At 71.1% G+C, this 55,776-nt stretch carries 52 protein-coding genes and 2 pseudogenes; 31 read left to right on the top strand and 23 right to left on the bottom strand.

The genetic code is table 11. The annotated features are described in order from the left end of the window. Window positions 1-232: 232 nt before the first annotated feature. The 4 genes and pseudogenes from ABZZ74_RS37840 (at window position 233) to ABZZ74_RS37855 (ending at window position 3,480) form a co-directional block, all read left to right on the top strand. Window positions 233-1,813 (top strand): hypothetical protein, encoded by a 1,581-nt coding sequence (locus tag ABZZ74_RS37840; RefSeq protein WP_356772896.1) that lies wholly within the window; start codon window positions 233-235, stop codon window positions 1,811-1,813. Window positions 1,814-1,886: 73 nt separating this feature from the next. Then, a pseudogene (locus ABZZ74_RS37845) lies at window positions 1,887-2,021 on the top strand (IS5/IS1182 family transposase); the annotation flags it as partial. A 164-nt stretch (window positions 2,022-2,185) separates the two neighbouring features. Beyond that, the gene (locus ABZZ74_RS37850) at window positions 2,186-3,004 is read left to right on the top strand and encodes a hypothetical protein (protein ID WP_356772898.1); all 819 of its coding nucleotides are present in this window, start codon (window positions 2,186-2,188) and stop codon (window positions 3,002-3,004) included. Window positions 3,005-3,267: 263 nt separating this feature from the next. Then, entirely contained in the window at window positions 3,268-3,480 is a 213-nt protein-coding gene (locus ABZZ74_RS37855; protein ID WP_356772900.1) for a hypothetical protein, read from the top strand. Here ABZZ74_RS37855 and ABZZ74_RS37860 read toward each other — a convergent pair. Next, a pseudogene (locus tag ABZZ74_RS37860) lies at window positions 3,481-3,997 on the bottom strand (alpha/beta hydrolase); the annotation flags it as partial. Window positions 3,998-4,249: 252 nt separating this feature from the next. Here ABZZ74_RS37860 and ABZZ74_RS37865 point away from each other — a divergent pair. Next, window positions 4,250-4,405 (top strand): DUF6131 family protein, encoded by a 156-nt coding sequence (locus ABZZ74_RS37865; protein WP_356773005.1) that lies wholly within the window; start codon window positions 4,250-4,252, stop codon window positions 4,403-4,405. 106 nt (window positions 4,406-4,511) lie between these two features. Here ABZZ74_RS37865 and ABZZ74_RS37870 read toward each other — a convergent pair whose 3' ends face one another. After that, on the bottom strand, window positions 4,512-5,624 hold the full coding sequence (locus tag ABZZ74_RS37870; protein WP_356772902.1) for a Ku protein: 1,113 nt from the start codon (window positions 5,622-5,624) through the stop codon (window positions 4,512-4,514). 62 nt (window positions 5,625-5,686) lie between these two features. Here ABZZ74_RS37870 and ligD point away from each other — a divergent pair, with 62 nt between their 5' ends. Continuing rightward, window positions 5,687-6,568 (top strand): non-homologous end-joining DNA ligase, encoded by an 882-nt coding sequence (gene ligD, locus ABZZ74_RS37875; RefSeq protein ID WP_356772904.1) that lies wholly within the window; start codon window positions 5,687-5,689, stop codon window positions 6,566-6,568. A 183-nt stretch (window positions 6,569-6,751) separates the two neighbouring features. Here ligD and ABZZ74_RS37880 read toward each other — a convergent pair whose 3' ends face one another. Continuing rightward, on the bottom strand, window positions 6,752-7,555 hold the full coding sequence (locus ABZZ74_RS37880; RefSeq protein ID WP_356772906.1) for a nuclease-related domain-containing protein: 804 nt from the start codon (window positions 7,553-7,555) through the stop codon (window positions 6,752-6,754). Between the two features lie 107 nt (window positions 7,556-7,662). On the opposite strand from ABZZ74_RS37880, the gene ABZZ74_RS37885 reads away from it, so the two are divergent. The 7 genes from ABZZ74_RS37885 (at window position 7,663) to ABZZ74_RS37915 (ending at window position 14,321) form a co-directional block, all read left to right on the top strand. After that, entirely contained in the window at window positions 7,663-8,169 is a 507-nt protein-coding gene (locus ABZZ74_RS37885) for a dual specificity protein phosphatase (RefSeq protein WP_356772908.1), read from the top strand. Window positions 8,170-8,298: 129 nt separating this feature from the next. Next, window positions 8,299-9,012, top strand: a complete 714-nt coding sequence (locus ABZZ74_RS37890; RefSeq protein ID WP_356772910.1) for a hypothetical protein — start codon at window positions 8,299-8,301, stop codon at window positions 9,010-9,012. Next, window positions 9,009-10,307 (top strand): HAMP domain-containing sensor histidine kinase, encoded by a 1,299-nt coding sequence (locus ABZZ74_RS37895; protein WP_356772912.1) that lies wholly within the window; start codon window positions 9,009-9,011, stop codon window positions 10,305-10,307. Before ABZZ74_RS37890 ends, ABZZ74_RS37895 begins: the two co-directional genes overlap by 4 nt. 45 nt (window positions 10,308-10,352) lie before the next feature. Continuing rightward, window positions 10,353-10,880, top strand: coding sequence for an SH3 domain-containing protein (locus ABZZ74_RS37900; RefSeq protein ID WP_356772914.1), 528 nt, complete (start codon window positions 10,353-10,355; stop codon window positions 10,878-10,880). Window positions 10,881-10,923: 43 nt separating this feature from the next. Further along, window positions 10,924-12,285: an FtsW/RodA/SpoVE family cell cycle protein gene (locus tag ABZZ74_RS37905; protein WP_356772916.1), complete on the top strand. Its 1,362-nt coding sequence runs from the start codon at window positions 10,924-10,926 to the stop codon at window positions 12,283-12,285. Next, window positions 12,282-13,757, top strand: a complete 1,476-nt coding sequence (locus tag ABZZ74_RS37910; RefSeq protein ID WP_356772918.1) for a penicillin-binding protein 2 — start codon at window positions 12,282-12,284, stop codon at window positions 13,755-13,757. The genes ABZZ74_RS37905 and ABZZ74_RS37910 overlap by 4 nt, the downstream gene beginning before the upstream one ends. A gap of 45 nt (window positions 13,758-13,802) precedes the next feature. Beyond that, on the top strand, window positions 13,803-14,321 hold the full coding sequence (locus tag ABZZ74_RS37915) for a DUF3291 domain-containing protein (protein WP_356772920.1): 519 nt from the start codon (window positions 13,803-13,805) through the stop codon (window positions 14,319-14,321). 10 nt (window positions 14,322-14,331) lie between these two features. On the opposite strand, the gene ABZZ74_RS37920 is transcribed toward ABZZ74_RS37915, so the two are convergent. Beyond that, window positions 14,332-15,441 (bottom strand): ferritin-like domain-containing protein, encoded by a 1,110-nt coding sequence (locus ABZZ74_RS37920; protein WP_356772922.1) that lies wholly within the window; start codon window positions 15,439-15,441, stop codon window positions 14,332-14,334. Between the two features lie 87 nt (window positions 15,442-15,528). On the opposite strand from ABZZ74_RS37920, the gene ABZZ74_RS37925 reads away from it, so the two are divergent. The 4 genes from ABZZ74_RS37925 (at window position 15,529) to ABZZ74_RS37940 (ending at window position 18,625) form a co-directional block, all read left to right on the top strand. After that, entirely contained in the window at window positions 15,529-16,467 is a 939-nt protein-coding gene (locus tag ABZZ74_RS37925) for a diiron oxygenase (RefSeq protein ID WP_133044619.1), read from the top strand. Window positions 16,468-16,502: 35 nt separating this feature from the next. Continuing rightward, complete coding sequence (locus tag ABZZ74_RS37930; protein WP_356772924.1) at window positions 16,503-17,150, top strand: helix-turn-helix domain-containing protein; 648 nt, start codon at window positions 16,503-16,505, stop codon at window positions 17,148-17,150. Next, window positions 17,143-17,463: a hypothetical protein gene (locus ABZZ74_RS37935; protein ID WP_356772926.1), complete on the top strand. Its 321-nt coding sequence runs from the start codon at window positions 17,143-17,145 to the stop codon at window positions 17,461-17,463. The genes ABZZ74_RS37930 and ABZZ74_RS37935 overlap by 8 nt, the downstream gene beginning before the upstream one ends. A gap of 103 nt (window positions 17,464-17,566) precedes the next feature. Beyond that, window positions 17,567-18,625 carry an NlpC/P60 family protein gene (locus ABZZ74_RS37940; RefSeq protein ID WP_356772928.1) on the top strand — a complete coding sequence of 353 codons (1,059 nt, stop codon included), beginning with the start codon at window positions 17,567-17,569 and terminating at the stop codon, window positions 18,623-18,625. A gap of 28 nt (window positions 18,626-18,653) precedes the next feature. On the opposite strand, the gene ABZZ74_RS37945 is transcribed toward ABZZ74_RS37940, so the two are convergent. From ABZZ74_RS37945 to ABZZ74_RS37965, 5 genes are read right to left on the bottom strand one after another with little or no spacing between them, the layout of a single operon-like run. Beyond that, window positions 18,654-19,907, bottom strand: coding sequence for a styrene monooxygenase/indole monooxygenase family protein (locus tag ABZZ74_RS37945; RefSeq protein WP_356772931.1), 1,254 nt, complete (start codon window positions 19,905-19,907; stop codon window positions 18,654-18,656). A gap of 49 nt (window positions 19,908-19,956) precedes the next feature. Then, complete coding sequence (locus tag ABZZ74_RS37950; protein WP_133044614.1) at window positions 19,957-20,592, bottom strand: ATP/GTP-binding protein; 636 nt, start codon at window positions 20,590-20,592, stop codon at window positions 19,957-19,959. Further along, window positions 20,573-20,992, bottom strand: coding sequence for a DUF742 domain-containing protein (locus ABZZ74_RS37955; RefSeq protein ID WP_356772933.1), 420 nt, complete (start codon window positions 20,990-20,992; stop codon window positions 20,573-20,575). Before ABZZ74_RS37955 ends, ABZZ74_RS37950 begins: the two co-directional genes overlap by 20 nt. Further along, entirely contained in the window at window positions 20,989-21,486 is a 498-nt protein-coding gene (locus ABZZ74_RS37960) for a roadblock/LC7 domain-containing protein (RefSeq protein ID WP_356772935.1), read from the bottom strand. The genes ABZZ74_RS37955 and ABZZ74_RS37960 overlap by 4 nt, the downstream gene beginning before the upstream one ends. Continuing rightward, window positions 21,483-24,221: a nitrate- and nitrite sensing domain-containing protein gene (locus ABZZ74_RS37965; protein WP_356772937.1), complete on the bottom strand. Its 2,739-nt coding sequence runs from the start codon at window positions 24,219-24,221 to the stop codon at window positions 21,483-21,485. The genes ABZZ74_RS37960 and ABZZ74_RS37965 overlap by 4 nt, the downstream gene beginning before the upstream one ends. A 380-nt stretch (window positions 24,222-24,601) precedes the next feature. On the opposite strand from ABZZ74_RS37965, the gene ABZZ74_RS37970 reads away from it, so the two are divergent. Next, a complete protein-coding gene (locus ABZZ74_RS37970) occupies window positions 24,602-25,417 on the top strand; it encodes a protein phosphatase 2C domain-containing protein (protein ID WP_356772939.1) in 816 nt (271 codons plus the stop codon). Here ABZZ74_RS37970 and ABZZ74_RS37975 read toward each other — a convergent pair. Together ABZZ74_RS37975 and ABZZ74_RS37980 are read right to left on the bottom strand one after the other, a co-directional pair. After that, window positions 25,392-25,919, bottom strand: a complete 528-nt coding sequence (locus ABZZ74_RS37975; protein ID WP_356772941.1) for a hypothetical protein — start codon at window positions 25,917-25,919, stop codon at window positions 25,392-25,394. The two genes, ABZZ74_RS37970 and ABZZ74_RS37975, sit on opposite strands and share 26 nt — an antisense overlap. A gap of 129 nt (window positions 25,920-26,048) precedes the next feature. Then, a complete protein-coding gene (locus tag ABZZ74_RS37980; RefSeq protein WP_356772943.1) occupies window positions 26,049-26,540 on the bottom strand; it encodes a MarR family transcriptional regulator in 492 nt (163 codons plus the stop codon). Window positions 26,541-26,786: 246 nt separating this feature from the next. Between ABZZ74_RS37980 and ABZZ74_RS37985 the strand changes: the two genes are divergently transcribed. Then, window positions 26,787-27,605 (top strand): lysozyme, encoded by an 819-nt coding sequence (locus ABZZ74_RS37985; protein ID WP_356772945.1) that lies wholly within the window; start codon window positions 26,787-26,789, stop codon window positions 27,603-27,605. Between the two features lie 67 nt (window positions 27,606-27,672). Here ABZZ74_RS37985 and lon read toward each other — a convergent pair whose 3' ends face one another. From lon to ABZZ74_RS38010, 5 genes are all read right to left on the bottom strand, one after another. Next, window positions 27,673-30,087, bottom strand: a complete 2,415-nt coding sequence (gene lon, locus ABZZ74_RS37990) for an endopeptidase La (RefSeq protein WP_356772947.1) — start codon at window positions 30,085-30,087, stop codon at window positions 27,673-27,675. Window positions 30,088-30,249: 162 nt separating this feature from the next. After that, entirely contained in the window at window positions 30,250-31,050 is an 801-nt protein-coding gene (locus ABZZ74_RS37995) for a rhomboid-like protein (RefSeq protein WP_356772949.1), read from the bottom strand. Window positions 31,051-31,190: 140 nt separating this feature from the next. Next, window positions 31,191-31,604, bottom strand: coding sequence for a hypothetical protein (locus ABZZ74_RS38000; RefSeq protein WP_356772951.1), 414 nt, complete (start codon window positions 31,602-31,604; stop codon window positions 31,191-31,193). Then, window positions 31,601-31,975 (bottom strand): hypothetical protein, encoded by a 375-nt coding sequence (locus ABZZ74_RS38005; RefSeq protein WP_356772953.1) that lies wholly within the window; start codon window positions 31,973-31,975, stop codon window positions 31,601-31,603. The genes ABZZ74_RS38000 and ABZZ74_RS38005 overlap by 4 nt, the downstream gene beginning before the upstream one ends. A gap of 76 nt (window positions 31,976-32,051) precedes the next feature. After that, on the bottom strand, window positions 32,052-35,999 hold the full coding sequence (locus tag ABZZ74_RS38010; protein WP_356772955.1) for an AAA family ATPase: 3,948 nt from the start codon (window positions 35,997-35,999) through the stop codon (window positions 32,052-32,054). A gap of 107 nt (window positions 36,000-36,106) precedes the next feature. Here ABZZ74_RS38010 and ABZZ74_RS38015 point away from each other — a divergent pair, with 107 nt between their 5' ends. The 5 genes from ABZZ74_RS38015 to ABZZ74_RS38035 all read left to right on the top strand — a co-directional run bounded on the left by ABZZ74_RS38015 (window position 36,107) and on the right by ABZZ74_RS38035 (window position 43,131). Next, the gene (locus ABZZ74_RS38015) at window positions 36,107-36,784 is read left to right on the top strand and encodes a spermidine synthase (RefSeq protein WP_356772957.1); all 678 of its coding nucleotides are present in this window, start codon (window positions 36,107-36,109) and stop codon (window positions 36,782-36,784) included. A gap of 143 nt (window positions 36,785-36,927) precedes the next feature. Further along, window positions 36,928-37,665, top strand: coding sequence for a response regulator transcription factor (locus tag ABZZ74_RS38020; RefSeq protein WP_058923261.1), 738 nt, complete (start codon window positions 36,928-36,930; stop codon window positions 37,663-37,665). After that, window positions 37,662-38,774 (top strand): ATP-binding protein, encoded by a 1,113-nt coding sequence (locus ABZZ74_RS38025; RefSeq protein WP_356772960.1) that lies wholly within the window; start codon window positions 37,662-37,664, stop codon window positions 38,772-38,774. The genes ABZZ74_RS38020 and ABZZ74_RS38025 overlap by 4 nt, the downstream gene beginning before the upstream one ends. 291 nt (window positions 38,775-39,065) lie before the next feature. Next, the gene (locus ABZZ74_RS38030) at window positions 39,066-42,857 is read left to right on the top strand and encodes a multifunctional oxoglutarate decarboxylase/oxoglutarate dehydrogenase thiamine pyrophosphate-binding subunit/dihydrolipoyllysine-residue succinyltransferase subunit (protein ID WP_356772962.1); all 3,792 of its coding nucleotides are present in this window, start codon (window positions 39,066-39,068) and stop codon (window positions 42,855-42,857) included. 94 nt (window positions 42,858-42,951) lie between these two features. Then, a complete protein-coding gene (locus tag ABZZ74_RS38035; RefSeq protein WP_003992906.1) occupies window positions 42,952-43,131 on the top strand; it encodes a DUF6104 family protein in 180 nt (59 codons plus the stop codon). A 300-nt stretch (window positions 43,132-43,431) separates the two neighbouring features. Here ABZZ74_RS38035 and ABZZ74_RS38040 read toward each other — a convergent pair whose 3' ends face one another. Then, entirely contained in the window at window positions 43,432-44,331 is a 900-nt protein-coding gene (locus tag ABZZ74_RS38040; protein ID WP_356772964.1) for a hypothetical protein, read from the bottom strand. A 154-nt stretch (window positions 44,332-44,485) separates the two neighbouring features. On the opposite strand from ABZZ74_RS38040, the gene ABZZ74_RS38045 reads away from it, so the two are divergent. After that, entirely contained in the window at window positions 44,486-45,514 is a 1,029-nt protein-coding gene (locus tag ABZZ74_RS38045; protein WP_356772966.1) for a DUF4097 family beta strand repeat-containing protein, read from the top strand. 1 nt (window position 45,515) lies between these two features. Next, window positions 45,516-46,574: a helix-turn-helix transcriptional regulator gene (locus ABZZ74_RS38050; RefSeq protein ID WP_356772968.1), complete on the top strand. Its 1,059-nt coding sequence runs from the start codon at window positions 45,516-45,518 to the stop codon at window positions 46,572-46,574. Window positions 46,575-46,714: 140 nt separating this feature from the next. Here ABZZ74_RS38050 and ABZZ74_RS38055 read toward each other — a convergent pair whose 3' ends face one another. The 4 genes from ABZZ74_RS38055 to ABZZ74_RS38070 all read right to left on the bottom strand — a co-directional run bounded on the left by ABZZ74_RS38055 (window position 46,715) and on the right by ABZZ74_RS38070 (window position 49,964). Then, window positions 46,715-47,287: a Clp protease N-terminal domain-containing protein gene (locus tag ABZZ74_RS38055; RefSeq protein ID WP_356772970.1), complete on the bottom strand. Its 573-nt coding sequence runs from the start codon at window positions 47,285-47,287 to the stop codon at window positions 46,715-46,717. Then, window positions 47,287-47,496 (bottom strand): HTH domain-containing protein, encoded by a 210-nt coding sequence (locus ABZZ74_RS38060; protein ID WP_356772972.1) that lies wholly within the window; start codon window positions 47,494-47,496, stop codon window positions 47,287-47,289. Before ABZZ74_RS38060 ends, ABZZ74_RS38055 begins: the two co-directional genes overlap by 1 nt. A gap of 106 nt (window positions 47,497-47,602) precedes the next feature. Further along, window positions 47,603-48,568: a zinc-binding dehydrogenase gene (locus tag ABZZ74_RS38065; RefSeq protein ID WP_356772974.1), complete on the bottom strand. Its 966-nt coding sequence runs from the start codon at window positions 48,566-48,568 to the stop codon at window positions 47,603-47,605. Between the two features lie 172 nt (window positions 48,569-48,740). After that, window positions 48,741-49,964: an NADP-dependent malic enzyme gene (locus tag ABZZ74_RS38070; RefSeq protein WP_356772976.1), complete on the bottom strand. Its 1,224-nt coding sequence runs from the start codon at window positions 49,962-49,964 to the stop codon at window positions 48,741-48,743. 570 nt (window positions 49,965-50,534) lie between these two features. Between ABZZ74_RS38070 and ABZZ74_RS38075 the strand changes: the two genes are divergently transcribed. The 3 genes from ABZZ74_RS38075 to ABZZ74_RS38085 are packed head-to-tail and all read left to right on the top strand — an operon-like array spanning window position 50,535 to window position 53,271. Then, window positions 50,535-51,500, top strand: a complete 966-nt coding sequence (locus tag ABZZ74_RS38075; protein ID WP_356772978.1) for an ABC transporter substrate-binding protein — start codon at window positions 50,535-50,537, stop codon at window positions 51,498-51,500. Between the two features lie 32 nt (window positions 51,501-51,532). Next, entirely contained in the window at window positions 51,533-52,468 is a 936-nt protein-coding gene (locus ABZZ74_RS38080) for an amino acid ABC transporter permease (protein ID WP_356772980.1), read from the top strand. A 50-nt stretch (window positions 52,469-52,518) separates the two neighbouring features. Continuing rightward, window positions 52,519-53,271: an amino acid ABC transporter ATP-binding protein gene (locus ABZZ74_RS38085; RefSeq protein ID WP_356773007.1), complete on the top strand. Its 753-nt coding sequence runs from the start codon at window positions 52,519-52,521 to the stop codon at window positions 53,269-53,271. Between the two features lie 70 nt (window positions 53,272-53,341). On the opposite strand, the gene ABZZ74_RS38090 is transcribed toward ABZZ74_RS38085, so the two are convergent. After that, window positions 53,342-54,115, bottom strand: coding sequence for a methyltransferase domain-containing protein (locus tag ABZZ74_RS38090; protein ID WP_356772982.1), 774 nt, complete (start codon window positions 54,113-54,115; stop codon window positions 53,342-53,344). A 113-nt stretch (window positions 54,116-54,228) separates the two neighbouring features. On the opposite strand from ABZZ74_RS38090, the gene ABZZ74_RS38095 reads away from it, so the two are divergent. After that, window positions 54,229-54,858: a CGNR zinc finger domain-containing protein gene (locus ABZZ74_RS38095; RefSeq protein ID WP_356772984.1), complete on the top strand. Its 630-nt coding sequence runs from the start codon at window positions 54,229-54,231 to the stop codon at window positions 54,856-54,858. Here the strand turns inward: ABZZ74_RS38095 and sodX are convergent. Then, the gene (gene sodX, locus ABZZ74_RS38100; protein ID WP_356773010.1) at window positions 54,762-55,193 is read right to left on the bottom strand and encodes a nickel-type superoxide dismutase maturation protease; all 432 of its coding nucleotides are present in this window, start codon (window positions 55,191-55,193) and stop codon (window positions 54,762-54,764) included. The genes ABZZ74_RS38095 and sodX overlap by 97 nt on opposite strands. A gap of 145 nt (window positions 55,194-55,338) precedes the next feature. Between sodX and sodN the strand changes: the two genes are divergently transcribed. Next, window positions 55,339-55,734 carry a superoxide dismutase, Ni gene (gene sodN / locus ABZZ74_RS38105; RefSeq protein WP_004983535.1) on the top strand — a complete coding sequence of 132 codons (396 nt, stop codon included), beginning with the start codon at window positions 55,339-55,341 and terminating at the stop codon, window positions 55,732-55,734. The last annotated feature ends 42 nt before the right edge of the window (window positions 55,735-55,776 follow it).

The following is a 55,776-nucleotide window of genomic DNA, read 5'->3' on the forward strand; positions in this document are numbered from 1 at the left end:
TCAGCCACCTGATCATTCTGGCCGTCCGATACCGCCGGGCGCAGCAACCAGGCAACACGTCACCGCAGGGCGAACGTTGCCTGATACGGCACTAGCGAGACCACGTCACATCGTGCCCGGCAGCGCGGACACCCGAGCTCGGCTGGCCGCAACCATTTCCGCACCTCGCGGGTCACACCTGTGAAGCAGGGCGGGTTGGGACCCTCCCGGCGCACGGGAAGGTTTCGGTCGGATGGCACGACGATCACGGGTACGCGCCGCCGCGACGGCGGCGGCGGGCGCGGTGGCGCTGGTGGCGGGGGTGTTCGGCACGGGTCCGGCCCGCGCCGACACGGCGGACGCCGCACGAGAGATGACGGTCCGGTTCGCCGAGCACGAGCTCTTCATCGGGACGGAGCCGGCGAGCGTGAACCTGTCCTACCGGTGGAAGGTGGCCGGCGGGGGCACGGCACACCACGTCCACCTGACCGTCGACCTGTCCGGAGTGGCCGACTTCGCCGAGCCGGCACCGTCGGAGCACTGCGAGGGCAACCTCTGCACGCTGGACCTGGCGTCCGCCACCTCGGACTTCCACGCCATCACGCTGGTGCCGAAGCCCGGTGCGGCCATCGGCAGCAGCGGCACCGTGACCGTCTCCGGCACGGCGTCGGACGCCACCGTCACCGGCGACCACCTCACCCTGACCAACGGCAAGACGCAGCTGAAGGTGAGCGCGTCCGCCGAGCAGCTGGACCAGGTGCCGGGCGACACGCTGACCTTTCCGCTCCACGTGTGGAACAACGGCCAACTCCCTGCGGCCAAGGGGGTGCAGCTGCGGATCGACACCACCGCCGGGCTGCACCTCCAGGGCTCCTGGGCCAACTGCCGCGACGTGCCCGCGGGCGGCCGCGGGGGGCACATCGTGCACGAGACCCTGTGCGACTTCCCCACCCCGGTGGAGCCCGGCCGGCAGTACGCGTTGTCGTCGCCGCTGCGCGTCAAGGTCGGCGACGAGGCCTGGCGCGACAAGATCTTCTACGAATTCACCCCGCTGACCAGCGCCGCCCCCGCCAACGGCTCCGGGACCCCGCTGAGCCTGGTCCCGAGTGGCGCGATGCCGTCCGACGGGAACATCTCCCCGTACTTCACCACCTACGTCAACAGCGTCAACCACGCCGACTTCGCCGTCACCGGGGACACCGTCACCGGGCGGCGCGGCGGTCACGCCACGCTGCACGCCACGGTGATCGACCGGGGGCCGGCGGTGGTGGAGGACCTCCTCGACGACGACATCTCCCTCTCGGTCCTCGTCAAGCTGCCGCGGGGCACGAAGGCCACGAAGATCCCGGACAACTGCCAGCCGCCGCCCACGGACGACGGGTCGGACCCCGGCCCCCGGATGGGCCGGTCCTCCTACCAGTGCTACTTCGGCGACCCCGCCCCGGGGGACAGACACGTCCTGTCGTTCACCGTCGCCATCGGCCCCCGTACCCCAGCCGTCTCCACGGGCCAGGTCCGGGCGCTGGAGATCATGAAGGGGTTCGACCCCGACGCCTCCAACGACAGCGCGGCGCTGACCCTGCGGGTGGCGCAGGGCGGCTCCGCGGGCGGCGGTACGCCCGGCGGGTCCGACTCCGGCGGTACGCCCGGCGGGTCCGGCTCCGGCGGCGCGGCCGGAGCGTCCGGCTCCGTTTCGGGCGGCCCTTCCGCAGGGTCCGGACCGCTGGCCGACACCGGATTCGGCGGCGGCTGGATCGTCTGGGCGGCCGGCGCGCTGTTGCTGGCCGGTGGTGGGGCCGTAGCGCTCTCCCGACGGTCCCGCGGTGGGAATTGACACGTCGTCCGGGTGTCAGAACCGGTGCAGGGCATTTGCCCGTCTTCTACTTCTACGGAGAGCTGGCGGGGGTGTGTACCACCGCCGCGCGGCCCGCGACTACGAAGCCCTCCCGGCCCGCTCTGCCGCCATGATCTACCTTGCGATGATTGCCCTGATGGCCCGCCGACTCACCAGAGAATCCACCCCAACCTGGCGGGGACTCTAATAGCTCATCAAAGCCGCATCTCGGGACGAAACATCGGGCGATAACGCTCTCCGAGAACCCGCCGCCCACTTCGAACCCCGCGAAACGTGAGTTTTCCGTCATGGCCGACGGGCAACTTCACCTGGGAGCATGACTGCCCATCAGGTAGACGGGGGGAAAGCGGGATGACCACTGCGCACAGACGGGTTCGTGCGGCCGTGATCGTTGCGGCGGTGCTTGCGGCCGCCGGCTGTTCCGGCGGGGGCGGGGGCGACGCCGCTTCCAGGCCCTCCGCGACGACGACCGCGGCGGCCCCGGCCACCACCCCTTCGACGGCCTCCCCCACCCCTGCGGTCAAACCGTCGGACATCTACCCCACGAACGCGGCCGGCTGCCATCCGAACGCGAAGTGGAGTACGGCGAAGGCGGTGGACTGGGTCGACTGGGGGCAGGTCGGCACGCCCGCCCTGGGCCCGGGAGAGGTCCGGTTCCCCAAGTCCATGCCCGGCTTCGACGGGCCCCTGTGCGACCGGGTGACCGTCCAGATCCAGTACTGGCGCGTCAACTACCGGCCGTCCAGCGCCACTTCGGCCGCGGACCCGCTTTCGAGGGAGGTGAACTACGACTATGCCCTGCAGGCCCTCAAGCGCACCGAACTGCACATCGACGGCCGCAAGGTCCACGACGTGAAGCCGCCGAAGGGTTTCGCCTCGGCCAAGGCCAGCCCCTGCGACGGCTTCCTGGAGGCGATCTACGTCGGCGCACCGCTCAAGAACCGCGAACTGCCAACCAAGATCAGCACGGGCAACACGATCGTCGGCGACGACGTCACCTTCCCTACCAAGCGCGTGGTCGATTACCACGTGTTCGCGCCGTCCGCGCCCCAGCTCTGCGACGACAACGGCATCCCCACGGCATCCCCCGCACCGTCCGGCTACCCGTCGTCCGGCTTCGGGCTGTCCACGCCGTCCTACCCCGCCTTCGACCTCACGCCGAAGAGCTGAGCGGCCGGGGGCTACGCCAGCTCGCGCGCCAGCGCGAAGCCGTCGGTGGCCCTTGCCGCCCACCGCCTGCAGCGCCGTACCGGTCTCCAAAGAGACGAGCGGTGTTGACACAAGCAAGGGGCCCCTGAACTAACGTGTTCGCAAACACTGCAGGTCAGCGTGGGTAGTGAACTCGCGATCAGCTCAAGCTTCCACTTCGGGCTCTGCTGCGTGCGCCGAGCGCCGTCATTCACGCCCTGCACCTGTCCGTCTTCGGTGACGAGGTGAGCATCACCGGCCCCTATTGGCATGCCGGGCACGATGCTGAGGTCGTGCTCGACAAGGTCTTCGCTCTGTCAGCCATCGTCGAGAAGGAGACGGGGTTGACTGCGTATGACCCTCAGTCGGAACGTCCGCCGGCGGACGGGCAGCCGGAAGCCGCGACAGGGCTGATGTCGAGGATCACCGAGGATCTGCGCAGTCTTCACGGTGGTTGATCAACGGCCGACGGAGGTGTGATGGAGGCCAGTTGGGGTGCTACGCGGCACATGCGTGCCTGGTCGTCGGCGGACCCGCCATCGTGCGGACTGTTGTCGGCCGAGGTACGCGGAGGGGTGCGGGCAGTGACCGGTGGCGTCGAGCGTGACCAGGGTCGAGCCGGGGATCGACCGGTGGACGAAGGCGCCCACCTCCCGGGGTGCGATGACGTCCTGGGTGCATTCGAGAACCAGCGTCGGCACCCGCACCTTCTTCAGCTCGTCCCTCGCGTCCGACAGGAACAACGTGGTCCGGGCGAAGACGCGGGCCATGTCCGGGTCGGTGGCGCAGAAGCTGTTCTTCAAGGTGGTTCGACTCCAGGGAGTCCAGCAACTCGTCGATGTCCTCGGCGCTGAAGCCGCCCCGGTACCCCTCGTCGTCGATGTACCGCGGGGAGGGGGCCACCTTGACCAGCGAGCCGATCCGCTCCGGGGCCAGGTCCGCCGCGAGCACCCCGATCATCGCGCCGACCGAGTGCTCACGAACGCCTTGCCGTGGGCCGGTACCACCGTCGGCACCTGCGCGTTGCCGGTGACGGTCACATGGTCCTGCGCACGATGTCCATGCCCGGCAGTCCCTCAATCCTCGTCCGCATCCTGTGAACCGCCTCCGGGTCCCCCGACCGGGCCGCGGACACCTCACCCAAAGCCTGTGAGAAAGGCAAGCGGTTGAACGGCTTTTTGGGGGTAACCGGGAGAGCAAGAGTGGTAACCCGTATAGGAGGCCATGATGATCGCTCTGGGCGTCATCCTTCTCATAGTCGGTTTTCTGACCGGCGTCTCGATCCTGTGGACCCTCGGGATCATCCTGCTGGTGGTCGGCGCCGCCCTCTGGCTCATGGGGTCTATGGGTCACGCCGTCGCCGGTCGTCGACACTATTGGTGAATGCGCAGCTGACGCCGGGGGACGAGGAGACGCGAGCATCAGGCGTGCTGATCAGGCCTGCGCATCAGGTGTGCTGATCAGGCGCACTGATCAGCCGGCGAACTGATCACGCGGAGCGCTTGCGGGCCGCCGTCTTTTTCGCTGCCGTTTTCGTCGCCGTTTTCTTGGCGGTGGTTTTGGCTGCGGTTTTGGCGGTGGTCCTTTTCTCCGCGGACTTCGCCGTCGATTTCGTCGCCGTCTTCTTCGTCCCCTGCGTCGACTTGGCCGTCGACTTCTTCGCGGCCGCGGTGGTTTTCCTGGCCGCCGTCTTCTTCGCCGTCGACGTGGACTTCCGGCCCGACGGCTGCTTGGGCGTCGCCCGCGCCGACTTCCGGGCCGGGAGGTGTGTCACCTCCGCGTCCTCCGCGTCCTCCGCCTCTTCACCGGCCTCGGCCGGTTCCTCGCCCCGGGACTCCTTCGCCGCCCGGACGCTCTTCTCCAGGGCCGCCATCAGGTCGAGGACCTTGCCGCCGGGGGCCGCCTCCGGGGCCTCGGGGGGTGCCTCGCCCGCCGCCTTCGCGGCCACGACCTCCTCGAGCGCCTCCCGGTACTCGTCATGCAGTTCGGTGAGGTCGATCTCGCCGAGGGTGTCCATCAGGGCGTCCGCCAGGTCGAGTTCCTTGTCGTTGACCGTGACCTTGGTGTCCGGGGCGACTCCTTCCGGTGCCCGCACCTCGTCCGGCCAGAGCAGGCCGTGCATGGCGATCGCGTCCTCGACCACCCGAAGCATGCCCAGCCGTTCCTTGCCGCGGAGCGCGAACTTCGCGATCGCCACCTTGTTGCTGCGCTTGAGGGCCTCTCGCAGCAGGGTGTACGGCTTGGCGGCCGGGGCACCGCCCGCCGCCAGGTAGTACGCCGCGTCCATCTGCAGGGGGTCGATGCGGTCCGTCGGGACGAAGGCCACGATCTCGATCGTCTTGGCCGTGGGGAGCGGAAGGTGGGAGAGGTCCTCGTCGGTGATGGGGATGATCGTGCCGTCCGCGTCCTCGTAGCCCTTGCCGATCTCGGCCGAGGAGACCTCCTTCTCCTCCAGCTCACAGACCTTGCGGTAGCGGATGCGGCCGCCGTCCTCGGTGTGGATCTGGCGGAACGAGATCGAATGGCTCTCGGTGGCGTTGACCAGCTTGATCGGGATGCTGACCAGGCCGAACGAGATGGCGCCGTTCCATATGGACCTCACCTGCAGCACCCTTTCGGTCGTTTTCCGCCGTTATGCTCCAGTTTGCGTGAGATTCTCATCGTATGACGCCCATCACGGAGGTGGAGGGCAGACGGCTCGCCCTCAGCAACCTGGAGAAGGTGCTCTATCCGGAGACCGGGTTCACCAAGGGCGAGGTGCTGCACTACTACGCCACCAGCGCCGAGGTGCTGCTGCCGCATCTGCGGGACCGGCCGGTGTCCTTCCTGCGCTATCCGGACGGGCCCGGCGGGCAGGTCTTCTTCGCCAAGAACGTCCCGCCCGGTACGCCCGACTGGGTCACGACCGCCGAGGTGCCGCGGATGGAGGGGCCGGCGCGGATGGTGCTCGTCCAGGATCTGGCGTCGCTGATGTGGGCGGCGAATCTGGTCACCGAGTTCCACACACCGCAGTGGGTCGTCCAGGATCCCGGGGTCGCGGACCGGATCGTGTTCGATCTGGACCCGGGTCCGCCCGCCACCGTCGTCGACTGTTGCGAGGTCGCGGTGTGGCTGCGGGAGCGGCTCGCGGCGGACGGGATCGAGGCCTGCGCCAAGACGTCCGGGTCCAAGGGGCTGCATCTGCTCGCCGCGGTCCGGCCGACGCCGTCCGAGCAGGTCAGTGACTATGCGAAGCAGCTCGCGGTGGAGGCCGAGCGGGCCATGCCGCGGCGGGTGCTGCACCGGATGACGCGGAGCCTGCGGCCGGGGAAGGTCTTCGTCGACTGGAGCCAGAACGCGGCCCGGAAGACCACCGCCACCCCCTACACGCTGCGGGCCCGCCCCGAGCCCACCGTCTCCGCGCCGGTGACCTGGAGCGAGGTCGAGGAGTGCGGCGCACCGAGCCGACTCACCTTCCACGCCCAGGACATCGCCCCGCGCATCCAGGACTACGGCGACCTGCTGGCTCCCCTGCTCGACCCGGACTCCGCCGGATCCCTCCCCTGAGATCCCTCCGCTGAGATCCCTCCCCTGAGATCCCTTAGGCGCCGGCGCCCCGCAACGGCAGATGCCGTTCAGCCGAAGGGGCTTGGGCGCAGCATCCGGAAACCGCACGCCTCAGCGTCACTGCCCGGCCGGCTCGCCACCGGGCGTCACCCCCCCCCCACCGCCTCGGCCCGTCGCCGCCCGTCACACCCGCGACCACGTCCCCCGGTCCCGGGCCATCGCGTGCAGCGCCTCCACGTCCGCCGGTTTGAGTACGCCGCCCGTGCGGGCCAGGCCCTCGGTCTCCGTGTCCTTCAGGACGCGCAGGTCGCGGAGGGGGACGGTGACCGTCACGTCGGTGGGCTCGAAGAGGGCGAGGACCGGGTGGACCTCGGCCGTGAGCGCGTAGGACGCCCGGTCGGCGTCGGCGCGCACCCGCCGTAGGAGCGGGTGGGGGTCGCGGCGGCCCAGGGTGACCATGGGGTCCGCGACCGTCACCCGCTGCTTGCGGGCGTGGACGGTGTGGACGGCGAACAGGCCGCCGGGGCCGATCGCCAGGTGGTGGATGCGGTCGCCGCCGGGCAGCGGGACGGAGTGCAGGGCGTGCCAGCCCGCGCCGTCGAGACGGTCCAGGGCCTCGCCGACCGCCTGCTCGGCGGCCAGCGCGCGCCGGCGCGGGTCCGGGCGCAGCCGGTGGGCCGGGGCGGGGTCGCGGTCCAGGGCGACCAGCAGCGTCTCGCCGGGGCGGTTGGGCGCCAGGTCGTCGTCCGGGTGGAGGGACAGACGGGCCAGCTCGGCCGGGGTGGGCACAGGGGGCGGCCCGACGGCCACCGGGCCGGTGAGGAAGGGGCCCAGGGCCTGCAGCACCCCCTCCCGCTCCTCCTCGCTGAGCAGGTTGATCCTGGCCGCCTCACGGTCGTACCAGGCGACGTTGTGTCCGTCCGTGCGGCACACGTACAGCCGTTCCTGACCGTGCCTCCAGGTCGGTATGACGCGCAGTCCGTTCATGCACCATCACCCCATGACCATGGGAACAGGCGGGGTGCTCCATCGGCAAGAACCCGGTTACCTTTGAGAGCAGTTGGGCCCCACTGGAGGGGGATGGGGAGGCGTTGTTGCGTACCCGCAGGAAGCAACCCGACGTACCGGCTCCGGACGCCCCGTGGAGCGAGATCGTGCCTGGTCTGTGGATGGGCGGGCACGAGTTCCGGGGGCATACCGGGCAACTGGAGTTCGCCGTCGTACGGGATCAGTTCGATCTCGTGCAGACCTTGCTGAGGCTGCCGGGCCACGGGCCCGACCCGGGTGTGGAGCACCATGTCTGGCCCATACCCGACGGACCGCTGGACGGCACACAACTCGCGGGAGTCATTCGCCTGGCCCTGGCCGCGAGCGAGGCACTGGACGAGGGCCGCAAGGTCCTCGTCCGCTGTTACCACGGGTACAACCGCTCGGGCCTGGTGGTCGCGCACGCCCTGGTGCGCCGGGGCCACTCCGCCGAGCAGGCGATACGGCTGATCAGGTCCCGTCGCTCGCCGTGGGCGCTGCACAACGATCTGTTCGTCGACTATCTGCGGGCGGGGCTGCCGACGGCCCGGCTGCTCGAGGAGCTGGCCGAGTAGGTGCCTCGCGGGACCACCGAAGAGCGCGGGTAAGCGTTTCTTCCGGGTGATCGAGTAGCGGAGGTAATCGTTTCTTCGGCCGCCTAGGGTGTATCGGGCAACCCTGCCCTCCCGGCCCCCTGGAGCACCGTGCCCCGCACCCGCCCCCTGCGCACCGCGCTGGCCGTCGCCCTGCTGGCGGCGGCCGCTGCGGGCTGCGGTGACGCGGGCGGGCTGCGCGGCGCGGGGGCGACGCCGACCGCGACCAGCCCCGCCAAGCTGTGGCCCCAGCTGTCCCCGGCCGCGAGCCCGGCCTGGGACTACGACAACGGCGAGTCCGAGGTCATGAAGGGCGTCACCGCCCACGGCGGCGACATACGCAGGGTCGATCCGGTGACGATCGTGCGGGCCGAGATCGCCCAGCACCCGGACGACTACGCCGGCTCGAAGGCGCCCTACCGCGAGACCGCCCGCCGGATGGCGTACTGCGGCCGCAAGCCCGCGGACGAGCGGTGCCCGCTGCTCAAGGGCTACTACCGGGACCTCACCGGTGACGGGCGCGCCGATCTGACGCTGGGCTTCCGGCTGCTGCCGGGCACCCAGACCGCCGTACGCGTCTACACCGTCGAGGCCGGCCGGGTGGTGCAGGTGATGGCCAACGACGACGCGGTGAGCGGGGTGGAGCTGGCCGGGCACTCGGTGATCATCCACGCTCCCTCCGACCTCGCCGACTACGAGTACCGCTTCCAGTGGACCTGGGACCCCGACCAGAAGGTGATGCTGCTCACCCACGACGAGATGCTGCGCCTGGGCAAGCACGAGCACCGCCACCGCCGCTCCCCGTCCCCCTCGGCGACCCCATGACGCGGCTCGCGCTCCCCCACTGGGCCGGCACGCTCGCCGTGAAGGCCGCCGTCTTCATCACGGTGATGTGCTGCGGGCTCGCCGCGATGCTCGGCGTGCTGGTGCACGTCTCGGTGACCGACCAGACCGTCGGTCAGGCCCGCAGCCTCGCGCTGGCGCGGCTGGCGGACGCGACGAAGGCGTACCAGGCCGGGGACACGCTGCTGCCGGGGGCGAGCGTCGATCCGCCGGGGCTGCCGCACGCGCTGCGGGATCTGGCGGTGGCCGGGGACCGCGGCACGATGGTCTCCGACCACCACGGGCAGCCCACGATGTGGGCGGCCGGTCCCGCCGACCGGAACCGGGCGCTGGCCGTCGAGGTCGACTACGCGCAGCAGGCGCACACCATCGCCGGGCTCGACCGGGCGATCCTGTGGTCGTCGGGGCTGGCGATCGGGGCGACGCTGCTGGTGGGCGCGTTCGCGGTGACCCGGGTGACCCGGCGGCTGCACGCCACCGCGCAGGTGGCCCGGCGGATCAGCGCGGGTGATCTGGACGCGCGGGTGGGTGATCCGCGGACGAGGGACCAGAGCCGGCCGCAGGACGAGGTGGCCGCGGTCGCCGCCGCGCTGGACACCATGGCTGCCTCCCTGCAGGGCAAGCTGCTGAGCGAGCAGCGGTTCACGGCGGACGTGGCGCACGAGCTGCGGACACCGCTGACGGGGCTGCACGCGGCGGCCGAGCTGCTGCCGCCGGGGCGGCCGACGGAGCTGGTGCGGGACCGGGTGGCGGCACTGCGCACGCTGACCGAGGACCTGCTGGAGATCTCCCGGCTGGAGACCGGGCGGGAACAGCTCGAACTGGACGGCGAGGAGCTGGGGGCGCTGGCCGCGCGGGTGGTGCGGGCGTCCGGGACCGACACGGAGGTCGTGGTCCTGCGGGACACCCGCGTCGAGACCGACCGGCGGCGGCTGGAGCGGGTCCTGGGGAACCTGGTGGCCAACGCCCACAAGCACGGACGGGCGCCGGTGTCCGTGACCGTCGACGGGGCGGTGGTGACCGTACGGGACCACGGGGACGGGTATCCGGACTACCTGGTGGAGCACGGGCCGCAGCGGTTCCGCACCGAGGGCGGGGCCAAGGGGCACGGGCTGGGGCTGACCATCGCCGTGGGTCAGGCGGAGGTGCTGGGGGCCCGGCTTGAGTTCGCCAACGCGGTGGACGGCGGGGCCGTCGCGATCCTGACGCTGCCTCAGCCCGGGGCCGCTCTCCCCGATGGCGCAGTGCGACGGGCGGCCTCACCCGAGTCCTCCTAACGTGGCGATTAGTCAGGTTCGCCCCATTCGTGGAGGTATTCCCCCATGTCCCTGCGCTCCACCATCACGCGCCTCGGCATAGTCGCCGCGGCCGGCGCCCTCGTCACCTCCGCCGCCGTCACCCCCGCCCTGGCCGACAACGACTGGGGCAGCGGCGACTCAGGCTCGGACAACCAACAGAGTCAGCAGAGCCAAGAGAGCGGGCAGAGCTGGCAGGGTCAGCAGAGCCAACAGAACCAGCAGAGCTGGCAGAGCCAGCAGAGCCAGGAAAGCGGGCAGAGCTGGCAGGGTCAGGAGAACCAGCAGAGCTGGGAGCAGGGCGATCACGGCGGCGACCAACGGCTCGCCCGGGGTGTGGTCACCGCGAGCGAGCTGAACCTGCGCAGCGCGCCCAACCGGGGCAGCCAGGTGATCCGGGTGGCCCACCGGGGCGAGCGCGTCTCCATCTTCTGCAAGACGCCGGGTCAGAGCGTCGACGGCAACCGCCTCTGGTACCTCCTCACGGACGGCACCTGGGCCTGGGGTTCGGCCCGTTACATCGAGACCATCGGGACGCCGCCACGCTGGTGCTGAGTCCCTGAGGTCACAAGACCCACTATTTGGGTAAGTTCCGGACATGACCAACGCCGGAACCACCGTGGTACAGGCGGATTCTCCCGCCCGCGCGGTACGCCTCCCCCGGCGCCGTGGCATCGAGTTGGCCCTCATCGTCCTCGCCGTACTGCTGTCGGTGTACGGCTACTGCGCGGTGGGCCTCGCCCGATACGGCACCGTCCCGCCCGGCGCCGCCGGTTACGGCGCCGGGCTCGGCGTGCTCGCGCTGCTCGCGCATCTCGCGGTGCGAGTGCGGGCGCCGTACGCCGACCCGCTGCTGCTGCCGATCGGGGTGCTGCTCAACGGCCTCGGCCTGGTCCTGATCTACCGCCTGGACCTGGAGACCCCGGGCGACCGCGCGGCCCCCACCCAACTCGTCTGGTCCACGCTGGGCGTGACCCTGTTCATCGTGGTCGTCCTCATGCTGCGCGACCACCGCTGGCTCCAGCGCTACTCCTACGTCTGCGTCGCCGCCGCCCTCGTGCTGCTTCTGCTGCCGATCCTCTTCCCGGCCGTCAACGGCGCCCGGATCTGGATCCGGATCGCCGGATTCTCCATCCAGCCGGGCGAGTTCGCCAAGGTGCTGCTGTCGGTGTTCTTCGCCGCGTACCTGGCCGCGAACCGCAGCGCGCTCGCGTACACCGGCCGCCGGATCTGGTTCATGCAGCTGCCCACCGGTCGCGTCCTCGGCCCGATCCTCGCCATCTGGCTGCTGAGCGTCGGCGTCCTGGTCCTGGAGCGCGACCTCGGCACGTCACTGCTCTTCTTCGGCCAGTTCGTCGTTCTGCTGTACGTCGCCACTGGGCGCACCGGCTGGATCGCGGTCGGGCTGCTGCTGGCGGGCCTCGGCGCGGTCGCCGTCGGCTGGCTGGAGCCGCATGTGCACAGCCGGGTGGAGGACTGGCTGCACCCCTTCGCCTCCATCGACGCGGGCCTGGGCCCCGGCCAGCTCGCCCAGTCGCTCTTCGCCTTCGCGGCGGGCGGCGTGCTCGGCACCGGACTGGGCCTCGGCCACTCGCTGCTGATCGGCTTCGCCGTCAAGTCGGACTTCATCCTGGCCACCGCGGGCGAGGAGCTGGGCCTGGCGGGCCTGTGCGCGATCTTCCTGCTCTACGGCCTGCTGGTGGAGCGCGGCTACCGGGCCGGCCTCGCCCTGCGCGAGCCCTTCGGCCGGCTGCTCGCCGTGGGCCTCGCCTCGCTCATCGCGCTCCAGGTGTTCGTCATCGCCGGCGGAGTGACCGGCCTGATCCCGCTGACCGGCATGGCGATGCCCTTCCTCGCCCAGGGCGGCTCGTCGGTGGTCACCAACTGGGCGATCGTGGCGCTGCTGATCCGGGTGAGCCATACGGCACGCAGGGAGTACGACGGCGAGGTCGCCTCATGACCCGTTACATCCGGCACGCGGCCGGTTTCTGCGCCCTGCTGCTCCTCGCGCTGCTCGTCAACGCGGCCCGCGTGCAGGTCGTGCGGGCCGGTTCCTACGACGCCAACCCGGCCAACCGCCGCTCGGCCATCGCCCGTTACGGCCAGCCCCGCGGCGACATCCTGGTGGCCGGCGAGCCGGTCACCGGCTCCCGGGACTCCGGCCAGCAGCTCCGCTACGAGCGGACGTACGCGAACGGCCCGTTGTACGCCCCGGTCACCGGCTTCTCCTCGCAGGTGTACGGCACCACGCTGCTCGAGCACACCCAGGACGGGGTGCTGTCCGGCACCGACCCGCTGCTCACGCCGCTGCCGCTGTGGCACGGCCTCACACGCTCGCTCAGCCCCGGCGGGGACGTCGTGACCACCCTCAACCCGGCGGCCCAGCAGGCGGCGTACGAGGGGCTGGACGGGCGCAAGGGCGCGGTGGCGGCGGTGGAGCCGTCCACGGGCCGCGTCCTGGCCCTGGTCTCGACGCCCTCCTACGACCCCTCGGTCCTGTCCGGGAACGCGGCGGCCACCGAACGGTCCTGGGAGCGGCTGAACTCAGACCCCGACAAGCCGATGCTCAACCGGGCGGTGCGGCAGACGTATCCGCCGGGTTCGACCTTCAAGGTCGTCACCGCGGCGGCGGCGCTGGACGCGGGGGTGGTCACGGACCTGGACCGGCCGACGAGGTCACCGGACCCCTACCGGCTGCCGGGGACGCGGACCTGGCTGATGAACGAGGGCGACGGCTGCGAGGACGCTCCGCTGCGGGACGCCTTCGAGTGGTCGTGCAACACGGTGTTCGCCAAGCTGGGGGTGGATGTCGGGGTCACCGGCATGACGAAGACGGCACAGGCGTTCGGCTTCAACGACAGCGCCCTGCGGGTGCCGTTCTCGGTCGCGCGCAGCACCTTCGACACCTCGGTCGACAAGGCGCAGCTGGCGCTGTCGTCGATCGGCCAGTACAACACGCGGGCGACGCCGTTGCAGATGGCGATGGTCGCGTCGGCGGTCGCCGACGGGGGGCAGCTGCGACAGCCGTATCTGGTGGAGCGGACGACGACGGGCGACGGCGGCACCGCGTGGACGGCGGGCCCGCGTCCGGTCCGCCAGGTGATGCGCCCGGAGACCGCGGATCTGATGAAGGAGCTGATGGAGGGCGTGGTGACGGAGGGCACCGGCACGAACGCCGCGATCCCCGGCGCGATCGTCGGCGGCAAGACCGGAACCGCGCAGCACGGGGTCGGCAACGCCGGTACGCCGTACGCCTGGTTCGTGTCCTGGGCGCAGCGGGAGGAGGACCTGACGCCCAAGGTCGCGGTGGCCGTGGTGGTGGAGGACGGGTCGGCGCACCGGGGGGAGATCACCGGAGGCGGGGTGGCGGCGCCGATCGCCCGGGCGGTGATGGAGGCGGTGCTGAACTCCGGCTCGGGGTCCGGTGGTTGAGACGGGGGTACCGGAGGCGGAGGCTCCCTACCTAACGTTCGGTACATGACGACGACACCGGAAGCCGCGTACCAACTCGCCCAGGTCAACATCGCCCGGCTCAAGGCCCCGCTGGACTCACCGCAGTTGAAGGACTTCGTCGACGCCCTCGACCCCGTGAACGCCGACGCGGACGCCGCCGAGGGCTTTGTCTGGCGGCTGCAGGACGAGTCCGGTGACGCGACGGACGTGGCCGTCTTCGGCGACGAGTGGCTGATCATCAACATGTCGGTGTGGCGGGACCCGAACGCCCTCACGACGTTCATGTACCAGGGGCGCCACCGCGAGATGCTGGCCCGCAGGAGGGACTGGTTCGAGCGGGTGGCGGAGGCGATGGCGGTCCTGTGGTGGGTCCCGGCGGGCCACCGCCCCACGGTGGCCGAGGCGGAGGAACGCCTGCTGCATCTGCGCGCCAACGGCCCGACGTCGTACGCCTTCACCCTGCGCACGACGTTCCCGCCGGCCCTGGGCGACCCGCGTCCGCTGACCGGCGAGATCCCCGAGGACCTGGGCTGCTCGGTCTAGGGCCCGCCCGTCAGGTCTCGACCGCGCCCGTCTCGATCGCCTCCTCCACCTCCGCGACCCGTTCCCGCTCCTCCGCCGCGAAGCGCTCCGCGTCCAGCTTCTCCGCGATCTCCTCGTCCTGGGCCATCAGCAGGTCCAGGTTGGAGTCGCCCATCTCGAAGACGCCCATGTCGACATAGGCCTGCTGGAGGCGCTTGCCCCACAGGCCGATGTCCTTGACGCACGGGACGATCCGGGAGAAGAGCAACTGCCGGAAGAGCGCCAGGAACTCGGACTTCTCGCTGTACTCCTCCGCCTCGGCCGTCGGGATGCCGAAGTTCTCCAGGACCTCGACCCCGCGCAGCCGGTCGCGCATCAGGTAGCAGCCCTCGATGACGAACTCCTCGCGCTCGCGCAGCTCGGCGTCGGTGAGCTGCTTGTAGTAGTCGCGCAGGGCCATCCGGCCGAAGGCCACGTGCCGGGCCTCGTCCTGCATGACGTAGGCGAGGATCTGCTTGGGCAGGGGCTTGGTCGTGGTGTCGCGGATCATGCCGAAGGCGGCCAGCGCCAGACCCTCGATGAGCACCTGCATCCCCAGATAGGGCATGTCCCAGCGGCTGTCGCGGAGCGTGTCGCCCAGCAGCGACTGGAGGTTGTCGTTGATCGGGTAGACCATCCCGACCTTCTCGTGCAGGAACCGGCCGTAGATCTCCGCGTGCCGCGCCTCGTCCATGGTCTGCGTGGCCGAGTAGAACTTGGCGTCCAGGTCCGGCACCGACTCCACGATCCGCGCCGCGCAGATCATCGCGCCCTGCTCGCCGTGGAGGAACTGGCTGAACTGCCAGGACGCGTAGTGCTGTCGCAGTTCCCCGCGCTCCTTCTCGCTCATCTTCGCCCAGTACGGCGTCCCGTACAGCGAGATGGACTCGTCCGGGGTGCCCAGCACGTCGTGCGGGTCGACCTCCAGATCCCAGTCGATGCGCCGCTGCCCGTCCCACTGCTTGTCCTTGCCCTTCTGGTAGAGGGCGAGCAGTCGTTCGCGGCCGTCTTCGTACTCCCAGCTGAAACGGGCCGCGCCAGACGCGGGGACCTGCCAGACATAGTCACCGGGGTCGTTGGTGTACAGCTCATGGGTCGGCATACCCCGCAGGCTCACATGTAGACGCCGAGTCAACAAGTCCCGTGCAGGGGATTGACGGGCTTGCTGACAGGCAGTCTCATAAGTGCCATGACGACTCTCACGGAAGCAGACGCACTCGACGGCCTGCGCGACGCCCTCGGGCTGCTCAAGGACCGCGAGCAGGTCGCCGAGCGGCTCCTCGCCTCCTCCGCGAAGCACTCCTTCGACCCGGACAAGGAACTCGACTGGGACGCGCCCTTCGAGGAGGGCAAGTGGTTCTGGCCGCCGGAGCTGGTCTCGCTGTACGACACGCCACTGTGGAAGCGGATGGGCGAGGAGCAGCGGATCCTGCTGTCGCAGCACGAGGCCGCCGCGCTGGCCTCGCTGGGGATCTGGTTCGAGATCATCCTGATGCAGCTGCTGGTGCGGCACATCTACGACAAGGCGGCGACGAGCGCGCATGTGCGGTACGCACTCACCGAGATCGAGGACGAGTGCCGGCACTCGAAGATGTTCGCGCGGCTGATCGCGCAGGGGGGCACGCCCTGGTATCCGGTGGCCCGGGCGCACCAGCATCTGGGGCGGCTGTTCAAGACGATCTCCACGACACCCGGGTCCTTCACGGCGACGCTCCTCGGGGAGGAGGTCCTGGACTGGATGCAGCGGCTGACGTTCCCCGACGAGCGGGTACAGCCGCTGATTCGGGGGGTCACGCGGATCCATGTCGTGGAGGAGGCGCGGCATGTGCGGTACGCGCGTGAGGAGCTGCGGCGGCAGATGGTGACCGCGCCCCGGTGGTCGCAGGAGTTCACCCGGGTGACGTCCGGGGAGTTCGCGCGGGTGTTCTCGGTGGCCTTCGTCAATCCCGAGGTGTACACGAACGTCGGGCTGGACAAGCGGGAGGCCCTGGCGCAGGTGAGGGCGAGCGGGCACCGGCGGGAGGTCATGCAGACGGGCGCCAAGCGGCTGACCGACTTCCTGGACGACATCGGGGTGCTGCGGGGGGTCGGCCGGCGGCTGTGGAAGAGCTCGGGCCTGCTGGCTTGAGGCGACAGGCGCGGCCTGCGATTACGCTGCACTGCATGACTCCCGCCGCCCCCGCCTATCGACGGCTCAGTGTCGAGGAGCGACGAAGCCAGCTTCTCGACGCCGCCCTCGGTCTCTTCGCGCACCGCGCCCCCGAGGACGTCTCCCTCGACGACGTGGCCGAGGCGGCCGGGGTCTCGCGTCCCCTGGTCTACCGGTACTTCCCCGGCGGCAAGCAGCAGCTGTACGAGGCCGCGCTGCGGTCGGCCGCGGACGAGCTGCGGCAGTGCTTCGACGAGCCGCGGGAGGGGCCTCTCCTGCCTCGGCTCTCCCGGGCCCTGGACCGCTATCTGGCCTTCGTCGACGAGCACGACGCCGGGTTCAGCGCGCTGCTCCAGGGCGGCAGCGTCGTGGAGACGTCCCGGACGACGGCCATCGTGGACGGGGTGCGGCGGGCCGCCGCCGAGCACATCCTCAGTCACCTCGCTGTCACCGAGCCCGGACTGCGGCTGCGGATGACCGTGCGGATGTGGATCACGGCGGTGGAAGCCGCCTCGCTGATCTGGCTCGACGAGGGCAAGCAGCCCCCGGTCGAGGAGCTGCGGGACTGGCTGGTGGAACAGTTCGTGGCCGTGCTGTCGGTGACGGCCGCCCGGGACACCCAGACCGCGGCGCTGGTGCGGGCGCTCGCGGAGGATGTCTGACACTGGTGCCGTGAAGAGCGAACCGACCCCCTTCGAGGGTGGCCCCATGGACGGCCGGGTACTTCCGGTGCTGGTCGGGGCGACCGGGCAGCCGCCGAAGATCTACCGCATCCCGGTGCCGGACCCGGCCGGCGGTCCCGACACCGTGCTGGTCTACCGGCGCGTCCCGCGCGGACACAGCAGACGGCTCGGGATCCAGCAGGGGTGGAAGTACGCGTACGACCCGGACAGCAGGGACACCGGCCGGCTGAAGTGGCCGTGGTCCAAGCCGGACGCCACGCCGGGCGGCAAGCCGGAGAACACCGACGGGTGACGGGGTTGCGCCGAACAGCGCACACTCGGCGCGCGCGACGCGTGCGAGCGTCTGAAGCTCGCGGTGCGGGGCAGAGGGGCTGGCCCGCACCGGAGGTGATGACGTGTCAGGAAGGCTTCTGCGTCTGGTGTGTACGGCGGCGGTGGCGGTCGGCACCGTCCTCGCGCCGCTGCCCGCCGCGGCCGTGCCCGAGCCGGGCGGGCGGCCCGTCTCCGAGCTGCTGACGGATCTTCAGCGGCGGTACCGGGAGGCCGAGCAGGCCACGGAGACCTATGACGCGACCGAGGAGAAGCTGACCAGGCAGCGGGCCGAGGTCGAGCGGCTGGACAAGGAGCTGGCCCGCACCCGGATCTCCCTGGACGAGAGCAGGAGCGCAGCCGGGCGGCTGGCACGGCAGCAGTACCAGAACAGCACGGAGATCTCGTCGTACGTCCGGCTGCTGCTGGCCCGGGATCCGCAGCAGGCGCTCGATGAGGGGCATGTCATCGGGCAGGTGGCGCGGGAGCGGGCGCTGACGCTGGGGCGGCTGGCCGGCACCGAGAAGAGGGCCGCCGAACTGGCCCGCCGGGCGCGCAAGGCCCTGGACGACCAACTCGCCCTTGCCGAGCGGCAGAAGAAGGACCGGGACGAGGTGCGCAAGCGGCTGAGGGAGGTGGAGGAGCTGTTGGTCTCCCTCACGCCCGAACAGCTCGCCGCCGTCGCCCGGTTGGAGAAGGACGGGGTCGACCAGGCGCAGCAGCGGTTCCTGGACTCGAGCGCGCCCAACGACGACGGCAAGCCCTCGGGCGAGGGTGACCGGGCCGTGCGGTACGCCGTGCGGCAACTGGGGAAGCCGTACCGGTGGGGCGCGCAGGGCCCGGCGTCGTACGACTGCTCGGGCCTCACGTCACAGGCGTGGCGTCACGCCGGAACGCCCATCCCCCGCACGAGCCAGGAACAGTGGGCCCGGCTCCCGAGGATCCCCCTGAACAGGCTCCGCCCCGGCGACCTGGTGCTCTACTTCCCACGGGCCACGCACGTGGCGTTGTACGTGGGGAAGGGCATGGTGATCCAGGCCCCGAGAACCGGCGAACAGATCAAGGTCTCCCCCATCGCGTCCTACCCGATCCTCGGAGCCGTCCGCCCGAACGCCGCTCAGCAGTCCGCCGAGGAGGCGGGGTAGAGCGGGGCTTCCGGACCGGCGTCGCGGGTCAGGCGCCCGCGACCGAGGCCAGGTAGGCCTCGGCCTTCTGCGGTTCGTAGAAGAAGTTCTCGAAGTCCGCCGGGTTGTCGAAGCCGTTGGCGAAGCGGTCGGCCACCGGCTGGAGTTGGCCCGCGGCTCCGATGAGGTTGAGGATGTGCTCCGGCGGCGGGGCGAGCATGGCGTTGGTCCACTTGGTGACGTGCTGAGCCGTCTCCCAGTAGCGGTCGAAGGTCGCCTGCATCCAGGCCTCGTCGAACTCCTTCTCGCCGTTCTCCAGGATCGAGGCGAGGTACGAGGCGGCGCACTTGGCTGCGGAGTTGGAGCCCTGGCCGGTGATGGGGTCGTTGGCGACGACGACGTCCGCCACCCCGAGGACCAGGCCGCCGCCGGGAAGACGGCCGATCGGGTTGCGGACGGTCGGGGCGTAGCGGCCGGCCAACGTGCCCCCGGCGTCGGTGAGTTCGACCTTGGTGGCCCGCGCGTACTCCCAGGGCGTGTACCGCTCCATGAGTTCCAGGGTCAGGGAGAGGTGCTCCGCCGGGTCCTTGACGCCTTTGAAGACGTCGAGCGGGCCGCCGGGTATGCCCTCCCAGAACAGGATGTCGGCCGGTCCGGAGGTCGTCAGCGTCGGCATGACGAACAGCTCGCCCACCCCGGGCACCAGGTTGCAGCGGACGGCGTAGTGGTCCGGGTGCTCGGGGCGCGGGCCCAGACCGTGGACGTAGGAGACGGCGAGGGCGCGCTGCGGCTCGCTGTACGGCGAACGGGACGCGTCCCGGCCGAACATGGACACCAGCTCGCCCTTGCCCGCCGAGACCAGCACCAGGTCGTACGTACGGGAGAAGTAGTCGAGGTCGGAGACCGCCGCGCCGTGGATGACCAGCTGCCCGCCGCGCTGGGCGAACGTCTCCATCCAGCCGGCCATCTTCACCCGCTGGTCGACCGACTGCGCGTACCCGTCGAGCCTGCCCACCCAGTCGATCGCCCGTGCCGCCGGGCCCTCGGCCCAGGAGCCCGGGGCAGCGACCGAGACGCCGAGTCCTTCGATCTTCGGGGCCTGGGACTCCCAGAAGTTCAGCTGGAGATCGCGCTCGTGCTGCAGTGCCGTGTGGAACATGCACTGCGTCGACATGACCCGGCCGGAGCGGATCTCGTCCGCGGTCCGGTTGGACATCAGGGTGACCTCGTACCCGTGCGACTGAAGGCCGAGGGCGAGCTGGAGACCGGACTGGCCGGCTCCTACGACGAGTATCTTCCGCATACCGGGGCTGTTCTCCTACTCGTGGACTACTGGACTGCTCGTGGGACTACTACTCGGGGGTTTCGTCCAGCGCGTGGGCGACGAGGGACAGCAGGGTCTCGATCGCCGAGATCCTCCGCCGCGCATCCATGATCATGACAGGTATGTGCGCGGGGATCGTCAACGCCTCCCGCACGTCCTCCGGTTCGAAGCGCTCGCTGCCGTCGAAGTGGTTGACCGCCACGACGTACGGCATCCCGCAGCTCTCGAAGTAGTCCAGGGCGGGGAAGCAGTCCTTCAGCCGCCGGGTGTCCGCGAGGACGACCGCGCCGATCGCGCCGCGCACCAGGTCGTCCCACATGAACCAGAACCGCTGCTGGCCCGGCGTGCCGAACAGGTAGAGCACCAGGTCGTCGTCGAGGGTGATGCGGCCGAAGTCCATGGCCACGGTGGTGGTCAGCTTGCCGGGCGTGGCGGTGAGGTCGTCGGTGTCCTCGCTCGCCTCGGTCATCAGCGCCTCGGTCTGCAGGGGCGTGATCTCCGAGACGGCGGTGACCAGCGTGGTCTTGCCCACACCGAAGCCTCCCGCCACGACTATCTTCGTGGCGATGGGGGCGCGGGTGCGGTCCGTCTGCCAGGACTGCAGGTTCTCGTCGGGGTCGACGTGGGAGGCGACGCCGACGGCGTCAGAGACGACGGAGTCCACTCAGCACCCTTTCCAGCAGAGCGCGGTCCGGCCGGCCCGTGCCGTGACCGGTACCTGTTCCGTACACGCGGATCTTTCCCTGGTCCGCGAGGTCGCTCAGCAGCACACGGACCACGCCGAGCGGCATCTTCAGCAGCGCGGCGATCTCGGCCACCGTGCGCATACGGCGGCACAGTTCGACGATGGCCCGCATCTCGGGCATGACCCGGGTGCTGAGCGAGCCGTTCGTCAGCTCTTTGCGCTCCTCGGGGGCCTCCAGCGCCGCGACGAACGTCTCCACGAGGAGGACGTGGCCGAAGCGGGTGCGGCCGCCGGTGAGCGAGTAGGGACGGACGCGGGCGGGCTTGCGGTCGCCGCCGCGCACGGGGAGCGTCTGCCTCTGCTGCTTCTCGATGGTCATCGGGTGCCCCCGGCGGACTCCTGCTCCAGGGATTTTCGCAGCTCGCTGCGGAGCTCGGGGGTCAGTACATGGCCGGCGCGGCCGACGAAGAGCGCCATGTGGTAGGCCACCACGCTCATGTCGCAGTCGGCGGAGCCGTGCACGCCGAGCAGGCTGCCGTCGCTGATCGACATCACGAACAGACTTCCCTCGTCCATCGCGACCATCGTGTGCTTCACGACGCCGGAGTCCATCAGCTTGGCGGCGCCGACGGTGAGGCTGCCGATGCCGGAGACGATGGTCGCGAGGTCGGCGGAGGAGCCGCGGGGGCCGGTGCGCCTGGTCCGCGTCTTGGCCTCCTCGTTGCGCCCCGGGTCGGAGGACAGCAACAGCAGGCCGTCGGAGGAGACCACCGCGACGGACTGGATGCCGGGCACCTCCTCGACGAGATTGGTGAGCAGCCAGTGCAGATTGCGGGCTTCAGTGCTCAGGCCGAAGGTACTGGGCGCGGTCAACTGCTTGCCTCCTCGACGGTGCCCCCCGTGGCTGGTGTCCTGGTCTGGCCTGTCTCTTCGGCGATCTCCGCGGCCACGTCCCGGTAGCCGGCCTGCGCGCCGCGGCGGAAGCCGCCGAGCCTTCTGCGGAGGGCTTCGGCGTCGACGGAGCTGGTGCGCGGGCGGGGCGGGGCGGTGGGTGCGGTGATCTTCGGAGTGCGCTTGGGGAGGCCCTTTGACGTCAGTACGTCGGGGGTGTGCTCGTGCTCGTGGATCGTCTCGGCTTCGTCATCGGCGGATTCGTTCCCACCCGCACCATCCGTGCGGCTCCCGTGGTCGGGTGCGGGTGACCCCAGTGGGGCGAACTCGTCGTCGGCGGCCGCGGGTTGCGGGACGAACGGGTCCGCCTGTGGCGCTGGCCCCGTGTGTGTCGGGTCCGGTTCTGCCGGGCGGGGCGGGAGCAGGAGCTCCATGGTTGTCTCGGCCGGGTGCTGTGCCGGCTCCTCCTCGGCGTCCTTCTCCTGCACGGCCTGCTCGGCGAGGGCCACCAGGGGGTCCGCCGAACGGCCGTGGAGGACGTTGGAGTTGGCCTCCGCGTCCGCGCCCGGGAGGGAGAAGGTGTGGGTGACCGGGGAGGTCGTGGAGGAGGGGACGGCGGTGCTCGGCGCCGGGGACAGCAGCGGCTTCGGCAGCACCACCACCGCCGCCACTCCGCCCTGCTTCTGGTCGCGGAGCTGGACCCGGACGCCGTGCCGGTGGGCGAGGCGGGCCACGACGTACAGGCCGAGGCCGAGACCCTCGTCGCCCTCCTGGTCGTACGGCGTCTCGGGGTCGAACTCGGCGAGGCGCGCGTTCAGGCGGGTCATGCGGTCCGGGGACATGCCGATGCCCTCGTCCTGGACGGAGAGCATGACCTCGCCGTTCTCCAGGAGCCAGCCGGACACCTCGACGGGCAGGTCCGGCGGGGAGAACGACGTGGCGTTCTCCATCAGTTCGGCCAGCAGGTGCGAGAGGTCGTCGGCAGCGAAGCCCGCCACGTGGGCGTGCGGGGGCAGCGCCGCGATGCGGACGCGTTCGTAGCGCTCGATCTCGCTGACCGCCGCACGGACCACGTCCACGAGCGGGACGGGACCCGCGGTCTGCTGGACGTGTTCGGTGCCGGCGAGGACCAGCAGGTTCTCGCTGTGCCGGCGCATGACCGTGGCGAAGTGGTCGAGCTTGAAGAGGGTGGAGAGGCGGTCGGGGTCCTGCTCGCGCTCCTCCAGGCTCTCGATGACGGTGAGCTGACGCTCCACCAGGCCGAGCGTGCGCAGTGCCAGGTTCACGAACGTGCCGCCGATGCTCTCCCGCAGCCGCTCCAACTGGGCGGCGGAGTCGTCGAGTTCGGCACGGAGTTCGGCGCGGGCGTCGGCCATCTTCTGCCGCTGCCCGACCAGGTGCTTGCGGTCGGTCTCCAGCGTGGCGATCCGCTCGTGCAGCGCGGCCGCGTGCGCGTGCAGGGCGTTGACGGAGCGGACGACCTGGGCGAACTCGTCGTTGCGGCCGGTGAAGGTGACCGGTTCCTCGGCGGCGGGGTTCTCGGCCTCGGCGAGCCGGGCCGAGCCGCGGCGCAGGACCGACAGGGGGCGGGTGAGCGAGCGGGCCATGGCCGTGGCGACACCGACGGCGACCAGCATCAGGACGCCGAGCACGGCGACGCGGATCTCCAGCGCGCTGACGTCGTCGTCGCGCAGCTGGGCGAGGTCCTTGGTGCGGCGGTCGTAGAGCGCGGACTCGACGCCGCGCATCATGTCGACGCGGGCGGACAGCGCCGCGTCCACCTTGGTCGCGCTGGTGTCGAGGTCGGAGGAGGAGAGCGTCGGCTGGTCGGTGAGGCTCGCCAGGTACTTCTCGGCGGAGTTGACCTCGGAACCGGTGACCGTGGTGTCGTACGAGGTCAGGGCCGCCTTCGGCGCGGTCTCGTGGAAGTCGGCGAGCGCCGCGTCGGCGCGCAGCCGGGCCTGCTGGGCGGCTGCGGTCAGGGCGTCGCGCGTCGTGGCGTCGGCGCCCGTGGAGGTGGTCTGGGTGACCGGCAGGCCGGTGACGGGGCTGATGACCGTCCGGGTCGTCGTCGGCACGTTCAGCGCGGCCACCAGCAGCCCGCGCGCGGCGGCCGACTGCTGTACGGCGGAGTCGAGCTCGGCGAGGGAGTGAGCGCCTGAGCCGGCCCGGGGCGGGGTCTGCTCGGCCAGCCGCTCGGCGAGCCGGTGCAGGTCGCTGATGACGGCCGAGTAGGCCTCGTGCGTCTGCAGAGCGCTGTTCTGGCCGGTCAGTGCCGCCCGGCGCAGACCGGCGATACCGTCCAGGTCGCCGCGCAGGGAGGCCGGCGCGTCCGGGTCGGTGCGCAGTTCCTCGACCTGCCGGTCCACCCGCGAGCTCTGCTGCTCGGAGGGCGCCTTGGACTTGGGCCGCCCGGCCGCGACGTAGGAGGTGACCTCGTCGCGCTCGTCGGCGAGCGAGTGCGCGAGGGCGAGCGCCTTCTCGGTCTGCCCGGAGAGCGTCACCAGGTCCTGGGAGTCCTTCAGGTCGCCGGAGGCGGCGAGGACCGAGGGTGTCCCGGCTCCGGCTACGGCGGCGGCCACCACGGCCACGGCCACGATGAGCCGGTTGCGTACATGCGTGGGACGGCCCTTGCCGGTGACAGTGGCGGGGGCGGGCTCCGCACCCGCTCCGGAGGCCGTCTGCTTGCCTGTGCGACGGGGCCGCGTCTTCTGCACCGGTGCTCGCATTCCTGACTCGTGCCTGTTCATGGGGTCCGGGTGACGCTCCGTCAACTGCGGCGGACTGTGCGTACACCTGGTACGGTTCCCGACCCTCCCAGTGCCGGTGGGCAGGGGCCGTGCATCACCGGGCCCGCCACCCGAAGGAGTGAACATCGGACGGGAGTTGGCGGGCAAGTTCCTCCGGCGGTTGCGACGGCCTTTCCGGGCGGGCCGGTTGGACGTCCACGGCGACCTTTGGCACTATGTGCCGCCACGCCTTCCCGGAACACCGAATTCCAGCCCAAATCAGGCGCCTGACCTGCGCGAGTGCGCCAATTCGGAAACCAATGCAAGCCTTTGGTGAATCGCGTGAAGACGTCGTGCAGACTGGCCGAATGCGTACGGAACTTGTTTCGCAGCCGGGCGATTCCGACCGCCCCAACGAGGACTTCGCGGCCGTCGCCCTCCCGGCTTCCGGCCAGGGTGGCGCGCTCGTCGTCCTCGACGGAGTCACCCCGCCGCGCGGCGGGACGGGGTGTCTGCATTCGGTCCCCTGGTACACGGCCAGGCTGGGCGGGGCACTGACCGAACTGACCGTTTCCCTCCCGGATGTTCCGCTCACCGAGGTTCTTTCGCGTGCGATCGCACGCACAGCTGACACACATTCCGCCACTTGTGACCTTTCTCACCCACGAACCCCACAGGCGACCGTGGTGGTGGCGCGGTGGTCCGAGGAGACGGTCGACCATCTCGTCCTGTCCGACTCCGCCCTGCTGCTGGAGTCGCCGGAGGGCTCGGTGACTCCCGTCCTGGACGACCGTCTCTCCCGCCTGCCGCGCTCGGCTCTGGCCTCGGACGCCGTGATCGACGCGACGCTCCGCAACAAGGAGGGCGGCTTCTTCACTGCGGCGGCGGATCCGTCGGTGGCCCGACGGGCGGTGACAGGGGCCCGGCCGCGCGCGGAGGTGCGGGCCCTGGCCGCCCTGACGGACGGCGCGGCCCGCTGGGTGGAGAAGTTCCGTCAGGGCGACTGGGCGGACTGCTTCCGCCTCGTGCGCAAGGAGGGGGCACAGGCGCTGGTGGACCGCGTACGGGAGCTGGAGCGGGCCGACAGCGAGCTGCGGAGCTTCCTGGGGCGCAGCAAGACGCACGATGACGCGACGGTCGTCCACGCCGAGTTGGGGGCTAGCCGGCCGCGCCGGACGCGGTGAGGGTGTGCCACTGGCCGTCCTTGCCCTGGCCGTTGGTCTGGCCGGCCGCGGTGTCGCCGACGTAGCGGTACAAGGGCCAGCCGGCCAGGGTGAGCTGCTTCTGGCCGTCGCGGTGGACGGTGCCCAGCAGGCTCTGCTGGACGCCCTGGGTGCGTACGGAGTCCTGCACGATGACAGGCAGCCAGGTCTTCACGCAGGCGCCGGAGCAGGTCCACTTGGACGGGTTCGGCTCGTCCTTGGCATAGCGGTAGAGGGTCATCCCGTTGCCGTCGGTGACCACACCGTCCGCGCCGCGCACGGTGATCGTGACCGCGTTCCCGGCGGCGGGCGCGGTGGTCGCGGGAGCCGACGTGGCGGTGGCGGCCGGTGTGACGGGCGCGGCCGAGGTGACCGGGGCGGCCGGGGCCGTGGCGGAGGCGTCGGTGGACGAGTCGCACGCCGCCAGCAGGAACGCGGATGCGAGACCTGCGACCGAAGCGAGGACGATGCGGTGCGGGATCACGGGGTTGCCCTTCCTGGGGGAGTCGCCGTTCGAGTCACTCCCTAGGTACGGGGGGCGGCTCCCGCCCTCTCAGCGGCCGGTGGCACATGACGCACTCTTGACCACCGGCCCCGTCCGAGGCCGCCCCGGCTACTTCTCCATGCCCCGGTTCAACTGCGCCAGCAGCCGCGCCAGTTCCGCCACCTCGCCGCGGTCCCAGTGGGAGAGCTGGCTGACGTACCGGGCACGGCGGGCGTCGCGGACCTTGGTCACCCGCCGGTGCCCCTCCTCCGTGAGGTGGACCAGCCAGGCGCGGCCGTCGGCCGGGTCGGGCTCGCGGGCGACCAGCCCGAGCTCCTCCAGGGCGCGCAGCTGACGGGACATGGTGGCCTTGCCGACGCCGATGTACGCCGCGAGTTCGGTGGCGCGCTGGCGGCCGCACTCGTCGAGGCGGATGAGCAGTCCGTACGCCGCCGACTCCAGGTCGGGGTGGACCTCGCGGGCCATCTCGCCCTGGTTGGCGCGGGCGCGCCGGAACAGGATCGTCAGCTCCCGCTCCAGGGACAGGTACTCCGGGTCCGCACCGCTCGACGTCAGCCCCGACGAGCCCCGGACCTCGTCCCCGTTTACGCCTTCGTGCACGTCAGCCCCTGCCTCGGTTTCCCGTTCGTGAAAGTTTCCGCCAAAACCCGCCATCGCCGCAGCTCCGTCAGTATTTCGCAGGGCTAGACCAACGGCAGCCTCCGGCCCCTCTTCACACCCCCGGTTCTCCGTCCGTAGCGTCGTTGCCAGGCCCGAACTGGCATGCACGCGCCAGCACCGGCGGCCCTTCACACCGGCACCTCAGCGCTCCCCCACCGAGCATCACCGAGCCTTCGGAGGCACGCCATGCCCGTGCACAGACCCGGACCGGTCCGTCCCCGGCGCCTTTTCCTCGCCGGGCTTCTGCTCACCGCCCTCTCCCTCGTTCTCGCCGGCCCGGCCGACGCGGCCACGAAGCCGGCCCGTGGCACCGCCCACATGGGCATGGGCGTCCTGGCGCACGACGGCCGGGCCGGCGCTCCGGCCGCCCGTGCCGTCACCCAGACCGAGGGCGTGGACGTCTCCGGCCACCAGGGTGACGTGGCCTGGTCGACCCTGTGGAGCAGCGGGGTCAGATGGGCCTACACCAAGGCCACGGAAGGCACGTACTACACCAACCCGTACTTCGCCCAGCAGTACAACGGCTCGTACGGCGTCGGCATGATCCGCGGCGCGTACCACTTCGCCACCCCCGACACCACCGGCGGCGCGACCCAGGCGAACTACTTCGTCGACCACGGGGGCGGCTGGTCCGCGGACGGCAGGACCCTTCCCGGGACCCTGGACATCGAGTGGAACCCCTACGGCGCAGAGTGCTACGGCAAGTCGCAGAGCGCGATGGTGAGCTGGATCGCGGACTTCCTGAACACCTACAGGTCCCGCACCGGCCGGGACGCCGTCATCTACACCGCCACCAGCTGGTGGAGCGACTGCACCGGCAACTACGCCGGGTTCGGGTCGAGCAACCCGCTGTGGATCGCCCGCTACGCGTCGGCCCCGGGGACGCTGCCGGCGGGATGGGCGTACTACACGATGTGGCAGTACACCTCCTCCGGCCCGACCGTCGGCGACCACGACAAGTTCAACGGGGCGCTGGACCGGGTGCAGGCCTTGGCCAACGGGTGACGTGACGTACGGCAAAGGCCCGGGCCTCCCTCACGGGACCCGGGCCCTGCCTGTCCGGCAGCGTCCGTCACGCCGCCGCCGGAACCTCCGACTCCGCGTCGCTCGTGGCGGGCGCGAGGGCCAGCTCCAGGACCTGGCGGACGTCCGTGACGGTGTGGACGTCGAGCTTGTCCAGCACCTCCGCGGGCACGTCGTCCAGGTCGGGTTCGTTGCGCTTGGGGATGATGACGGTCGTCACCCCGGCGCGGTGCGCGGCGAGCAGCTTCTGCTTCACGCCGCCGATGGGCAGGACCCGGCCGGTCAGCGAGACCTCACCGGTCATCGCCACGTCCGTGCGGACCAGACGGCCGGAGAGCAGCGACGCCAGGGCCGTCGTCATCGTGACACCGGCGCTCGGACCGTCCTTGGGCACCGCGCCCGCCGGGAAGTGGATGTGCACGCCGCGGTCCTTGAGGTCCGCGACCGGCAGCTCCAGTTCCGCGCCGTGCGAGCGGAGGAAGGACAGGGCGATCTGCGCGCTCTCCTTCATCACGTCGCCCAGCTGACCGGTGAGGGTCAGGCCCGCGCCGCCCGTCTCCGGGTCCGCGAGGGACGCCTCGACGAACAGCACGTCGCCGCCCGCACCGGTCACCGCGAGGCCGGTGGCCACACCGGGCACCGCGGTACGGCGCTCGGCCGGGTCCTGGGCGGACTCGGGCACGTGGTGCGGCCGGCCGATCAGGGCCCGCAGGTCCTCGTCCCTGATGGTGAACGGCAGCTCCCGCTCGCCCAGTTCGTGCTGCGCCGCGACCTTGCGGAGCAGCCGGGCGATCGAGCGCTCCAGGGTGCGCACGCCCGCCTCGCGGGTGTACTCGCCGGCGAGCTTGCGCAGCGCGCTCTCCTCGAGGGTGACCTCGCCCTTGTCGATGCCGGCCCGCTCCAGCTGGCGCGGGAGCAGGTGGTCACGGGCGATGACGACCTTCTCGTCCTCGGTGTAGCCGTCCAGGCGGACCAGCTCCATACGGTCCAGCAGGGCCTCCGGGATGGCTTCCAGGACGTTCGCCGTCGCGAGGAACACGACGTCGCTCAGGTCGAGTTCGACCTCGAGGTAGTGGTCGCGGAAGGTGTGGTTCTGCGCCGGGTCGAGGACCTCGAGCAGGGCGGCCGCCGGGTCGCCCCGGAAGTCGGAGCCCACCTTGTCGATCTCGTCGAGCAGGACGACCGGGTTCATCGAACCGGCCTCCTTGATCGCGCGGACGATCCGGCCGGGCAGCGCGCCGACGTACGTACGGCGGTGGCCGCGGATCTCGGCCTCGTCGCGCACACCGCCGAGGGCGACGCGGACGAACTTGCGGCCCATGGCGTGGGCGACCGACTCACCGAGCGAGGTCTTGCCGACACCGGGCGGGCCGACGAGCGCGAGGACGGCACCGCCGCGGCGCCCGCCGATGACACCGAGGCCCCGGTCGCTACGGCGCTTGCGCACCGCCAGGTACTCGGTGATCCGCTCCTTCACGTCCTCCAGGCCGGAGTGCTCGGCGTCCAGGACCGCCTTGGCGCCCTGGATGTCGTAGGCGTCCTCGGTCCGCTCGTTCCAGGGGAGTTCGAGGACGGTGTCCAGCCACGTCCGGATCCACGAGCCCTCGGGCGACTGGTCGCTGGACCGCTCCAGCTTGTCGACCTCCTTCAGGGCGGCTTCCCGCACCTTCTCCGGGAGGTCGGCGGCCTCCACGCGGGCGCGGTAGTCGTCGGACTCCTCGCCGTCCTTCTCGCCGTTCAGCTCGCGCAGTTCCTTGCGGACGGCTTCCAGCTGGCGGCGGAGCAGGAACTCGCGCTGCTGCTTGTCGACGCCCTCCTGGACGTCCTTGGCGATGGTCTCGGCGACGTCCTGCTCGGCCAGGTGGTCGCGCAGGTGCTGGGTGGCGAGCTTGAGGCGGGCGACCGGGTCGGCGGTCTCCAGCAGTTCGATCTTCTGTTCGGTGGTCAGGAAGGGGGAGTAACCGGAGTTGTCGGCGAGCTGGGACACGTCGTCGATGGCCTGGACGCGGTCAACGACCTGCCAGGCGCCGCGCTTGCGCAGCCAGGCGGTGGCGAGGGCCTTGTACTCCTTGACCAGTTCGGTGACGTGGCCGGGCAGCGGCTCGGGCACGGTCTCGTCGATGCGCGTGCCCTCGACCCACAGCGCCGCGCCCGGTCCGGTGGTGCCGGCGCCGATCTTGACGCGGCCGCGACCGCGGATCAGGGCGCCGGGGTCGCCGTCGGCGAGGCGGCCGACCTGCTCGACGGTGCCGAGCACGCCGGTGCCGGGGTAGGTGCCGTCGACGCGCGGGACCAGGAGCACCCTGGGCTTGCCCGGCTCGGAGCGGGCGGCGGCCTGGGCCGCCTCCACCGCTGCGCGTACGTCGGCGTCGTTCAGGTCCAGCGGAACCACCATTCCGGGCAGCACGACCTCGTCGTCGAGCGGCAGCACTGGGAGGGTGAGCGGTGTGGACGTCGAAGCCATGATCTCCCTTTCGGCAGTCAAGTTGAGCTATGCCGACTCAATGCGCGGCGCTCCGCGGATGTTCCCGGGTTCGCGCGTCGTTCGCTGTGGGCGATCAGGGCTGGATCAGAACTGGATCAGGACTGGATCAGGGCTGACGGACAACAGGGCTTCGTGTGCTGGTCACCCGGGCTGAAGCTGCCCGCTTCGCTCGCGGTGCCAGCGGCGGATCAGGGGCCAGGTGGTGACGCCTATCGTCAGCGAGATGAGATGGCCCCAGTCCGTCATCGGGTCCGTGAACGCGCTCAGGTCCTCCAGCAGCATGCCGATGAAGACGGTGAGCATCGGCCAGCGCACCCACGGCGGGAGCAGCCCCGCCAGGGCGCCCACGCTGGTGGCCACGCCGAAGCTGATGCCGTAGTCGAGGCGGTGCAGCGAACTGTCGGGCAGATGGCCGGCCAGCACGGCGACGCCCACGGTGCCCTCGGTGGCGAGGGTGGCCAGTATGTGGCCCAGCAGGAAGACGACCGCCGTCCGCGCCCCGCCCAGCCGCCGCTCCAACGCGGTCAGCACCAGCAGGAAGCAGATCACGTACGGCGAGGTGAACCCGCCCGCGACCCACAGCGCACTCGCGATCAGCACCTGCACGGGCGTGCGCAGCAGGTGCGCCACGTCCGTACTGGAGGCCTGGTAGAGGGCGTGGCGCAGGGAGGGTGCGGCACAGGTGGCGATCGTCGAGGTGACGGCCAGCAGCACCGCGTAACCGAAGGTGAACGGTGTGCCGGTGGGGGTGGGGAGAATCCGGCGGACACGGAGGGCGCGAGGCCGGGACGGCGGTGCCGGGACCGATACCGGTGCCGGCACCGCGGGTGCGGTGCTGGCGGTGGTCGCGCCGCGCTGACGTGGCAGGCCGTCCAGCAGGTCGGAGACCTCGGGAAGAGGCGCGGCCGAGGACGTCGTGCCGGCCGACGCGGTGTGCTCCACGTGAGGTGCTCCTTCCGTTTCCCCCACCTTTCGGGCCCCCACGGGCAACTGTCCATGACGGACGCCACATCCAGGCCGATTCTCAGCGCCTTCTCAGCGTGTTGACGAACTTCTCACAGCACCGTACGGTCCACCGGCGTTCACGGACGCAGCAGGCTCACCTCCCTCGCGTGCGCCTCCTGCGTCGCCGGATCCCAGTCGCCCGTGCAGTACACGGACGCCTCGCCGATGGCCCCGTCACGGATCTCGGCACGCATCAACTCCCGGCAGTACCAGGTGCCCTGCTCGTCCTCCCAACTCTCCTCGAACTCCAGCACAAGACCGGTGGGAGTCGGGTCGACCCGGTACCGGGGCACCGTGCCGAGGAAGGGGTGACTGCGGCGGCGCAAGGCGACGAGTTCGTCGCGGCCCCGGGACTGCAGCCGCCACAGCGGGACCGTCAGATCGAGGAGGACGTCGTCGGTGAACAGCCCGTCGGGGGCGGTGTTGGTCTCCAGGAACCGTACGAACAGCTCCGCGAGTTCCTTGACCCGGGTGTCGGTCCGGGTGCTCATGACCGCGCTCCCTCGAGGTTGCCGGCGACGACCGCCATCGTGGCGTTCAGCTCGGCGGTGGGACTGAACTCGACGATCTCGGTTCCGGCGAAGACGAGGGGCAGATGCCCGGGGGCGCCGTAGTAGGCGTCACCGGCGTGGAAGACCTCGTCGTGGTCGGCGTACCGGAACACCAGCTTTCCGGTGAGGACCTGACCCCAGTGCGGGCACTGGCAGCGGTCGTCGGGCAGACCCCGGAACAGCGGGGCGGGGTCCAGGTCCTGCTTCACGGTCTCGTAGCCGACGGTGTAGGGCCCGACCTGGGCGTACCGGCCCTCCATGACCGGCTCGTCCATCTGGAGCTCCGCCTCCGCCTTTGATGTGCGTGGCATGGTGTCCGCCTTCCTTCGTCGTGGTCGCTTCGACACAGAAGGCGTGAGGTCGCGCGGCACGATGTGCGGCGGAGCCTCACAGCTCCCAGGCCGGCGGGCCTTCGGGCCGGTAGACGCAGAGGGTGCCGGTGCGCAGGGCGGTCTCCAGATGCCGCCCGAGTTCGGGATGCACTTCGCCGATCCGGCGTACGGCGGCCCGGACGCGCGCGGTGACGGCGGTGCGGGCGCGTTCGGCGGGGGATCCGGTACGACGGACCCGGCCGCCGATGCCGTACGCGGCGGCGAGCTGCGCCACCAGGGCGTCCCGCTCGACGGCGATCCGGGCGGAGCGGTCGGCGTCCCCGGCGGCGTCGGCGTCCCTCGCCTCCTCCTCCAGCTCCCGCAGCCTGCGCCGGTACGCGGTCCGTGCGGTGGCGTCGATGACCTCGCCGGTGTCGCCCTCGGGATGGAGACCGTCCACCCGCTCTCCGGGCGCCCCGGACACCCCGGGCGACGCCAGCTCCACGGCCGGGACGGGAGTGCCGGGGCGGGCGAGCAGGACGGCGATGTCATGCAGCCCCTTGCTGTCGGGGAGCCGCACGTCACGACCCGCGTAACGGAGATGCCAGAGAGGACCTTCGCAGTGGAAGCGGGGGGTGACGGGAGGGGCGGGGGGAGCGGCGTCCGGAGGGGGGTGCGGAGGGACGTCCCGATGGGTGTGCGGAGGGGCGCCCCGAGGGGGCGTCCGGGACACTCCGGCCTGTGCGCCACCGACGGATACACCGCTGGCCGCGTCCTCCACCGCGCTGCCGCCCGGTGTACCTCCGGCCGCATCGGCCACCCCGCCGCCGGACACGACACCGGCCGCATCGGCCACCCCGCCGCCCGATGTACCGCTGGTCGCCTCGTCCACCACGCCGCCACCGAACACGCCGCTGGCGGACGCACCGCCGGCCGCATCGGCGACCGCGCCCCCGGCGGACGCACCGCCAGCCGCGTCCTCCACCGTGCCGCCGCCCGATGTACCGCTGGTCGCCCCGTCCACCACGCCGCCACCGAACACGCCGCTGGCGGACGCACCGCCGGCCGCATCGGCGACCGCGCCCCCGGCGGACGCACCGCTGGCCACGTCCTCCACCGTGCCGCCGCCCGATGTACCGCTGGTCGCCCCGTCAACCGCGCTCGCGGCACTTCTCGCCCCGCCCGCTTCCTCGCCGCCGGTCCGCAGCGCACGGGCCCCCGCAGAAGCCGACCCCGCCTCGCCCGCTTCCTCATCGCCCTGCCGCCGTGCGCGGGCCCCCGCCGACCCCGCCCCGCCCGCTTCCTCATCACCCGTCGGCCGCTCACCGGCCCCCGCCCCCGTCTCACCTCGGATCCGGTCGGCCAGGGTCAGCGCGCCCGTCGCCTCGGCGGACCGTAGTGCGGCCTCCCGGTGCGCGTGGGCTCGGCGGTCGTCGCCCATGGCCGCCGCCAGCAGGGCGAGGTGGCGGTCGACGGGGCCGCGTACCGCCGCGCCGATGCCCTCGACCACGTACAGGCCGGCGTAGGGGGCGAGGAGGTCGTAGAGCGCGGACGCGCAGGGGTGGGAGCCGGTCGCGGCGACCGTCTCCGCGGCCTGGGCCACCATCGGCAGCCACTCGCTGTCGCGGGGTGCCGTGCCGAGATGGGGCGCCACCGCCGACAGACGGCGCGCGGCCTCCTCCAGGCGGCCGAACTGCGCGGCGAGAAGCGCGAGCGACACCCGCGGCCACAGACCGGGGAGGCGGTCGAGGGGCGGCATCACGGCGAGGAGCCGCGTCGTGCCGTCGAGGTCGCCCGTGTCGGTGTACAGACACCAGCGCTGGGTGCCGGCGAGCAGCGCCGCGTTGGCGCTGCCGGCCTCGCGCCCGAGTGCCTCCACCTCGTCGAGGGCGGCCGCGCAGTCGTCGTAACGGCCCTCCATCAGGGCGCGCGAGCCGCGCCACAGCGGTACGTACCAGGCGTACAGGGGCCGCCGCAGCGGTCGTACGACCGCCTCGTACGCCGTCGCCTCCGCGTCGGCCGCCGCGAACGCGCCCGTCTCCGTCAGGGCCACCAACCTCAGCCGCCGGCCGAGGAGTTCGAGGACCGGGTCGCGCAGGTCGCGGGCGGTCGTCACGATCCGCGCGGACCAGGCGAGCCGGTCGCGGCAGTGGTCGGGACCGGAGAGGGCGTCGCAGAGGGCGGCGAGGGCCGGTCCGAGAACCGCCGGGTCACCGGTCTCCTCGGCGAGACGGACGGCTTCCTCGGCGAGGGCGACCCGATGCGCCTCGGTCTCGACCAGCCCGCCGGCGAGCGACAGACGGGCGGTGACCGCGGCCCGGAGACCGGCGTGCGCGGGCTCGCCGGCCACCGCCTCCCGCGCCTCGACCAGCAGGTCGACCTGTTCCCGGTCCGAAAGGTCCACCTCGAACCCCACGGGCCCCGTCCCCAGCCCGAGCGCGGCCCGCGCAAGCAGGTCCCCCCGTCCAAGTTCCCGTGCCACCCGCGCCGCCCGCAGCAACGCCTCCCGGGCGGCCCCCGGCTCCCCGGCCCCGAACCGAGCGGTCCCGAGCCCGATCAACACCTCGGCGAACTCGGCCCGTTCACCGGGGGACGTGCCCCCGTCCTCGTCGGGCTCCACGGCTCCGTGACCCCATGCCTCCACCGCCCGCTCGTACCAGCGCGCCGCGTCCTCGAACGCGTACAGCGCCTCTGCCCGCGCCGCGGCCTCCCGGGCGAACCGCGCTGCCCGGGGGGCGTGTTCGGGGCCGGCGAGGAACAGGTGGTGTGCGACCTCCGCGGGGCCCGTGTCCCGGCCGCGGCGGGCGTAGCCGGCCAGGACGTCGGCGGCGGTGTGGTGCAGGACGGAACGGTCGGCGGGGGTGAGGGTGTCGTACACCGCGTCCCGCAGCAGGTCGTGCCGGAAGGCACCCCGGTCCACCTCCGCCCCGGCCGACAGCCCGGCCTCGGCCGCCTCGCCCAGCAGCGCCCGCACCTCCGCCAACGGCACCTCCGCCGTCTCGGCCAGCACGTCCAGCCGGAACCGCGTGCCGAGCACCGCGGCAACGTCCAGCACACGTGCCGCCCGCGGTGACAGATCCGCCAACCGCTCCTGTACGGCGGCCCGTACGGTGACGGAGGATGCGCCGGTACCGTCCACGGCCGGCGGAACACTCCAACTCCCGGCCCTCAGCGACTCGGTGACGAAGAAGGCCTCACCACCGGTGCGTTGGACGAAGGACCGCAGCGCATCCGCCTCCGGCGCCGCCCCCGTCACCGCCTCGACCAGCTCCGCGACGTCCCGCTCCCCCAACGGCCCGACCCTCAGCACCCGCCCCCGCCGCAGCAGTTGCCCCCAGACCCACCCCCGCTCCTCCCACCCGGCCCCACCCGCACGCGTCCGAGAGCCCTCCTCCCCTTCGACCTCACGTCCGGTCCCACCGGCGTCCCGTCGCCGGCCCCGCCACACCGCCCCCTCCTCCCTGGTGGTGGTCAGCAGCAGGACCGGCAGGGTGCGGGTGGCGTCGGACGTTTCCAGGAGGAGACGGAGCGAGGACGCGTCGGCGGCATGGAGGTCGTCCAGAACGAGGAGCAGGGGCCGGGGGCGGGCGGCCGTGGCGAGGAGGTCGGTCAGGTCGCCGGTGAGGCGCAGCCGGGCCGCCTCGGGGTCCGCGCCGCGCAGGGCGCCGGGCCCGGATCCGGCGACCAGCGCCCTCAGCGGCGGTGACGCGGTGACCAGTCGCCCGCAGGCCGCGTCATCCGCGACCAGCTCCCGCACCAGCCGTGACCAGGGGCGGAACGCCCGACCGGCGGTCTGCGGCGGGCACCAGGTCCACAGCGTGCGGAACCCGTCGGCGCGCGCGGTGGTCTCCTCCGCCGTACGCGTCTTGCCCGCCCCGGCCGGTCCCGTCAGCGTGACCAGCCCGCCCCGGCCCACCGCCGCCCGGTCCAGGGCGGCACGGAGTTCCCCCAGCACGTCCTCGCGTCCCACGAACGGGTACTTCGCGGTCATGGCGGCAACCACCACGCTCTTCCAGAGGTCCACCAGGGCTCTTCCCGGGCCGACCGTGCTTCGAGCGTAGGCACCGGTGGTGTGCGGCAGCCACCCGTAATCCGCCCGGCCGTCACCACCGCTTCGTGCAGGATGGGTCCATGACCACCACCTACGACACTCCTGTGGTCCTGGACCGTCGCGAGGGCCCGTACGGCGAGGTCGTGCTGCGCCGGCACGGCGAGTTGCTGCAGATCATCGCCAACGGCTGCTTTCTCATGGACACCTCGGACGGCCGCTCGGAACGGCTGCTGCTCGACGCCGCGCTGCGGGTTTTGGACGCCCGCGAGAACCCGGCCGTGCTGATCGGCGGCCTCGGTGTCGGTTTCTCGCTCGCACACGCCGCGGCGGATCAGCGCTGGGGCGCGATCACCGTCGTGGAACGGGAACCGGCCGTCATCGACTGGCACCGTGACGGTCCGCTCGCGGACATCTCCGCGCGGGCCCTCGCCGATCCCCGTACCGACATCGTGGAAGCGGATCTCCTGACATTCCTGCGTGAGACATCCGCCACGTACGACGCCCTGTGCCTGGACATCGACAACGGTCCCGACTGGACTGTCACGGAGGGCAACGACGGCCTGTACGCGCGGGCCGGACTCGCAAGCTGCGCAAGGGTGTTGAAACCCGGCGGGGTGCTCGCGGTGTGGTCGGCGCAGCCCTCTCCGGAATTTGAAGGAACACTGTGGAATGCCGGGTTCCAACAGGTGCGTACCGAAGAGATCCCGGTTGCCCGGGGCGTTCCCGACGTCGTGCATCTCGGCGTCCGACCTGGATAGCCGAGGCACGGTCACTCCCCGTACTCTGCTTCCCTGACGCAGATCATTCAAGCGTCAATCGCAAGCATGCGCAGGCACAGCCAGGCATAGCCAGTCAGAAGGAATGACCCCACGCATTCCGGAAAGCAACTCAGGGGCGGGCGATGGAGCAGACCCACACATCCCACAACGGCACGACGGCGACCCCGGGCGCACAGCGCCGGGTCCTGGTGGTCGAGGACGACCCGACCATCGTGGACGCCATCGCGGCCCGCCTGCGCGCCGAGGGTTTCCTCGTGCAGACCGCGGGTGACGGCCCGGCCGCCGTCGACACCGCCGAGGCCTGGCAGCCCGATCTGCTGATCCTCGACATCATGCTGCCCGGCTTCGACGGGCTGGAGGTCTGCCGCCGTGTGCAGGCCGCCCGTCCGGTGCCGGTGCTGATGCTCACCGCGCGCGACGACGAGACCGACATGCTGGTCGGACTCGGTGTCGGCGCCGACGACTACATGACCAAGCCGTTCTCCATGCGGGAGCTGGCCGCGCGGGTGCACGTCCTGCTGCGGCGCGTCGAGCGGGCCGCGCTGGCCGCCGCGACGCCGAGAAGCGGCATCCTGCGGCTCGGCGAGCTGGAGATCGACCACGCGCAGCGGCGGGTACGGGTCCGCAGCGAGGACGTCCACCTCACGCCGACCGAGTTCGACCTGCTGGTGTGCCTCGCCAACACGCCCCGCGCGGTGCTCTCCCGGGAGCAGCTGCTGGCGGAGGTGTGGGACTGGGCGGACGCCTCCGGCACCCGGACCGTGGACAGCCACATCAAGGCGCTGCGCCGGAAGATCGGCGCCGAGCGGATCCGCACGGTGCACGGCGTGGGCTACGCGCTGGAGACCCCGACGCCATGAGTGACGGGCCGGCCGCACGGAGAGGCCCCGGGGAGTCCGAACCCTGGGGCGGTCTGCGCCCGTTCTCGATCAAGACCAAGCTGGGCGCACTGGTCGTCATCGCGGTCCTCATCACCACCGGGCTGATGATGATCGCCATGCGCACGGCGACGGAGCTGCGCTTCATCACGGTCTTCTCGATGATCGCCACACTGCTCATCACGCAGTTCGTGGCCCATTCGCTCACCGCGCCGCTGGACGACATGAACACCGTCGCCCGCTCGATATCGCACGGCGACTACACCCGCCGGGTGCGCGAGAACCGCCGGGACGAACTGGGCGACCTCGCGCAGACGATCAACCGCATGGCGGACGACCTGGAGGCCCAGGACCGGCAGCGCAAGGAGCTGGTGGCGAACGTCTCGCACGAGCTGCGCACCCCCATCGCGGGTCTGCGCGCGGTGCTGGAGAACATCGTCGACGGCGTCACGACCGCCGACCCGGAGACCATGCGCACGGCGCTGAAGCAGACCGAGCGGCTCGGGCGGCTGGTGGAGACGCTGCTGGACCTGTCCCGGCTGGACAACGGCGTCGTACCGCTGCGCCAGCGGCGGTTCGAGGTGTGGCCGTACCTCTCGGGCGTGCTGAAGGAGGCCAACATGGCCGTGCCCGCGCGCGCGGGCATCGCCTCGGGCTCCGGCAGCAGCACCCGTACGGACGTCCATCTCCACCTCGACGTCACCCCGCCGGAGCTGACCGCGCACGCGGACCCCGAGCGCATTCACCAGGTTGTGGCGAATCTCATCGACAACGCCGTCAAGCACAGCCCGCCGCACGGCCGTGTGACCGTGAAGGCGCGGCGCGGCACGCTGCCGGAGTCGCTGGAGCTGGAGGTGCTGGACGAGGGCCCGGGCATCCCGCCCTCGGAGTGGCACCGCGTCTTCGAGCGCTTCAACCGCGGCGGCGCGGGGGCGTCCAACGGGCAGGGCGGGGACGGCGGTACGGGTCTCGGGCTCGCCATCGCCCGCTGGGCGGTCGATCTGCACGGAGGCCGGATCGGAGTGGCCGAATCCGAGCGGGGTTGCCGGATTCTTGTCACCCTTCCGGGAGAGACATCCGTGCCAAGTTGACGTAAAGTCCGAACCGGAGCCTCAAGATCCACCTGCGCCCGGGCTGACGGACACGTGTGATCAGGCACCCGCCCGTACGCGCCGCGTGCAGGGCCCTCGTCGTCACACCCCGACGCACCCGATTCAAAGCGGAACCACGCTTGTTTCCCGCCATTTCACGGCCCGAAACCCGCTTTGAGATGTGACTTACGCGACGATGACCTTGCTCGGCCTGACCTGACCGGCCATGGGGGCGTAGCCTTTATTTCCGCTGTCCATCACCTTGTGAAGCGGAAGAGGGCGGTTGCCGCCGTGTCGCCACAGTCCCCCAGTAACTCGAGCATCTCGACCGAAGACCAAGCCGGGAAGAACCCCGCTGCCGCGTTCGGTCCGAACGAGTGGCTCGTCGACGAGATCTATCAGCAGTACCTCCAGGACCCGAACTCGGTTGACCGAGCCTGGTGGGACTTCTTCGCCGACTACAAGCCGGGGGCGGCCGCCGCCCCGGCTCCCGCGGAGACCACCGCGGCGGCTCCGGCGCCCGCAGCCCCGGCCCCGGCCGCCAAGGCAGCTGTACCCGCGCCGGCCCCGGCCGCCCCCGCGGCGCCCAAGCCCGCGGCCGCCGCCCCGGCCCCCGCGAAGCCGGCCGCCCAGGCTCCCGCGCCCGCCGCGGCGAAGCCCGCCGCCCCGGCTCCGGCCGCCAAGGCCGCGCCCGCCGCACCCACCGCCCCGGACGGCCCGGAGCTGGTGACGCTGCGCGGTCCCGCCGCCGCCGTCGCGAAGAACATGAACGCCTCCCTGGAGCTGCCAACCGCCACCTCGGTCCGCGCGGTCCCGGTGAAGCTGCTGTTCGACAACCGCATCGTCATCAACAACCACCTCAAGCGCGCCCGGGGCGGGAAGATCTCCTTCACGCACCTGATCGGCTACGCGATGGTGCAGGCCATCAAGGCCATGCCGTCGATGAACTGGTCGTTCGGCGAGAAGGACGGCAAGCCGACCCTGGTCAAGCCGGCGCACGTCAACCTGGGCCTCGCCATCGACCTGGTGAAGCCCAACGGTGACCGCCAGCTCGTCGTGGCCGCCATCAAGAAGGCCGAGACCCTGAACTTCTTCGAGTTCTGGCAGGCCTACGAGGACATCGTCCGTCGCGCCCGCGACAACAAGCTGACGATGGACGACTTCACCGGCGTCACGGTCTCCCTGACCAACCCGGGCGGCCTCGGCACCGTCCACTCCGTGCCGCGTCTGATGCCCGGCCAGTCGGTGATCATGGGCGTCGGCTCCATGGACTACCCGGCGGAGTTCCAGGGCACCAGCCAGGACACCCTGAACAAGCTCGGCATCTCCAAGGTCATGACGCTCACGTCGACCTACGACCACCGGGTGATCCAGGGCGCCGCCTCCGGCGAGTTCCTGCGCGCCGTCGCGAACCTCCTGCTCGGCGAGAACGGCTTCTACGACGACATCTTCGAGGCCCTGCGCATCCCCTACGAGCCGGTCCGCTGGCTCAAGGACATCGACGCCAGCCACGACGACGACGTCACCAAGGCCGCCCGCGTCTTCGAGCTGATCCACTCCTACCGGGTCCGCGGCCATGTCATGGCCGACACCGACCCGCTGGAGTACCGCCAGCGCAAGCACCCCGACCTGGACATCACCGAGCACGGCCTCACCCTGTGGGACCTGGAGCGCGAGTTCGCCGTCGGCGGCTTCGCCGGCAAGTCGATGATGAAGCTGCGCGACATCCTCGGCGTGCTGCGCGACTCGTACTGCCGCACCACCGGCATCGAGTTCATGCACATCCAGGACCCCAAGCAGCGCAAGTGGATCCAGGACCGCGTGGAGCGCGGCCACACCAAGCCGGAGCGCGAGGAGCAGCTGCGCATCCTGCGCCGGCTGAACGCGGCGGAGGCCTTCGAGACCTTCCTGCAGACCAAGTACGTCGGCCAGAAGCGCTTCTCCCTGGAGGGCGGCGAGTCCGTCATCCCGCTGCTGGACGCGGTCCTCGACAGCGCGGCGGAGTCCCGCCTGGACGAGGTCGTCATCGGCATGGCCCACCGCGGCCGGCTGAACGTCCTCGCCAACATCGTCGGCAAGTCGTACGCCCAGATCTTCCGCGAGTTCGAGGGCAACCTCGACCCGAAGTCGATGCACGGCTCCGGCGACGTGAAGTACCACCTCGGCGCCGAGGGCACCTTCACCGGCCTGGACGGCGAGCAGATCAAGGTCTCGCTGGCCGCGAACCCCTCCCACCTGGAGACGGTCGACCCGGTCATCGAGGGCATCACCCGCGCCAAGCAGGACATCATCAACAAGGGCGGCACGGACTTCACCGTCCTGCCGGTCGCCCTGCACGGCGACGCGGCCTTCGCGGGCCAGGGCGTGGTGGCCGAGACCCTGAACATGTCGCAGCTGCGCGGCTACCGCACCGGCGGCACGGTCCACATCGTCATCAACAACCAGGTCGGCTTCACCGCGGCCCCCGAGTCCTCGCGCTCGTCGATGTACGCGACGGACGTGGCGAGGATGATCGAGGCCCCGATCTTCCACGTCAACGGCGACGACCCCGAGGCGGTCGTCCGCGTTGCCCGGCTGGCTTTCGAGTTCCGCCAGGCATTCAACAAGGACGTGGTGATCGACCTCATCTGCTACCGCCGCCGCGGTCACAACGAGTCGGACAACCCGGCCTTCACCCAGCCGCTGATGTACGACCTGATCGACAAGAAGCGCTCGGTGCGCAAGCTCTACACCGAGTCCCTGATCGGTCGCGGCGACATCACCCTGGAAGAGGCCGAGCAGGCCCTGCAGGACTACCAGGGCCAGCTGGAGAAGGTCTTCACGGAGGTCCGCGAGGCCGTCACCTCCCAGCCGGCCGCCGGCCCGGTGTCGGACCCGCAGGCCGAGTTCCCGGTCGCCGTGAACACCGCGATCTCCACGGAGACCGTGAAGCGGATCGCCGAGTCCCAGGTCAACATCCCCGACACCTTCCACGTCCACCCGCGTCTGCTGCCGCAGCTGCAGCGCCGTGCGGCGATGGTCGAGGACGGCACGATCGACTGGGGCATGGGCGAGACGCTCGCCGTAGGGTCGTTGCTGCTGGAAGGCACCCCGGTCCGCCTCTCCGGCCAGGACTCCCAGCGCGGCACCTTCGGCCAGCGTCACGCGGTCCTGATCAACCGCGAGACGGGCGAGGAGTACACCCCGCTGCAGTACCTCGCCGAGGACCAGGCCCGCTACAACGTCTACAACTCCCTGCTCTCCGAGTACGCGGTCATGGGCTTCGAGTACGGCTACTCGCTGGCCCGGCCCGACGCGCTCGTGCTGTGGGAGGCCCAGTTCGGCGACTTCGTCAACGGCGCGCAGACCATCGTCGACGAGTACATCTCGGCGGCGGAACAGAAGTGGGGGCAGACGTCCGGCGTCACCCTCCTGCTCCCCCACGGCTACGAGGGCCAGGGCCCGGACCACTCCTCGGCCCGCGTCGAGCGCTTCCTCCAGCTGTGCGCGCAGAACAACATGACGGTCGCGATGCCCACGCTCCCGTCGAACTACTTCCACCTGCTCCGCTGGCAGGTGCACAACCCGCACCACAAGCCGCTGGTGGTCTTCACCCCGAAGTCGATGCTGCGTCTGAAGGCCGCCGCGTCGAAGACGGAGGAGTTCACCTCGGGTCAGTTCCGCCCGGTCATCGGCGACTCCACGGTCGACGCGGCCGCGGTCCGCAGGGTCGTCTTCGTGGCGGGCAAGCTGTACTACGACCTGGAGGCCGAGCGCGCCAAGCGCGGCGTCACGGACACCGCGATCATCCGCATCGAGCGGCTGTACCCGCTGCCGGGTGCCGAGCTCCAGGCGGAGATCGCCAAGTACCCGAACGCCGAGAAGTACCTCTGGGCCCAGGAGGAGCCGGCCAACCAGGGCGCCTGGCCGTTCATCGCCCTGAACCTCATCGACCACCTGGACCTGGCGGTCGGCGCGGACATCCCGGCGGGCGAGCGCCTGCGCCGGATCTCCCGCCCGCACAGCTCCTCGCCCGCCGTCGGTTCCGCCAAGCGGCACCAGGCGGAGCAGGAGCAGCTGGTGCGCGAGGTGTTCGAAGCGTAACCGCTACCGCGGACAGCACGCGTCCGGGCCGCACCCCCTGGTGGGGGGTGCGGCCCTGCCGTTTGCGCACCCGCGCGCCTCTATCCTTGGCAGCATGTACTTCACGGACCGAGGCATCGAAGAACTGGAGAAGCGGCGCGGCGAGGAGGAGGTCACCTTCGAGTGGCTCGCCGAGCAGCTGCGAACGTTCGTCGACCTGAACCCGGACTTCGAGGTACCGGTGGAACGCCTCGCCACATGGCTGGCCCGCCTCGACGACGAGGACGACGAGTAGCCACGGGGCGCGGGGTCGTTGACGGGGGGACGGTGCGTGGTCGCGGGGCGCGGGGGTTGTCGACGGGGGACGGCGCGTGGTCGCGGGGCGCGGAGGTAGGTCGTCGACGGGGGACGGCGCATAGCCACGGGGCGCGGGCACGTCGACGGGGGCGACCGGTCGCAGGCGGGTGCGGAACGTGTGGACAGGGACGGTCGGACGCCGCCGGGCGCATGGCTCGTGAGCGAGGGCGACGGGTAGCCGGGCCTGCCCTGCGTGCGGAGCCGCCTCGCGGTGCGCGTTCGTGGTCTCCCTGGAACCTCAGTCCCAGGGCCACACCGTTGCGTACGTCAGCCCCAGCGCCCCGTGCGCCAGCAGCAGCACACCCGCCGCGATCCAGCCGCCGTTGCGGCGCCGTAGGCCCCAGGCCGTGAGCGGGATGCCTGCCGCCACCTGGGCAAAGGCCAGGGCGCGGGGGCCGGGCGGGCTGGGCCAGGGCAGGCGAGGGGTCGGGCGGCCACCGTCGGTCACCTCAGGGCGCGTGTCGGGCGCCTCATTGATCTCCGCCGAGCGCGCGTCCGTCGCCTCCGAGCGCGCGTCCGTCGCCTCGTGCAGCCCCGGCCAGTCGACCGGGCGGGTGTCCGAGCGGGCGCGGGCCGCCTCGCGTAGGTGGTCTGCGGGTTCACCCGGAGCCATCCCCTCCGGCAACGACACTCCCGCGCGGGTGAGGACGGCGAGCAGGGCGCGCAACCGGGCCCGGGCGTCGGCGACCCGGTCGGGCTTGGTGAGGTGGTCCAGCGCCTGGATGTCCAGGACCGGATCCAGGCCCAGGCGGCCGGCGAAGGTGTGCATCGCCTCGTCCTCGCCGGCCGGCGTGCCGTTGGCGAGCCAGACGTAGCCGACGGGGCGGCGGAAGCCGGACGCGAGGACGTAACCGGCCCGGTCGGCGTCCCACCACAGCGCGAGCACGGGCCAGGGCGCACCCACGGCGAGGGCGGTGGCCCAGCCGGTCAGTACACGGTCGACGGGTTCCCCGCCGTTCAGCCAGGGCGTCCCCTCGGGGACCAGGACGCTCCAGTCGTCACCGGCCCGGGTGAGCAGCATGTGCTCGTGGAGGAGTTGGGCCACGGGGACGACGGACTCCGGCCGGGCGCGGCACAGCAGGACGGCTCCGGGCGCGGACACGGCGGCCGGACCGGTGCGGAAGGCTTCCGTCGACATGGTCACACGCTAGAGCGGTTCGACCCTTCGGTCCTGTTGTGAGCCGGCCCTGGCGCCCTATCCCCCGAAAGGGTGTCTTGACTTTCCGTGCCCGCGATATATCGTGAATGGCAGAAGACGCGATATGGCGCGTTGGGACGGGGAGGTCCGCATCATGTCCGAGTGGTCCGTCGGGGAGCCGAGGAAGCTCACGTTCGACAAGCTCGTGAGGGAACTGCACGTACGCATCGTCAACGGAACGGTGAACGTGGTGGGCACGGACGAAGGTTCCGCACGCCTGGAGGTCTCCCAGATCGAGGGACCGCCCCTGGTGGTCACCCAGCAGGGCGGCACCCTCACCGTCGCCTACGAGGACCTCCCCTGGAAGGGTTTCCTCAAGTGGCTCGACCGCAAGGGCTGGCGGCGCAGCGCCGTCGTCTCCCTCGCCGTGCCCGCCGACACCCGCGTGGAGGTGGGCGTGGTCGGCGCCGCGGCCGTGGTCTCCGGCATCGAGGGACGTACGGAGGTCAAGGGCGTCACCGGCGACACCACGCTCGTGCGGCTCACCGGCCCGGTGCGCGCCGACACCGTCTCGGGGAACGTGGAGGCCCAGGCCCTGCGCGGCGACCTCCGCTTCAACTCCGTCTCGGGCGATCTGACGGTGGTGGAGGCGGGCTCCTCGGTCAAGGCGGACTCGGTGAGCGGCTCGATGATCGTCGATCTGGACCCGACGAGCCGGCCGACCGACATCACCCTGGCGAACGTCTCGGGCGAGATCGCCATCCGACTGCCGCACCCGGCGGACGCCGAGGTGGAGGCGAACACCGCGAGCGGCTCGGTCTCCAACGCCTTCGAGGACCTGCGGGTCAGCGGCCAGTGGGGCGCCAAGCGGATCACCGGCCGACTCGGCGCGGGCAACGGGAGGCTGAAGGCCACGACCGTCTCGGGCTCGATCGCCCTACTGCGCCGGCCCCCGGTTGAGGAGGAGCCGTGGGACGTGGAGCCGGAGGACATCGGCCCGCTGGTCGAGGACACGCCACCGAAGGCCGACCCCGGGACCTCTGACGCGAGCGGGCGGACCGGCCCCGCGGACACCCCCGAGGCCGGAGGACAAAGCGACTCGGGGGACAATTCCGCTTCCGGCCAGGGTGACGGCGCGAACGACTCCCCGGCCGACGGCACGACCGACAAGAAGGTGCTCTGACATGCCTCCCGTCTTCGCCCATGGCCGCCTGCGTCTCTACCTGCTGAAGCTGCTGGACGAGGCCCCGCGCCACGGTTACGAGGTGATCCGCCTCCTCGAGGAGCGGTTCCAGGGGCTGTACGCACCATCGGCCGGCACCGTCTACCCCCGCCTAGCCAAGCTGGAGGCCGAGGGCCTGGTCACCCACACCACCGAGGGCGGCCGCAAGGTGTACGCCATCACGGACGCCGGCCGCGCCGAACTGGCCGACCGCAGCGGCGAGTTGGCCGACCTGGAGCTGGAGATCCGGGAGTCTGTGGCGGAGCTCGCCGCCGAGATCCAGGCCGATGTGCGCGGCGCCGCGGGCGATCTGCGGCGCGAGATGCGCGCGGCGGCCTCGGAGGCCCGCGGCGGTCCCGGCGGCAGGGGGCGCGGCCGGCAGGACGGTCCGCTGGGGGACTTCGCCGAGTACTCCGACAAGGAGTCCTGGCAGGCCGCCAAGGAGGAGATGCGGCGGGTCAAGCAGGAGTGGAAGGAGCAGGCCCGCCGCGCCAAGGACGAGAGCCGACGGGCGCGTGAGGAGGCCCAGCGTGCCCGGCGTCAGGCCAAGGAGGCGCAGGAGCGGGCCCGGGCGCAGGCGCAGGAGGAGGTGCAGCGCATCGCCAAGCGGGTGCAGGACCAGGTGCAGGACCACTTCGCGCGGGGTGACTGGCCGGCCGGGGTGCGCGAGGGACTGACCGAACTGGCCAAGGAGTTCGGCGACTTCGGGATGAACTTCGGCAAGGAGTTCGGCAAGGACCTGGGCTTCGGGCGGGGCGGCAGCGGCACCTCCGCGCCGCGCCCGGAGTACTCGTACACGCCCGAGGACTTCCCCGCCGAGTACGAGCCGGCCTGGGCGCACGAGGACGCCACCGGGGAGCCGGCCCGCGACCTCGACCGTCTGCTCGACCGTTTCCGGGACGACATCCGCGACGCCGCCCGCGACCACGGCGTCACGGACGACCAGCTCCGCGACGCCCGCCGCCATCTGTCCACGGCGGCGGCGCACATCGGGGCGATACTGCGCTCGCCGAGAAGCTGAGATCCGACGGACCGCTTCCCTCGGGCAGGCCGGCTTCAGCCGCACTGCCAGAGGAAGCGGGCCTCCTTGCCGCCGGGCGTCGGGCGTCGGGCGTCGGGCGTCGGGCGTCGGGCTACGGGGAGGGTTAACCGGTACCCCGTTCAGCCGGCCTTCGCCTCGCCGGGCCCGCCGTGGAGGATCCGGGACAGCGCCTCGTACGTCACCCCGTGGTCGGCGAGGACCTCGGCGGGGACGCCGGGCAGCAGGGTCAGCGACAGCAGGAGGTGCTCATCGCCGATGTGCCGGTCGCCGTGGGCGACGGCCGAGCGCAGGGCGCGTTCGAGGACCTGTTTGGCGCCCCGCCCGAAGGTGCGGCGCCCCTGCGACCACCAGCCCCTGTCCCTGCGGTCGCCGGACATCGCCCCAACGCCGTGCGCCTCCTCGACCCGGGCGACGATCTCCGACACGTCGATGCCCAGCCCGGCGAGGGCGTCGGCCTCGGCCCGGGACAGGCCCGCCCGCCGACGCGCCTCGGTCACCGCGCGCCGCACCGACTCCCTGCGCTCACCGTCCAACCCGAGCGAGGTGAGCGCGAACGAGCCCCTGCTCCCCTCCCTGTCGAGCAGCGCGAGCAGCAGATGGTCGGGGTCGACGGTCCGTGCCCCCGTCCGTTCCGCGTACTCGCCCGCGTTCTGCACCACCTCGCGGGCGTCCCTCGTGAACCGCTCGAACATCAATGCCTCCCGTACTTCTTGTGCACGGCCTGCCTGCTGACTCCGAGTTCCGCGGCGATCTCCTGCCACGACCAGCCCTGGTTGCGCGCACTGCGCACCTGCACCGCCTCCAACTGCTCCAGCAGCCTGCGCAGGGCGGCGACGGCGCGCAGTCCGACCCGTGGATCGCGGTCGCCGACGCGCTCGGCGAGATCCGTTGCTTCGGTCATGATGTCAACTTACGTTGACAGCACGGCGCACGTCAACCCCGGTTGACAAACGCCGACGGCCGGCCCGAAACGGGCCGGCCGTCGGCTGACGAAGCGACAGAGACCGTCAGTCGTTGGTGAGCACGACCTTTCCGAACAGTTCCCCGGACTCCATCCGCTCGAAGCCCTCCCGGGCCCGGTCCATCGGCAGCACCTCGTCGATGACAGGGCGCACGCCCGTGGCGGCGCAGAAGGAGAGCAGGTCCTCCAGCTCGTCCTTGGTGCCCATCGTCGAGCCGACGACCTTGAGTTCGAGGAAGAAGATGCGGGTCAGTTCGGCGTGCGAGGGCCGGTCGCCGCTCGTGGCGCCGGAGATGACGAGCGTGCCGCCGGGGCGCAGCGACTTGACGGAGTGCGACCAGGTGGCGGCACCGACGGTCTCGATGACGGCGTCCACGCGCTGGGGCAACCGGGCCCCCGACTCCACCGCCTCCACGGCCCCCAGCTCCACGGCCCGCTTCCGCTTGGCCTCGTCCCGGCTGGTCGCGAACACCCGCAGTCCCGCGGCCTTGCCAAGCACGATCGCGGCGGTGGCGACACCGCCGCCGGCGCCCTGCACGAGGACCGAGTCACCGGGCCGTACACCGGCGTTGGTGAAGAGCATGCGGTAGGCCGTCAGCCAGGCCGTCGGCAGACACGCGGCCTCCGCGAAGGAGAGCTCCTTGGGCTTGGGCAGGACGTTCCACGTGGGCACGGCGGTCTGCTCGGCGAAGGTGCCCTGGTAGCGCTCGGTGAGTATGGAGCGGGGCTCCCTGGGGCCGACTCCGTGCCCGCTCTGGCCGATCACGGAGTGCAGGACGACCTCGTTGCCGTCCTCGTCGACGCCGGCGGCGTCGCAGCCGAGGATCATCGGCAGCCGGTCCTCCGGGAGGCCGACGCCCCGAAGCGACCAGAGGTCGTGATGGTTGAGGGAGGCGGCCTTGACGTTGACGGTGCTCCAGCCGGGCCGGGCCTCGGGAGCCGGACGCTCCCCCAACTCAAGGCCGTTGAGCGGCTGGTCGCGGTCGATTCGGGCGGCGTAGACGGCGAACATGACCTTGACGATAGGCGCCGACCCGAACCGACGGAACCGTGCGGCCCTGTGACACACGCCCTCTTGCCAGGAACGCCGGTCGGCGCCACCCGCCATCACCCGACTGGGCGTGCACGTGGGCAAAGAAATGGCCCCGCCCGAACGGGCGAGGCCATTCAGGGCCGACGGCGCGTCAGCGGCGGGCGACGCCCTCCGCACGGGCCGCGGCGGCCACCGCGGCCGTGACCGCCGGGGCCACCCGCTCGTCGAACGGCGACGGGATGACGTAGTCGGCGGCGAGGTCGTCCCCCACCACGCCCGCCAGCGCCTCGGCGGCGGCGATCTTCATCCCCTCGGTGATCCGGGAGGCCCGCACCTGCAGCGCGCCCGCGAAGATCCCCGGGAACGCCAGCACGTTGTTGATCTGGTTCGGGAAGTCGGACCGCCCGGTCGCCACCACGGCCGCGTACTTGTGCGCGACGTCGGGGTGCACCTCGGGGTTGGGGTTGGCCATGGCGAAGACGAACGCGCCCTCGGCCATCGAGGCGACGGCCTCCTCCGCGACCGTACCGCCGGAGACGCCGATGAAGACGTCCGCGCCCTCCAGAGCCGCCTCCAGCGACCCGGTGAGACCGGCCTTGTTGGTGAAGGAGGCGAGTTCGCGCTTGACGTCCGTCAGGTCGTCCCGGTCCGCCGAGACGACGCCCTTGCGGTCGGCCACGGCGACATCGCCGATACCGGCCTCGACGAGCATCTTGGCGATGGCGACACCCGCCGCGCCGGCACCGGAGATGACGGCCCGCAGGTCCGCGAGCCCCTTCCCGGTGAGCCGGGCCGCGTTGCGCAGGGCCGCCAGCGTCACGACCGCCGTGCCGTGCTGGTCGTCGTGGAAGACCGGGATGTCGACCCGCTCCTGGAGCTTGCGTTCGATCTCGAAGCACCGGGGTGCCGAGATGTCCTCCAGGTTGACCCCGCCGAAGGACGGAGCGAGCCGCACGACGGTCTCGACGATCTCGTCGACGTCGGTGGTGTCCAGCGCGATCGGCACGGCGTCCACGCCGCCGAACTGCTTGAACAGGATCGCCTTGCCCTCCATCACCGGGAGGGAGGCCTCGGGGCCGATGTCCCCGAGTCCGAGCACGGCCGTACCGTCGGTGACGACGGCCACCACGGACGACTTCCACGTGTAGTCGTGGACCAGTTCCGGCTTCTCCGCGATCGCGGTGCACACGCGCGCGACGCCGGGTGTGTATGCGAGGGACAGGTCGTCCTTGTCCCGGACCGGCACGGTGGCCTGCACGGCCATCTTGCCGCCACGGTGCAGCGCGAACGCCGGATCGAAGGAATCGAGGGGCTCGGCCCCGCCGTCCTGGTCCGTACTGCTGTCGCTGCGAGGATTGACGATCTCCGCTGCCACTTTGTTTTACCCCTTAAATCTTCATTGGTTTGAGGGTGGCCACTCCTGGTGAGAAGTGGGCGGGACCGCGCATGCCCCGATCTGTTGATGCGTACGGGTCATACGCGACGGGCGCGCCGCACACGCGCCTCGAGCCCCGGATGAGGGGTGTAAAGAACCTTCTTACCGGACGACCGCGTCGAGGACGAGTCCATTACGTGCAAGGTCACACTCCGGGCACCGAAGGTCACGCGCAGGCGAAGAGAATCGTCACGAATTGTGCCTACACGTCCTCGACGATCGCCTGACCGGCGGTGGAGCAGTGATCAACGCCTCGCGGCCCTGTTCCGCATCCCGAGACACGCCGGAGATCCTCCGGCCGGAATGAGGGATTCCCGCAGATGGTCCTGCCATGTTGTCCTGACCTGGTGCGGTTCGGGGGTCACCCGTTATCCGATTTTGACATCATCGGCCCCCTGAACGGCTCCGTCCGAATGGCAGGATGCGGTAAACCCACGAGGTCGCGACACCCGAAGGTGTGTGTTCTCGTCGACCCATCGGCAACTCCACCCATCGCCGGAGGAACCCAAGATGACCGCAGGCTCCACCCGTCGTACGACCGCCGCGCACCACCGTCTGGCCGCGGTCGGTGCGATCGCGGTCGCAGGCGCCCTGATTCTCACCGGCTGCGGTGACCAGACCAAGAACAAGGACAAGGGCGGCAGCAGCAACAGCGCGCAGGCGAGCTCCGCCCCGCTGGCGAGCAAGCTTCCCGCCTCGATCCGCGACAAGGGCGTCATCCGGGTCGGCTCGGACATCGCCTACGCGCCGGTCGAGTTCAAGGACAGCTCCGGCAACGTCGTCGGTCTCGACCCGGACCTGGCGGCCGCCATGGGCAAGCAGCTGGGCGTGAAGTTCGACTTCCAGAACGGCACGTTCGACGCCCTGCTCACCGGTCTGCGCTCCAACCGGTACGACATCGCCATGTCCGCGATGACCGACAACAAGAACCGGCAGGAGGGCGTCGACCCCGACACCGGCAAGAAGGTCGGCGAGGGCGTCGACTTCGTCGACTACCTGACCGCCGGTATCTCGATCTACACGCGCAAGGGCGAGACCAAGGGCATCACCTCGTGGTCCGACCTGTGTGGCAAGAAGATCTCGCTGGAGCGTGGCACCACCGCGGAGGACCTGGCCAAGGCCGAGAACAAGAAGTGTCCGAGCGGCAAGAAGATCACCATCCAGGCCTTCGACGACGACCAGCAGGCCCAGACCCGCCTGCGCTCCGGTGGCGCCGACGCGGCCTCCTCCGACTTCCCGGTGGCGGCGTACGCGGTGAAGACCTCCGGCGGCGGCAAGGACTTCCAGATCGTCGGCGACCAGGTCGAGGCGGCGCCGTACGGCATCGCGGTCTCCAAGGAGGACACCCAGCTGCGCGACGCGCTGCAGGCCGCCATGAACGCGATCATCAAGAGCGGCGAGTACGAGAAGATCCTGGAGAAGTGGGGCGCGCAGGACGGCGCCGTCAAGGAGTCCGTGATCAACGGCGGCAAGTGATCGCGCCCAGCGGGCACTGAGAGGCAACACCCGTGACTTCTGACATCGACAGGACGGCCGGGCCGAAGGGCTCGCCGTCAGCCGGACCGGAGGCCATCAAGGCCATCCCGGTCCGGCACTACGGGCGGTACGTGACCGCCTTCATCGCGATCGCGATCCTCGTCGCGATCATCTACGCGTTCGGCCAGGGCAAGATCAACTGGCACGCGGTACCGGACTACTTCTTCGACCACCGCATCCTCACCGGCGTCTACAAGACCCTCCTGCTGACGGTCCTGTCGATGCTGATCGGCATCGTCGGCGGCATCGTCCTCGCCGTCATGCGGCTGTCGAAGAACCCGGTGACCTCGTCGATCGCCTGGTTCTACATCTGGTTCTTCCGCGGCACCCCGGTCCTGGTCCAGCTGTTCCTCTGGTTCAACCTGGGCCTGGTCTTCGAGTACGTCAACCTCGGGCCGATCTACAAGAACTACTGGTCCGACTTCATGACGCCGCTGCTGACGGCGCTGCTCGGCCTCGGTCTGAACGAGGCCGCGTACATGGCGGAGATCTGCCGCGCCGGTCTGCTCGCCGTCGACGAGGGCCAGACCGAGGCCTCGCACGCGCTGGGCATGAGCCACAGCAAGACGCTGCGCCGGATCGTGATCCCGCAGGCGATGCGCGTGATCGTGCCGCCGACGGGCAACGAGGTCATCAACATGCTGAAGACGACCTCGCTCGTGGCGGCCGTCCAGTATCCGGAGCTGTTCCGCTACGCCCAGGACATCGGCCAGAACTCCGGTGCCCCGGTGGAGATGTACTTCCTCGCCGCGGCCTGGTACCTGATCATGACCTCCGTGCTCAGCGTGGGCCAGTACTACATCGAGCGGTACTACGCGCGCGGGTCGAGCCGCGCGCTGCCGCCGACCCCGTGGCAGAAGGTCAGGGCGCACCTGACGACCTTCTCGAGCAGGAAGGTCACGGCATGAGCGACAAGCCGAGCAAGACGGACGCCGTCCCCCGCGAGGGGTCCATCGCGATGGTCAAGGCCGAGGGCGTGCACAAGAGCTTCGGCCCGCTCGAGGTCCTCAAGGGCATCGACCTGGAGGTGAGGTCGGGCGAGGTGTTCTGCCTCATCGGCCCCTCCGGCTCCGGCAAGTCGACCTTCCTGCGCTGCATCAACCACCTGGAGAAGATCAACGCGGGCCGGCTGTACGTCGACGGGGAACTGGTCGGCTACCGCCAGCAGGGCGACAAGCTGTACGAGCTGCGGGACCGTGAGGTGGCCCTCAAGCGCCGGGACATCGGCATGGTCTTCCAGCGCTTCAACCTGTTCCCGCACATGACCGCGCTCGAGAACGTCACCGAGGCGCCGGTCCAGGTCAAGGGGCAGAACAAGGCGGCGGCCCGGGAGCGCGCCCAGCAGCTCCTGGAACGAGTGGGCCTGGCCGACAAGGCGAACAGCTATCCCTCGCAGCTGTCCGGTGGCCAGCAGCAGCGCGTCGCCATCGCCCGGGCCCTCGCGATGGACCCGAAGCTGATGCTGTTCGACGAGCCCACCTCGGCCCTCGACCCGGAGCTGGTCGGTGACGTCCTCGACGTCATGCGCGACCTCGCCGAGTCCGGTATGACGATGATCGTCGTCACCCACGAGATGGGGTTCGCGCGCGAGGTCGGCGACAGCCTCGTCTTCATGGACGGCGGCGTGGTGGTCGAGTCCGGCCATCCCCGCGAGGTCCTGACGAACCCGCAGCACGAGCGGACGCAGTCCTTCCTGTCCAAGGTGCTCTGAGGGTCCTTCCGGCGGTACGACGGCCAAGGGGCAGTACGGAACTTCCGTACCGCCCCTTCCCGTTGGCCGGCTACTTCAGGGCCAGCAGCAGCGTGTCCGAGGGTGACGCCCATACCGCGCGGGCCTCGCCGAAGCCCTGCTCACGGAGCACCCGCGCGTGCCAGGCCGCCGACGGCATCTCGCCGTCCGCGTGGGAGCCGTAGATCTCGAAGCGGCGGGCCGTGGGGGCGGCGAGGACCGGGTCCTTGGCGGCCAGGGCCCACCACTCGGCCCAGTCGAGGGCGCCGTCGCGCATCGCCCGCTCCATGCGGGCGCGGCTGTGGGTGGCCTCGGTCGCGTTGATCCGCGGCGTGGTGTCGTCGGGCATGTGGTCGGCGTTCATGAACACGCCGCCGTGGCGGACGAGTCCGGCGATCCGGCCGTACAGGACCGTCAGGGGGTCGCTGCGCAGCCAGTGCAGGGCGGTGGCGGTGAGCACCGCGTCGTAGGTGTCGTGCGGCAGCCGCTCCGGCCAGCGCGGGTCCTGGAGGTCGGCCTCGACGAGGGTGACGCGGTCGTCGCCCTCGAAGGTGCCGCGGGCGATGGTGAGCAGGGCCGGGTCGAGGTCGACGCCGGTGCTGGTGGCGTTCGGGAAGCGGTCGAGCAGGCGGGCGGTGATGCTGCCGGTGCCGCAGGCCAGGTCGAGGACGCGCGGCTCGCGGCCGACGAAGGCCTCGACCATGTCCAGCATGGTCCTGAAGCGCTCCTCGCGGTCCGGCATGTACCACTCCTGCTGCCGGTCCCAGCTCTGCTGCCAGGCCTGCCAGTCGGTGCCCGTCGTACCGGTTCCGGTCGTGGTGGTCATGGAGTCCCCTTCTCCGTTCGGCCGCGGAACGCCCGTCGCGTAATACCCTGGGAGCGTAGGCAGCCGTTACTTATCCCGCCCATGACCATAGAGCGCCTCGGTAAGGACTACAAGTGGAACTGGCCTATTACTCGGACTACGCCGTACGCCTCGTGAACACCGAGGAGCCGGCCCGGGGCAAGGACTCCCTGACCTCCATCGAGGCGGTCCGCGACCTCTTCGGCGCCAACCAGTCGGCGGCCCGGCGGGCCACCGACGCCGACGTCACCCGCTTCCGTTCGGTCCGGGCGCGGCTGCGGTCGGTGTTCGAGGCGGCGGACAAGGGCGACGAGACGCTGGCGGTGGACCTGCTGAACTCGCTGCTGCTGGAGTTCCCGGTGAGCCCGCAGATCTCCGGGCACGACCACCGCGACGACGACGGCCGCCCGCTGTGGCACATGCACCTGGCGGACCACCCCTCCAACGCGACCGCGGGGTACGCGGCGATCGCGGCGATGGGGCTGGCGTTCCATCTCACGGAGTACGGCGTGGACCGGCTGGGCCTGTGCGAGGCGACGCCGTGCCGCAACGCCTACCTGGACACCTCCACCAACCGCTCGCGGCGCTACTGCTCGGACCGGTGCGCCACCCGGGCGAACGTGGCGGCCTACCGCGCCCGCAAACGCCTGGAGGCCGACCGGTCGGACAGGACGGGCCTCGCGGCCGACCACGCCCAGCGCACGAGCGCGAGCGGCGAGCGCTGAGGGGGCAGCGGGCGGTAGCGGAAGCGCACCTTGGCCAGCACCAGGTCCTCCGGGACGGTGCCGTAGTCCGTGCTGTCGCCGCCCGCGTAGGCGTTGTCGCCGAGCACCCACCAGCCGCCCTCGCGGCGCTCGGCGGCCCGCTTGACGACGAGCAGGTCCTGCTGGAAGGGGTGTCGCAGGACCACGACGTCGCCGGGGCGGATCCTGGCTCCGTACTGGACCACGAGGCGGTCCCCGTGATGCAGCGTGGGCACCATCGACGGGCCGGTCACCTCGGCCACCCCGAAGGGCAGCAGCGGCCTTCCGCGCTCGATGTCCTGCGACAGCTCCGGCATCCCCGGCACCTCCCCTGTCCGTTCCTCCACCAGTCTCAGTCTGACCCCGGACTTTTGTCCTAAGCCCCGGGGGGCACTCGCCAAATCGCCTTCTCCAAGGAGTAATGTCGCACCTGAGAAGACGATCACGAGGAAGGAACGCTTCATGCTTTCCCGCCTGTTTGCCCCCAAGGTCAAGGTCAGCGCGCACTGCGACCTGCCCTGCGGTGTGTACGACCCGGCCCAGGCCCGCATCGAGGCGGAGTCCGTGAAGGCCGTCCAGGAAAAGATGGCCGGCAACGACGACCCGCACTTCCAGGCGCGTGCCACCGTCATCAAGGAGCAGCGTGCCGAGCTCGCGAAGCACCACGTCTCGGTGCTCTGGAGCGACTACTTCAAGCCCCCGCACTTCGAGAAGTACCCGGAGCTGCACCAGCTGGTCAACGACACCCTGAAGGCCCTGTCGGCCGCCAAGGCGTCCACCGACCCGGCCACCGGCCAGAAGGCCCTCGACTACATCGCCCAGATCGACAAGATCTTCTGGGAGACCAAGAAGGCCTGACCCAGGGCCTGTTCGCCTCGGCCGGCGATCGGTGCACCATCG

The sequence above is a fragment of the Streptomyces sp. NPDC006476 genome (genome assembly GCF_040612015.1).
Classification (GTDB): domain Bacteria; phylum Actinomycetota; class Actinomycetes; order Streptomycetales; family Streptomycetaceae; genus Streptomyces; species Streptomyces griseorubiginosus_B.

Coding starts and splice junctions, on each gene's coding strand:
- ABZZ74_RS37840 (WP_356772896.1), top strand. CDS start 233: ATGGCACGACGATCACGGGTACGCGCCGCCGCGACGGCGGCGGCGGGC.
- ABZZ74_RS37850 (WP_356772898.1), top strand. CDS start 2,186: ATGACCACTGCGCACAGACGGGTTCGTGCGGCCGTGATCGTTGCGGCG.
- ABZZ74_RS37865 (WP_356773005.1), top strand. CDS start 4,250: ATGATCGCTCTGGGCGTCATCCTTCTCATAGTCGGTTTTCTGACCGGC.
- ligD (WP_356772904.1), top strand. CDS start 5,687: ATGACGCCCATCACGGAGGTGGAGGGCAGACGGCTCGCCCTCAGCAAC.
- ABZZ74_RS37880 (WP_356772906.1), bottom strand. CDS start 7,555: ATGAACGGACTGCGCGTCATACCGACCTGGAGGCACGGTCAGGAACGG.
- ABZZ74_RS37895 (WP_356772912.1), top strand. CDS start 9,009: ATGACGCGGCTCGCGCTCCCCCACTGGGCCGGCACGCTCGCCGTGAAG.
- ABZZ74_RS37900 (WP_356772914.1), top strand. CDS start 10,353: ATGTCCCTGCGCTCCACCATCACGCGCCTCGGCATAGTCGCCGCGGCC.
- ABZZ74_RS37905 (WP_356772916.1), top strand. CDS start 10,924: ATGACCAACGCCGGAACCACCGTGGTACAGGCGGATTCTCCCGCCCGC.
- ABZZ74_RS37910 (WP_356772918.1), top strand. CDS start 12,282: ATGACCCGTTACATCCGGCACGCGGCCGGTTTCTGCGCCCTGCTGCTC.
- ABZZ74_RS37915 (WP_356772920.1), top strand. CDS start 13,803: ATGACGACGACACCGGAAGCCGCGTACCAACTCGCCCAGGTCAACATC.
- ABZZ74_RS37920 (WP_356772922.1), bottom strand. CDS start 15,441: ATGCCGACCCATGAGCTGTACACCAACGACCCCGGTGACTATGTCTGG.
- ABZZ74_RS37925 (WP_133044619.1), top strand. CDS start 15,529: ATGACGACTCTCACGGAAGCAGACGCACTCGACGGCCTGCGCGACGCC.
- ABZZ74_RS37930 (WP_356772924.1), top strand. CDS start 16,503: ATGACTCCCGCCGCCCCCGCCTATCGACGGCTCAGTGTCGAGGAGCGA.
- ABZZ74_RS37935 (WP_356772926.1), top strand. CDS start 17,143: ATGTCTGACACTGGTGCCGTGAAGAGCGAACCGACCCCCTTCGAGGGT.
- ABZZ74_RS37945 (WP_356772931.1), bottom strand. CDS start 19,907: ATGCGGAAGATACTCGTCGTAGGAGCCGGCCAGTCCGGTCTCCAGCTC.
- ABZZ74_RS37955 (WP_356772933.1), bottom strand. CDS start 20,992: ATGACCATCGAGAAGCAGCAGAGGCAGACGCTCCCCGTGCGCGGCGGC.
- ABZZ74_RS37970 (WP_356772939.1), top strand. CDS start 24,602: ATGCGTACGGAACTTGTTTCGCAGCCGGGCGATTCCGACCGCCCCAAC.
- ABZZ74_RS37985 (WP_356772945.1), top strand. CDS start 26,787: ATGCCCGTGCACAGACCCGGACCGGTCCGTCCCCGGCGCCTTTTCCTC.
- lon (WP_356772947.1), bottom strand. CDS start 30,087: ATGGCTTCGACGTCCACACCGCTCACCCTCCCAGTGCTGCCGCTCGAC.
- ABZZ74_RS38000 (WP_356772951.1), bottom strand. CDS start 31,604: ATGAGCACCCGGACCGACACCCGGGTCAAGGAACTCGCGGAGCTGTTC.
- ABZZ74_RS38005 (WP_356772953.1), bottom strand. CDS start 31,975: ATGCCACGCACATCAAAGGCGGAGGCGGAGCTCCAGATGGACGAGCCG.
- ABZZ74_RS38015 (WP_356772957.1), top strand. CDS start 36,107: ATGACCACCACCTACGACACTCCTGTGGTCCTGGACCGTCGCGAGGGC.
- ABZZ74_RS38020 (WP_058923261.1), top strand. CDS start 36,928: ATGGAGCAGACCCACACATCCCACAACGGCACGACGGCGACCCCGGGC.
- ABZZ74_RS38025 (WP_356772960.1), top strand. CDS start 37,662: ATGAGTGACGGGCCGGCCGCACGGAGAGGCCCCGGGGAGTCCGAACCC.
- ABZZ74_RS38035 (WP_003992906.1), top strand. CDS start 42,952: ATGTACTTCACGGACCGAGGCATCGAAGAACTGGAGAAGCGGCGCGGC.
- ABZZ74_RS38040 (WP_356772964.1), bottom strand. CDS start 44,331: ATGTCGACGGAAGCCTTCCGCACCGGTCCGGCCGCCGTGTCCGCGCCC.
- ABZZ74_RS38045 (WP_356772966.1), top strand. CDS start 44,486: ATGTCCGAGTGGTCCGTCGGGGAGCCGAGGAAGCTCACGTTCGACAAG.
- ABZZ74_RS38050 (WP_356772968.1), top strand. CDS start 45,516: ATGCCTCCCGTCTTCGCCCATGGCCGCCTGCGTCTCTACCTGCTGAAG.
- ABZZ74_RS38055 (WP_356772970.1), bottom strand. CDS start 47,287: ATGTTCGAGCGGTTCACGAGGGACGCCCGCGAGGTGGTGCAGAACGCG.
- ABZZ74_RS38060 (WP_356772972.1), bottom strand. CDS start 47,496: ATGACCGAAGCAACGGATCTCGCCGAGCGCGTCGGCGACCGCGATCCA.
- ABZZ74_RS38065 (WP_356772974.1), bottom strand. CDS start 48,568: ATGTTCGCCGTCTACGCCGCCCGAATCGACCGCGACCAGCCGCTCAAC.
- ABZZ74_RS38075 (WP_356772978.1), top strand. CDS start 50,535: ATGACCGCAGGCTCCACCCGTCGTACGACCGCCGCGCACCACCGTCTG.
- ABZZ74_RS38085 (WP_356773007.1), top strand. CDS start 52,519: ATGGTCAAGGCCGAGGGCGTGCACAAGAGCTTCGGCCCGCTCGAGGTC.
- ABZZ74_RS38090 (WP_356772982.1), bottom strand. CDS start 54,115: ATGACCACCACGACCGGAACCGGTACGACGGGCACCGACTGGCAGGCC.
- sodX (WP_356773010.1), bottom strand. CDS start 55,193: ATGCCGGAGCTGTCGCAGGACATCGAGCGCGGAAGGCCGCTGCTGCCC.
- sodN (WP_004983535.1), top strand. CDS start 55,339: ATGCTTTCCCGCCTGTTTGCCCCCAAGGTCAAGGTCAGCGCGCACTGC.